Source organism: Chryseobacterium sp. NFX27 (assembly GCF_049887855.1).
Taxonomy (GTDB): domain Bacteria; phylum Bacteroidota; class Bacteroidia; order Flavobacteriales; family Weeksellaceae; genus Chryseobacterium.
Genome location: NZ_JAGEKK010000014.1, coordinates 57,672 through 113,973, shown reverse-complemented (window position 1 = coordinate 113,973; position 56,302 = coordinate 57,672). Strand labels below are relative to the sequence as shown.

The window sequence follows — 56,302 nt, the reverse complement described above, 5'->3', positions numbered from 1 at the left end:
TTTAAAGACTATTTTTGATTTACTTAACACACAGCAAATTAATCAATTTGCAAAAACTGGGAAAGCTTTGAGCTTTCCTTTTTTGCGCATAAAAAAAGAACTGTCTCACTTTTGAGACAGCCTCTTCTAATGTTTTTATGATCAAAGGATTAATCTTAAATAGTCAAAGCTTTTTGGTAAGCATTTTCCAAACCGTCAAGGTTCTTGCCTCCAGCTGTTGCAAAGCCTGGATTTCCGCCACCACCGCCCTGGATTTCTTTTGCCAGGTCTTTTACGATAGCTCCGGCCTGATAATCTGCTGCCAGATCGTCAGAAACTCCAACAGTGATCATCGGTTTTCCATCCGCATCAGAAAGAATGATCGTTACTGAAGCCGGGATTTCTCTTTTCAACTGAAAAACAATATCTTTAACAGAGCCTGCATCCAGAGAAGTTTTCTTCACGAGCAGCTTTTTGTTGCCTTTCTGCTCGTAAGCACTTTTCCATTCGCCGATCTCGCCTTTTGCTTTTTCCTTTTTAAGAGCCTCCACTTCAGATTTCAAAGATGTATTTTCTTCAATCAGTTTTTCAATAGATCTTACAACATCTTTAGACTTTAGTAATTGAGAAAGCTCGTGAATCTGATTTTCCAGATTCTTGAAATATTCTTCAGATTTATCCCCTGAAATGGCTTCAATTCTTCTGATTCCTGCAGCCGCAGAACCTTCGGAAGTAATTTTGAAATGTCCTATTTCGATTGTATTTTTTACGTGAGTTCCTCCGCAAAGTTCCTTAGAACTTCCGAACTGGATCATTCTCACACTGTCACCATATTTTTCACCGAACAAAGCCATAGCTCCTTTATCCAAAGCCTCCTGAATAGGAATGCTTCTGAATTCCTGCAAAGCAATACTTTCTTTGATCTTGCGGTTTACTTTTTCTTCCACCAGGGCCAGTTCTTCCTCCGTCATTTTATTGAAATGAGAGAAGTCAAAACGGAGATATTCAGGACCAACGTAAGAACCTTTCTGCTCTACATGTGTTCCTAAAACCTCTCTTAATGCCTCATGTAAAAGGTGAGTTACCGAGTGATTCGCCTGAGAATTTTTTCTTTCGGCTGCATCAACTTTAGCATAAAAAACAGCTCCGGCATCTTTTGGAAGACCGTTGATCAGAGAAACGATAAGTCCGTTTTCTTTTTTAGTTTCTAAAACCTCAAAGCTTTCAACGGCATTTTCCAGAACGCCTTTGTCGCCTACCTGGCCACCGCCTTCCGGATAGAAAGGAGAGCTGCTCAGTACAACCTGGTAAAATTTTCCGTCCTTATTTTCTACTTTTCTGTATCTTGTAATATAGGTTTCAGCTTCAATCTGATCGTATCCTACAAAGTTTTCGTCTCTTTCTTCTAAAGTGACCCAATCGTAAACTTTCTGGGCAGAGTCAGCTTTAGAACGAAGTTTCTGTTTTCCCATTTCTGCTTTAAATCCAGCTTCGTCAATGGTAAGGCCTTTTTCCTCCGCGATAATTCTTGTTAAATCATCCGGGAAACCATAGGTGTCATATAATTCAAAAACCTCTTCGCTTGGCAATACTTTCGAACCGTCTGCAATGGTCTGCTGAATTAATTTCTCAACTCTGATCAGCCCGTTTTCAATAGTTTTTAAGAATGAATCTTCCTCACTTTTTATTACCTCAGAAACCAGTTTCCCCTGCTTTTCAATCTCAGGAAAGAAAGTACCCATTTGCTCCTGAAGTACGGCAACAAGCTTATAAAGGAAAGGCTCTTTCATGCCTAAGAATCTATAAGAATAAGAAATTCCTCTTCTTAAAATTCTTCTGATCACATAACCTGCACCGCCGTTTGAAGGAAGCTGTCCGTCTGCAATCGCAAAAGCAACTGCTCTGATGTGGTCTACCACAACACGGATGGCAATATCTTTTTCGTCTTCTAAAATTCCTGTGTATTTTTTACCTGAAAGTTCTTCCACTTTAGCAATAAGCGGAGTGAAAACGTCTGTGTCATAGTTGGAAGATTTACCCTGAAGTGCCATACACAGACGCTCAAAGCCCATTCCTGTATCCACATGCTGCTGAGGAAGTTTTTCTAAACTTTTATCTGCCTTTCTGTTGAATTCCATGAAAACAAGGTTCCATACTTCCACAACCTGAGGATGGTCATTGTTTACCAGGTCAAGTCCTGAAACTTTAGCTTTTTCTTCAGGAGTTCTCAGATCAACGTGGATTTCTGAACATGGTCCGCACGGCCCGCTTTCTCCCATTTCCCAGAAGTTATCTTTCTTGTTTCCATTGATAATCCTGTCTTCAGAAATATGTGATTTCCAGAAATCGTAGGCATCCTGATCTCTTTCAAGATTTTCAGAAGCATCTCCTTCGAAAATAGTTACATATAAGTTTTCTTTTGGAATTCCGAATACTTCAGTCAGTAATTCCCAGGCAAAAGCAATAGCATCTTTTTTGAAATAATCACCAAAAGACCAGTTTCCCAACATTTCAAACATGGTATGGTGGTACGTATCTCTTCCCACATCATCCAGATCATTATGCTTTCCGGAAACTCTCAGACATTTCTGTGTATCGGCAATTCTTGGGGCCGTAGGCGTTTTGTAGCCTAAGAAAAAATCTTTGAACTGCGTCATTCCTGAGTTGGAAAACATAAGGGTAGGGTCGTCTTTCAGAACAATAGGAGCTGAAGGAACGATAAGGTGGTCTTTACTTTTAAAATAATCTAAAAATTTTTGACGTATCTCTTGTGATGTCATAGTATTGCTTTGCTTTTAAAACTATCAAATTTTTGATAAGATGCAAATTTAATGTTTTTAAGCGATTTGTAAATAATTTTATACTATGTTTTGAATGGTGTAAGGCGGAGTATCTTCTTGAATAGGATAGGCGTGTTTATATATTGCTGGATTAACGCAAAGACGCAAAGAATTTCAAGAAGTATGCAATTCTGGATAAGGCGCAAAAAAAATCAGGATTTTAAATCATTAATACGTCAATTTTAGCATGATTCAATTTTATTGTAAATAAGATTTTTCATATTGTCATGGCGAAGAGCGTAGCGACGAAGCAATCTCATTTAAGACATTATTTTGAGATGACTTTACCTGCAGTTCGCAATAACGGTTGTAATAAAACTTTGTATATTATCATTTAACTTTTTATATTCGTTTTAATATTAAATAAAGACCTGATAAATTTTAATGATTTCGAAGCATGAATATAATGATCTGAGGAATCAATAAAATGAGTTTTTATGATATTAAAGAATAAAAAATGACGAAAAATGAAGCACTGAAAAGCTGGGTAGAACAGTATTCCGGGCCCCTTCTGAAAAGAGCTGCTTACCTGCTTTCAGATAAATTGGAAGCAGAAGATCTGGTGCAGGAGGTCTTTTTAGCGGCCTATTCGTCCTATGACTCTTTTGAAGGGAAAAGCCAGCCGCTGACCTGGCTGACAGCTATTTTAAATAGAAAAGCTGCCGACTTTTACCGGAAAAAATACAAATCAGAACCGGAGATCAGGCTGGATCATTTTTTTGATGAGACAGGTTCCTGGAAGAATGACGGTGTTTTGAATGACTGGAATGTTTCGGATAAAGAATCTGAGCTTTTGGACAATAAAGATTTTAATAAAACCCTTGAAGATTGTATTGAGGATTTACCCTCCAGATGGAAGATTCCGATGAAAATGTATTATCTTCAGGAAAAAAAAGCACCGGAAGTGAGTCAGGAATTGCAAATTTCTGCGACCAATCTATGGAAGATTCTTCAGAGAAGCAGAATGCAGCTGAGGGAATGTCTTGAGGTCAACTGGTTTGCGAACTTATAACCATATCATAAAATGTTGAGAAAATTTATTCATATTCTGTTCCTGCCATGCAGTAAAGCCACAATGCTGATGGAAAAAAGGAATGCCAAAGCGATCTCCCGAAAGGAAGACTGGCAGCTTTCCATGCACATAAAAATCTGTAAATGGTGCAGAGCTTATGAAGAGAAACTGAAAATTTTGGATGATATTTTAAAACGGAAACGGTCTCAAAAAGAAAATACCCAAATTAATAATTCTGATATTCAAGGTGTTAAAGATAAAGTTTTAGAAAAATTAAATCTTTAGGAGAAATGCTGTCAGGATTTTGAAATGCTTCCGACTATACTTTTGAAAATAATAAAGTATCATTCAAAATCTTAAAGACATGAACGGAACATCACAACTTAACGTAGAATCGCAGACGTACAAAACAGGATATTATATTTCGCTTTTCGGGGCTGCGCTTATTTTACTCTGGATTGGCATATTTAAATTCACTCCTACAGAAGCTGCTGCCATTAAACCTCTGGTCGAAAACCATTTCCTTACTTTTTTCGTATATAAAATAACAGGCGTTCAGACGGTGTCAAATGCTATCGGTGCGATAGAAATAATCATTGCATTATTACTGATATTTAGTGTGAAATTTGCATCTCTAAGAAAGTATGCCGGAATCGGGATGATCATGACATTTCTGGTAACCCTGAGCTATCTTTTTACCACTCCCGGAGTCTGGAAAATAGTAGATGGAATTCCTGTCACAGATTTTTTTATTCTGAAAGATGTAATGCTTTTAGGATTTGGATTAATGATATTTCAAAAAAAATGGATACAAATAAAAAGATAAAAATGAAAAATATATTAATATTACTCGGAATGATTCTGGGAATAGGGGTATTTGCAATGAGTTGTGGAGATTCAAAAAAAATGAAACCCACTGAAACTAAAAAAGAAAATGAGACCAATATGGACAGTAAAAATGTAAAAGAAGTTTATTTTGCAGGTGGATGTTTCTGGGGAACAGAACACTTTTTTCAACAAATTCGTGGAGTTGTAGGAACTGAAGTTGGCTATGCAAACGGGAATGTTAAAAACCCGACATATGAGCAGGTGGTAAGTCATACAACAGGTTTTGCTGAAACGGTAAAAGTAAAATATGATCCTGAACAGGTGGATCTTAGACTGCTGATTGATTTATATTTTAAAACAATTGATCCTACAAGTTTAAACCAACAGGGAAATGACCGTGGAGATCAGTACAGAACAGGGATTTATTCTACAGATAAAAATACAGAGGCTATTGTAAAAGAGGAAGTTGCGAAATTGTCTAAGAATTTCAGCAAGCCGGTTGTAGTAGAAACAATTCCGTTGAAAAACTTCTACAAAGCGGAAGATTATCATCAGGATTATCTTGGCAAAAATCCGGGAGGTTACTGTCATATCGAGCCGGGCCTTTTTGAAATGGCTAAAAATGCCAATCCGCTTCCCAAAGCAAAATATGAGAAGCAGGATAAAAAAGTTTTGAAAGAAAAGCTAACCTCAGAACAATATAAAGTAACTCAGGAAAATGCAACGGAAAGACCTTTCCAGAATGAATACTGGGACGAAACGCGTGAAGGAATCTATGTAGATATTACCACTGGAGAACCATTGTTTATTTCTACAGATAAGTTTGAATCCGGTTGTGGATGGCCAAGTTTTTCAAAACCGATTACCAAAAAACTGATCGATGAGAAAATGGACAAGTCTGCCGGAATGGTAAGAGTGGAAGTAAGAAGTAAAACCGGTGACGCTCACCTTGGTCACGTTTTCACAGACGGCCCTGCGGATAAAGGAGGTCTTAGATACTGCATCAACAGTGCTTCACTGAAGTTTGTTCCAAAAGCTGACATGGAGAAAAAAGGTTACGGAGATTATATTCCGTTGTTGGATAAAAAGTAATATGAAGGAGAGACCGCTGTGAGGCGGTCTTTTTTTGCCTAGACTAAAATATAAAAACTTCTCCCGCAGATTTTGCGGATGACGCAGATGTTTGTGTTTTTATTGATTAAATCTTATAGGTTTCTAAAACCTATAAGGTTTAATTATTGTGTAATCAATAACGAAGACAGGCCTCAAAATAAAAGACCTTTTAGTAATAAATTTGAAATCTCTCTTTAATGCTAAGCATAGACATATTCACCAGAAATAAAAATCCGAAGAGGATATAAAATGACTGCTTTGGAAGCTGGGTAAGCTGAGATTCAAATGTTTGAAATCCCCCTAACCATGGATTAGGATTATAATCATCAAACAGTCCAGTGCCACATCTTGTAAATGATGAAGCATCCAATACCTGGATGTTTGGATCAGTATAATGATGAATAACAAAAAAATGCCATGTTTTCTCAGCGTCAAGAGTATAGGTAAACTGTCCTGCCAGCTTTGTGTCATTCAGTAATGCAACAAGATCATTATAGGTGTTGCTGTCATTCAGAATAAATTCAATGCCTGAATTTTTCTCATTCCTTTTTTGTAGATTTTGGATTTCAGCAACATAGAGTTTGGTGTTTTCCTTTGCTGTATTGGGAGCTACTTTTATTTTTTTATAATTCCAGTTTCTGTAAGGTTCAAAGCTTAAAAATGATCTTTTTTCTCCTTCTTTTGCTTTTGCGGGAAGCCAGATATCAATAACATTAAAATTCACTTCGTTGAACTTCCGGTTTCCATAGTACCAAAATAGCAATGGAATTAATACAGCACTGATCAATCCCGGAAAGTAATAGATCCTTTTCATAAGAGTGTTTTTCTTTGAATCTGAAGATTTTCTTTAATGCTGAACATGGAAATATTCAGAAATAATAAGAAGCCAAAGATGATATAATAAGATTGTTTAGGTAACTCAAGCAGGTATTTAAATTTTTCCAGTCCTTTATAATCATCATCCATTCTGTAAAAAATAATAGCGTCTCCTGTCCCGCAATCCATTATATGCCTTTTTTCAACTTCATTCGGATCTTTATAAAAATGGAGGGCAAAAAAATGACTGGTTTTTTCTATATCCACCCCGTAGTTATCCTGTCCTGCAAGTTTCATAGCATCCATTAAAGCTATAAAATCCTGATAATTATTATCGTCATCAATGATAAACTCAATGCCTGTTTCTTTTTTATTTCTTGCCTGAAGTTTTTTTAATTCTGAAACATAGTATTGCTGATTTTGAAGGGCTGTATTAGGTTTTACTAGAATTTTTTTATAATTCCAGTTTCTATATGGTTCAAAGGTATTCCCCGGATTGTAAGTTTCTTTTGAAGGAAGTCCTAAATCCATGACAGTATACTGTGGCTGTATCCTCTGGCTGCCATAATACCAGAGCAACACTGGAATTAATACAGCGCTGATCAGTCCCGGCAGATAATACATTTTTTTCATTCCGTCCTTTTGATAAAATTAACGAAAAATTGAATACTCTGATAAACAAAACCAATTTTTAACATTCTACTAAAACAAAAAAGTGATCCAAAGGACCACTTAATTTTTAATCAATTAAATTATTTAATCTTTAAATTTTTAAATCTCCGACATCTACCAATCCCTTTTTCTCAGGATCCAGTAAGAACCCCAAATAAAAATTACAGACCAGATAATACACGCAATCATGCTTTCTGTAGGATAATGAGCATCATATTTTACCCCCATAACTTTCAGCATATTCAGTCTCATTAAAGGATTGGGAATCAGATTTGACATACTCTCCAAGGGTAAAAGACTGGTGATGAAAAAATCATTCTCAAGGACTGCTTTTCTTTGTTCTCCCTGCATTCCCGTTAATTTCTGATAGGCTTCAATACCTGCCAGAATCTTTTCAACCACCCAATAGGCAAAGAAACCAAGGAATACAAACATAGATTTTCTCAGCAATACCGAAAGGAACATCAGAAAAGAGAAAAATGTAAACAGTTTTACAAAATAATTTCCAATGTAATACACCTCTGCATAAATTTTTGAAGCATCCGTTACCTTAGAATACTGATGCCCCAAAAACATGGCAATGATAAACACAATCAATGTGGAAACCGTTGTAAAGATCGTAATCGTTAAAAGTTTTGAACCTATGAATTCTTTTCTGCTTAACCCATCAATAGTGTTCTGTTTAAACATCCTGTTGGTGAATTCCTGGGAGATTGAAAAAACAATAATCAGTCCAAGGAAAATCTTTAGCAAAGCGACTATCCATGTGGTGAAATTCCATATTTCCGGGAAATTGTAAATACCCTGTTCTTTTAAATTAACCGTTCCTCCGAAAACATTCAGATCGACCAGTCCGATGAAAAGAAGAGCGATAAGAATGGCAAAATATAAGATCGTGAAAACCTTGAACGGTTTGTAGTTCAGGTTTTTATAATATTCTAGTTTTAATAATTTAAGCATGGGTATTCGTGTTTTTTACAAGTTCAAGAAATTGAGACTCCAGAGACAGCTTTTTCTTCGTTAAATGAGAAAGATAAATCCCTTTTTCAGCAAGCTTCTGATTCAAAGTTGAAGCAGATATGGAGGCATCATCACGAATCTGAGCCTTGATGATCTCACCGTCTGCTTTCACAGCACTGAACCATTGAAGTTCTTCCAGAGCATTTAAAAGAAGCGTATTGTTGTCCGCCTTTAACTCAAAATATCCGTTATTAGCTGTTATTTCATCTACCCGCCCGCAATAAATGGAATTTCCTTCTTTTAAAACAATGACGTGGCTGCAAATCTTTTCAATCTCGTCCAGAAGGTGACTGGCAATAATAATAGTAATGCCCTGTTTAGCGATATTGCTGATGATATCCCGGATCTGGATAATTCCTTCAGGATCCAGTCCGTTGGTAGGTTCGTCAAGAATCATCACCTCCGGATTATTCAGCATGGCTGATGCTATGGACAGACGCTGTTTCATTCCCAAAGAATACGTTTTGAAAGCATCTTTTTTCCTTTCTAAAAGACCAACGGTTTTTAAGACTTCATCAATTCTTGTGTGAGGAGTTCCTTTGATCTCAGCGACAATCTTAAGATTCGTTTCTGCATCCAGATAAGGATAAAAGTTAGGCTGTTCTATAATAGCCCCGATCTTCTTTAGCGTATCCGGATCTGTTCCTTTTTGCCCAAACCAATACCAGTCTCCGCTGGTTGGATTGATCGTTGACAGCAGCATTCCGAATGTTGTGGATTTTCCGCTTCCGTTGGGACCTAATAACCCGTATACATTTCCTCTTTCTACGTCGAAGGAAATATTGTTGACAACAGTTCTTTTGAATTTTTTGGTTAAATTCTTTACTGACAAAATTTTTTCCATGTAATTTGTTTTACATAGTAGTAGTCTATGTAATCAAGGGATTGTTACATTATAGTATTTTTTTTAAGATAAGATCCGTGAATAATATCGAAATTCCATGTAACAAGATTCACAGTCTCATTGTTTTATGGATGTAACTATTTTTATGAAACAGAGACCTATTCAGGAAACATCAAAAAACAGAACTATGAAAACTATGAAATGGATAAAAAGACTGTTAATGGCGCTGCTTTTAATTGTCATCCTCTTATTAATTACCGGTTTTATTTTTGAAAGAATATCCCGTTCCATTGCTGAAAAGATTCAGCCGGACGGCCGGTTTGCAGAAATTGAAAACCATAAGATGCACTATTTACAGGAGGGAAAGGGAGGTCCTACAGTAGTTTTTGAAACAGCTTTCGATCCCGCCGGTCATTTGCAGTGGTATCATATCCAGAAAAATCTTCCGAAAAACTATACTACATTTTCCTATGACAGATCCGGGATTCTGTGGAGTGAACGGGGAACAAATCCTAAAACAGGCGAGAAAATGGCAGAAGAACTTCATACACTGCTCGAAGAATCAAAAGCCCCGAAACCCTATATCCTTGTCGGACATTCTTTCGGAGGAATGCTTACCCGGTTTTTCGTGCAAAAATATCCTGCGGATGTTGCAGGAGTAATATTGGTAGACAGTCAGTATCCGGCAGATGAAAAATATCTTTCGCCTGAGATGCATAAAATGGTTAATCAGGGACTTCCGGGAGGTTTTTTAAAATTTGCCAATACCTTTGGAGCAGCAAGACTTATGTTTGAGAATATGTTTCCAGCCGGCCCTCAGTATGCTTATCAAAATACGCTCATGCCTGCGTTGCTTTACAAAAGTGCCGATGCCACCCTGGAAGAGCAGGACCATATGAAATCCATTAAAAAAGAAGCTGCCACCATTAATTCTTTTGGTTCTATTCCTTTGTATGTAATTACAGCAGCGGATAAGACCAGATATGACAGCTTTATTAAAGACAAAAAATTAAAGAACGAAATGCTGGCAGCCTGGGACAAAATGCAGAAGGACCTGTTAAACCTATCTACAGACAGCCAACAGATTGTATTACCGGCAAGCGGACATTACATTAACCAGGATCAACCGAAAGTGATAGAAGAAGCGGTGAATGATATGGTTAAAAAAATCACAGCCCGATAACAGAACTCAGAAATTTATAATCCTGGCTGCAACCTGGAACCACGTAACCCAAAAACCCGCACCCTCAATTTTACTACATTTTCAACAGTTCTTTAAGATTAAAATATTAAATTTGATAGAATTAATCGGTAGTTTATGAAGTTAATTGAGTTAGCTAAGGAGCTTAATGTTTCAGCAGAAGCCATCAAACAGTTTATCCAGGATTTTGATCTTGAGCTGGGAGTCTGCATCAGTACAAACTTTGAAGTGAAGAAAGATTTCGAAAAGTTTGTCCGCGAAAACCTGGATTTTTTAAAGCTTTATGAAAAAGATCTGAACAAAAATAAAACCCTGGAACAGATTGCTGAAGTAATCAATCAGCCCAAGGAAAAAGTAAAAGAAGCCATAAAAGAAACCAATCCCAATATTTTTGATAATGGTTTTTTCCGTTCATCAATCTCAAGTTACGGTATTGATAATAAACTCGGTGGAAATTACCAATTCGTCTACGATTATTTCGGGCAAAAAACCAGCCTGAAACACAGGGACTTTATTGGATACAGAGACTTATTCTTTTATATATCAGCTGTTTTAGAGCCATTCTTAAATCCTCAGCAGATCAAAGACTGGGGCATTCACAAGCCGGCAGGGATTGTCCTGTATGGACCTCCGGGGAGCGGGAAAATATTCTGGGCGACCAAAATCGCTGAGATTATCGGATATCAGTTTAAAGAAGTCAAAAAACATTATCTGGGAACCTCTTTCATAGACGGCAATAAAACCAACTTCAATGATTTTCTGCTCACTATGATGAAAGAAGAAAAAGTCCTGCTTTTCCTCGATGATTTTGATGAGATCATGATGGAGAGAAAAGCGGAAACGGACATTGCTTCCTGTAATCTGGAAACCCAGGAGCTGATCCTGCATTATATTGGAAAATTTGAAAAGGAAGAACTGCTGATGGTAGGTTCTGCCAATTCTGTTTCGGAAATTAATGAAGAAATTCTTGCTCCGGGAAGATTTGATGTAATGGTTCCTATATTCCCTCCCAACGCTGCGGAACGTTCCGAGATCATTCTGTATGCGATGACCAGAGAGCTTGAAGAAGATTCTCTTCTTTATAAAATTCTCAAAAAGAACAAAGCCGATAAAGTTCCGTTCTGGCATGAAATCTCATCTAAAATGAAGGCGTTCAGCAATACCATGCTTATCGATTTTACACAGAGTCTGAAGAAACGTCTTAAAAACCAATATCAGCAGACCAAAAATGAAAATCTTAAAATAGATCAGAAACTTTTGGAAGCAGCGCTCAGAGATGCTGCAGGAAAGTTGACTGGAGAATATCTGGATCAGGTCGCAAGATTCCTGGCTGATACTATTATCAATAATTTCGACGAATTCAAATTCAGAATTCAGGCTTTGAAAAAAGAGCTGGATTCCTATAAAGCTGTTGAAGAGCCAAGAAGAGCAATCGGATTTCAGCATACCGGGGAAGAGGGACATGATGCTGCGCAGGGCTGAAGCCGGGTTTGAGAGTGGGAGAGTTTTAGAGTTTGCGTGTTTGAGAGTCTTTGTGTTTTAAGGTCTGAGAATAAGAGAGCTTAATGATTAATCTCAGTCTGGATCTTTGCCTTAGCCTAACATCTGAAATCTAGTATCTAAAGCCTCTGCCATTAAAACATCCCACAAAAATTACTCATCACTTTTCACTCATTATTTATGAACAGCATCTGGGAACTGGAAACCTTTTACAGAAAAAGAGAAATCGTCATCATCGGATCAGGGTTTTCCGGGCTCTGGACTGCCGTATCCATTAAGGAAAAATATCCTGAAAAATCTGTTTTGGTTATTGAAAGAAATACCGTTCCGCTGGGAGCTTCAACCCGGAATGCAGGATTTGCATGCTTTGGAAGCTTGACGGAAATCATTGCCGATTCCCAAAAGATGGGCTGGGGGAAAACACTGGAACTGGTTAAAATGAGGTTTGAAGGACTTCAGAAGATCAGACAATATTTCAAGGACGGCGAAATAGGTTTTGAACTGAATGGAGGCTACGAAATTCTAAATAATGATGAGCCTTTACGGCAGTTATATGTCGTTAATGAAAAGCTGAAAGCAATAACCGGCCTTGAAAGAACCTATTTTCTTAATCAAGAAAAGATCCGGGAATTCGGTCTTGGGAAATCTGAATTTCTGATTGAAAATCCCTGTGAAGGAAGTCTCCATTCAGGAAAACTGCTGCAGAAGCTTTTAGAGAAATGCTACGAACTGAAAATCGAATTTCTTTTTGGAACAGAAGTGAAAACCATTGATGAAAACACAGGAGAAATCGAGATTCACCTTTCGGAAGATCTTTCTGTAAAGGCTGAGCAGATTATTTACTGTACAAATGCTTTCAGCTCAAAGTTTCTTGAAAAAGAGGAAATTATTCCCGCACGGGGACAGATTCTTTTAACCGAACCAATTGATGGATTAAGGCTTAGAGGAACATTCCATTATGATGAAGGGTTTTATTATTTCAGAAATCTGGGAAACACTGTTCTTTTGGGTGGTGGACGGAATCAGGATTTTAAAACTGAAGAAACAACCGCTTTTGAAACCACAGCATTTTTGCAGGAGCATCTGGAAAACTTTTTAAAAGAAGTTATTTTACCAGAACAAGATTTTAAAATTGCGCTTCGCTGGTCAGGAATTATGGCCATGGGCTCAGAAAAAACACCAATCGTGAAAAAGCTTTCGGAAAGACAGTTCTGTGCCGTAAGACTTTCAGGAATGGGAGTCGCACTGGCTCCTAAAACAGGGGAGATGATGGCTGAAATGATTTAATTAAAAAAATCGGAGGTTTGTCAATGGTGAATTTTTGTTACCAAATGAATGATCCATGGATAAATTGAATTAATCCAATAATATTAAACTTGTATCCTTCCTATCCTAAACGTATACTCAAAAACTCTCCCACACCAGAACTCTCAAACCCACTTCCCAACTCACAAAAGAATTCCGTATTTTTGCATAAAATAAAAAATTCGTGATCAACAACGACCAGATAAAAGAAGTTCAGTCTAGAATTACAGACTTATATAAATACCTTCAGATCGAAAAAAAGAAGATAGAAATAGCGAATGATGATGAAAAAACCGCTGCTCCGGAATTCTGGGACAGTCCAAAAGAAGCAGAAGTATTTCTGAAGCAGCTTCGTTCCAAAAAAAGATGGGTGGAAGATTATGAAGAGATCAGCACCCAGTTTGAAGATCTGCAGGTACTGGCAGAATTTGCCAAAGAAGATCCTGACTCTGAAAAAGAGCTGGATGAAACATTCCCTAAGCTGGTAGAAAAAATAGAAGACCTTGAATTTAAAAATATGCTTTCCAATGAGGGAGATGAGCTTTCTGCTGTTCTTCAGATCACAGCGGGAGCCGGTGGTACGGAAAGTTGTGACTGGGCTTCGATGCTGATGAGAATGTACACCATGTGGGCTGAAAAACAAGGTTACAAAATCCGTGAACTCAATTATCAGGAAGGGGAAGTTGCCGGAGTGAAAACCGTTACACTGGAAATTGATGGTGAATACGCTTTCGGATATCTGAAAGGAGAGAACGGGGTACACAGGCTGGTAAGGATTTCTCCATTCGACAGTAATGCCAAACGCCATACCAGTTTCGTTTCAGTATATGTTTATCCCTTAGTGGACGATACCATTGAAATCAACATTAATCCCGCTGATATTTCATTTGAAACCATGAGATCTTCCGGAGCCGGAGGACAGAACGTTAACAAGGTAGAAACTGCCGTACGTCTTCGCCATGCACCGACCGGGATTATCATTGAAAATTCCGAATCCCGTTCCCAGCTTCAAAACAAAGAAAAAGCCATGCAGCTTCTTCGTTCGAGACTTTATGAAATGGAGCTTGAGGCGCGTATGAAAGCAAGAAACGAGATAGAAGCCAATAAAATGAAAATAGAGTGGGGCAGCCAGATCAGAAATTACGTGATGCATCCGTATAAACTGGTGAAAGACGTTCGTTCCGGTCATGAAACTTCAGATGTGGATTCCGTCATGAACGGAAATCTTACGCCATTCCTGAAAGCCTTCCTGATGGCCGATGGCACCGCAGTTTCAGACGATGATATGGACTTGTAAAATATCATGTCCGTATTTTAGTTAAAATCTTATAATTAATTTTTGTTTAAGACTTTTTACACTTACTTTTGTTGTTAATCGTTATATATGGAAGATTTCAATAGCTGGAGAGATTTAATGAACCCCGAATTTTATATCAAAATGGGTGGGTTCTGGCTTATTTTATTTATTGTTTTTGCTGAAACAGGTCTTTTTGTAGGATTTTTCCTGCCCGGAGATTCATTACTGTTCGTATCAGGAATTTATGCCGTTGAAATCATCAAAGAGACTTTCGGCTCCACAGGGAGCGATTTTCTGGATACAACCATTCTAGCTTCCTGTGTAGCACTTGCTGCCATTATAGGAAATGAAGTTGGATATTATTTTGGAGTGAAAACAGGTCCCGCTTTATACAAAAAGCAGGATACCATGCTGTTTAAGAAGAAATATCTTTACCAGGCCCACGACTTTTTTGAAAAGCACGGAGCATTGGCGATCATCATGGCCAGATTTTTACCAGTGGTAAGAACCTTTACTCCAATTGTTGCAGGTATTGTGAAAATGGACAAAAAAGAATTTTTGAGAGATAATATTATCGGGGCAGTTCTTTGGTCATTTATCCTCATCTTTGCCGGACATTATCTGGATAAACTTTTCCAGGAACAGTTCGGAATCAATCTAAAAGAGAAACTGGAACTGATTATCATCATCATCGTGTTGGTAACAACACTTCCGGTGATCATCAAATTTGTTTTCGGAAAGAAAGAAGATTTTTCTAAATATGAAAACAAAGATCCTGAATAGGAATACAAAAAAATATAGATAACCTGTCTTTTGGCAGGTTATTTTTTTATCCACTCCAGAATATTCGGATAGATAATGCTGTCTCTTTTTCTTTTGCTGAAAAGTCTCGGAACATGGCCTGTCTTTTCCATAAAGATGAATTTGTGTGCTACATTCTGTTGGGTAAGCGCAGAATCCATAGCCAGCCCCTGGTGCTGGTTTACCAGAAAGTCATTATTTCCCTGAAACAATAATGTGGGAACATTGGATATATTGGCGATCGGGCTCGCTTCTTTAAAAGCTTCAGATATATTTTTACGGTCAAATTTTGTTCCTACCACTTTCTGGAAAGTGGGGGAAGTATATTTTGAATAAAATGAATTCAGGTATTCCGGGCTGTAAAAATCTGTCGGACCGCTCAGTGAAATGATTTTTTTGATCTGTTGAGTATGTTGATAGCCGTAGAGCAGGGCTAGATGACCGCCGGCGCTTTCTCCCAGCAGAATAAAATTGTCCGGCAGAAGCTCTGCTTTTTCCGCAAGAGAATTAAATTTTTCAATCGCAGCGCCAATATCTTCCAGCTGCTGCTTATACGTAATATTCTTCCGTTTTGAAACCAGTCTGTAATTCATATTGATACTCGGGATCTTATGTTCAAAAAGCATTTTCTGGATCTTGATCATATGTTCTTTTTTTCCCAGAGTCCAGCCGCCACCATGTATGATAAGAACTACAGGAGTATCTTCTGCATAGTCTAAGGGAAGAAAAACATCCATTTTTTGCCTTTTATGCTCGCCGTATTTTAAATTATATATTTTCTGCTGCCCACCGTTGCCTACCCAGACCCTGAATCTTGTATTGCATGACTGCAGCATGAAACTAAGGCATCCTACAACAAAAAAATGATATCTGAGAATGAGTTTTTTCATTAATTAAATGTACAGAAAAATTGCAGGAAAGGAGACTTTCGGATAATGATTTTTGATAGGTGAGGATCCGGATTCATAACACAAAGATGAGAATAATATTAATAAATTATCATCAGGAATTATAGCAATATGACCTGTTGTTCCCTTCATAGTTTTGTTCAAACAAATGGTTTTCCATCAGAAAATATTTAAAATTAATATCCAGAAACAAATAAAAATAGATTTTAATAATTATTTTTGCTCGACTTAACGTTTATTAAAAAAATATTAAAATAATATGGCATCTGGTTTTTTTGCAATTTTAGATGATATTGCTGCACTGATGGATGATGTGGCGGTTACGAGTAAAATAGCTACACAGAGAACGGCGGGTATCCTTGGGGATGATCTGGCTGTAAATGCAGAAAAGGCTACAGGTTTTCTTTCCTCACGGGAAATTCCGGTTTTATGGGCAATTACAAAAGGTTCATTTATCAACAAACTGATCATTCTGCCTGTTGTGTTTTTTCTCAACTGGCTGTATGCCCCGGCAATTAATTACGTATTGATTCTTGGAGGATTATATTTGGCTTTTGAAGGTGTTGAAAAAATTATAGAATTTCTTTTTCACCGCGAAAAGGAAGGTCATGAAGTTGTGGAAGAGATTATAGAAGATGAAAAAAGTGACGAAGACCTAGAAAAAGCAAAGATAAAATCGGCAATTACTACAGATTTTATTTTATCAATTGAGATTGTGATTATTGCTTTGGGAACAGTTTTGGAAGAGAGTCACCCTTTCCTTACACAGATTTTGGTAACGAGTTTGGTGGCATTTATTGCGACTGTAGGAGTGTACGGAATTGTTGCTTTGATTGTAAGAATGGACGATGCGGGATTCAAATTAATCAAAAAAAGTAATGATAAGGGCTTCTTTGGAAAGCTTGGGCATCTGCTGGTAAAAGCCTTACCTATCGTTATCAAAGCTTTAGGAGTTATCGGTACAATTGCTTTAATTATGGTAGCTGGTGGTATTTTTGCCCATAGAATTGAATTTTTTCACCATATTTTACCTTCCTGGTCTTCTAGTGAGCTTCTGACTATTTTAAAAGAAATTATTCTTGGTCTGATAGGAGGTTTAGGAGCTGTAGCTATTTTTACGGCAGGGAAAAAGATCTATTCACTTGCAATTAAGAAATAACAGATTACAGATATAAAAAACAAAAACTCAGCAGTACATGACTGCTGAGTTTTATTAGTTTTGAATAACAAGGCAATTGGTAATGCCTGTCTATATTAATTGAATAAATCTTTTACTTTATCAAAAAAAGTTTTTTCCTTTCCGGAAGGTTCTGCAACCATTTCTCCGCTTGACATCTGCTTTTCAAAGAAATCTTTCTGCTCTTTAGTCAGTTTTTGTGGCGTCCATACATTAATGTGGATGAACATGTCACCTTTACCATAGCTGTCGATGCTTGGAAGGCCCTTTCCTGCCAACCTGAGGATCTTACCGGACTGTGTGCCCGGATCAACGGTAATTTTCACTTTACCGCCTACCGTAGGAACTTCTTTCTTAGTTCCTAAAGCTGCTTCAGCAAAAGAGACATACAATTCCTGGTGAAGATTATCGCCTTCTCTCTTGATTGTTTTGTCGACTTCCTCTTCAATAATCACTAACAGGTCTCCCGGAATTCCGCCGAAAGGAGCATCATTTCCTTTTCCTCTTACATTAAGCTGGATGCCGTCTCTGGCACCTGCAGGAATATTGATGGAAATTTCTTCCTCATCCTTTATCAGTCCTTGTGCGTTAGCGCCGGCAGGAATTTTATCTGCTACTTTCCCGATTCCCTGACAGGTACCGCAAGTGGTCTGCGTCTGCATCTGCCCGAACATCGTGTTCATTACTTTGAGCTGTACACCGGAACCGTTACAGGTAGGGCATACTTTTGAAGTGGCTCCTTCTGCCATCTTCATTTTTTTTACCTTGATGGTTTTCTGTGTTCCGTTCACCATTTCTTCAAGGCTCAGTTTGATTCTGATCCTTAAGTTGGAACCTTTTACCTGCTGACGTCCTCCGCCATTTCCACCAAAGCCTCCGAAGCCTCCACCGAAAATATCTCCAAACTGGCTGAAAATATCCTCCATGTTCATACCTCCGCCGAAGCCTCCGCCTCCGAAACCACCATTACCACTCATTCCGGCATGGCCGAACTGGTCATATCTGGCACGTTTCTGGTCGTCGCTCAGTACTTCATAAGCCTCTGCAGCTTCCTTAAATTTTTCCTCAGCCTCTTTATCTCCTGGATTTTTATCCGGGTGATATTTGATGGCCATTTTTCGGTATGCTTTCTTTATCTCGTCAGCTGAGGCAGATTTACTGATCTCAAGAACTTCGTAATAATCTCTTTTTGACATGTTGATTATAATTGATTACTGATAAATGATAACTGATGCCTATTGCGTATGGCTTAAAGCCTGCTGTCAATCAATTATCTATCACCATTTATCATTTATTTTAATATTAGTTTCCTGTTACTACTTTTGCAAAACGGATCACTTTATCACCTAAAGTATATCCTGTTTCAATAACATCTACGATTTTACCTTTTAGATCTTCAGATGGAGCAGGAATCTGAGTAATGGCCTCATGGAAATCTACATTGAACGTATCGCCTGCATTAACTTCCATAGCTTTTAAGCCTTTTTCAGTAAGTCTGTTTTTAAATTTCTGATAGATCAGCTCTACACCCTGAAGGTCAGATGGATTTCCGTTTTTAGCAATCTCTTTTAAAGCTCTTTCAAAGTCATCCAAAACTCCCAGCATAGATACCATCATATCCTGGTTGGCATACTGGAAGAATTCCATCTTCTCTTTGGCTGTTCTTTTTTTATAATTTTCGAATTCAGCGTACAATCTGATATAACGATCTTTTTCTTCTGCCAAAAGTTCCTCTGCAGAAGGTTTTGCTGTCACATTGTCCCCAGATACCGCTTCGTCCTGAATGTTGTCTACTTCCTGATTATTGATGCTTTCTTCGTTAATATCCTGGTTTTCCATAATTCAATATTTATTTAAAGAATTGATTGACAAAGAACCTGCCAAATAGAAAAAATGGACATTAAGGCAGAAAAATGATGAAGCAAATGGTTGTGAATGGTCAATTTTACTTCGCAAGTGAATGATTAAATTACCGGGGTATAATCTTCACAATTCACCATTAACCATTCACATTTCATCTTCTTATCCGGTAAACGTTTGATACAGCAAATACAGGTTTAGAATAATAATGATAATAGAAATGAGCCAGACGCTTATTTTTAAGAAAGGCTTATTTACAAATTCTCCCATTTTGGCTTTGTCATTAGTAAACATAACCAATGGAACTACCGCAAAGCTCAGCTGCATGGATAAAATTACCTGGCTTAAAACCAATAAATCTGTTGTTCCCTGTTCACCATAAATAATAGCTACTATTAAAGCGGGAATAACAGCAATAAGCCTGGTGATCAGTCTTCGTAGCCATGGTTTTAACCGGATATTTAAGAAACCTTCCATAACGATCTGTCCTGCAAGAGTTCCGGTTAAGGTGGAGTTCTGTCCTGAAGCCAGTAAAGCAATGGCAAAAGCAATACTTGCCATAGAAGCACCCAAAATAGGAGTCAACATTTTGTAGGCATCATGAATATCTGCCACATGCTTATTTCCTGTAGTATGAAAGGTTGCAGCAGCAAGAATAAGAATAGCAGCATTGATAAAGAAGGCAAGCATCAATGAAACGGTACTATCCAGGGTTGCAAATTTTATCGCTTCTTTTTTCCCTTCCCGGTCACGAGGATAATCTCTCGTCTGAACGATACTGCTGTGCAAATATAAATTATGGGGCATTACAGTCGCTCCTAAAATCCCGATAGCGATATAAAGCATTGCCGGGTTTTGGATGATTTCCTTTTGAGGAACCAATCCGCCAAGGATTTCATTGAAAGCCGGCTGTGAAATGACAATTTCATAAATAAAGCAGGCCAAAATGATAAAAATGAGTCCGCCAACAATACTTTCTATCCATCGGAAACCTTTAGCCTGAAGTAAAAGAATGATCAGAACATCCACTGTGGTGATCACAATTCCCCAGGTAAGGGGAATATGAAACAGGAGGTTTAATGCAATGGCAGAACCAATAACCTCGGCGAGATCACAGGCAGCAATAGCGATTTCACAAAATACCCACAGAATAAAATTGGTCGTAGGATTAAAGTGATCACGACAGGCCTGGGCGAGGTCCCGTTCGGCAACAACTCCCAATTTTACAGATAAATGCTGTAAAACCATTGCGAAAATATTTGAAATAAGAATCACAGAAAGAAGGGTATACCCAAACTGGGCACCTCCGGCAATATCAGTTGCCCAGTTTCCAGGGTCCATATATCCCACGGCAATCATCAGACCCGGACCGGCAAATGCCAGATATTTTCTCCAAAACGGAGCATTTCGGGGTACTTTTATAGAAGAATATACCTCAGAGAGGGAATTGGATGTTTTATCTTTACGCCAGGCGCTATTTAATTTGAAATTCATAAATGTTAGAAATGACTAACAAATTTAATTAAATAAATATAAATACAAAAGGAAGGGAATAAAAAAATCCCGGAAATTAACTTCCGGGATCCTATTTTTAAAGATTCTAAAAATCTATTTTGCAAATCTTACAGACATTTTTCTGTCTGCAGCTCTTTCTGCATCAGAAGCTTTAGCATCTACAGTAGCAAACTTACTTCCGTAACCTTCAGCTCCTAGAACCTGAGCACCAACTCCTGCTTTTGCTAAAGCATTTTTGATGAAATCAGCTCTGGACTGAGATAATTTTACGTTGGCAGCTTCATTTCCTACTTTGTCAGTATATCCTCCAATTTTGATTTTCGCATCCGGGAATGCTTTTAAAATGGCTACCAAATTATCAAGCTGTCCTTGTGAACCGGCTTCCAATTCCGTAGAACTTCCCATTTTGAAATTCACATGGTCAAAATCATACCACTTATCTTTTAATGCTGCATCATCAGCTGCATTTTTATAGTTGTCAGACTTCAGGAAAGTGATCATCTGATCTTCCATACCTCCTTTGTAACCTTTCAGCATTACCCCGTTAAGATCAATATTTTCATCTGTTCTGGTGGTTGTTGCAGTGGTTGCTGAAGTATCTGCAGGAGTAATAGCCGCCGCTGTATCAGTGGTAGTTCCTGTAGAATCTACTACTGTGGTAGTTGTGGTCGTTTCTTTCTTCTCACACTGCTTCCATATAAAATAAGCCGCAGCGATTAAAAGTAAAAGCGGAAGCAACCATTTCCAGATTGAACCTCCGCCTTCATTATTATTTCTGTCAGGATTGGTTCCTTCAGCTGTAGTACTTCTTGTAACTTCTATTTTAGGCTCTTCGCTGGCTACTGTTCTGATAGCATCATTATCATTATCAAACTTATATCCTTTGGCCCAGTCGCCGATATTCAGAGATGCCAGGGAAAGTCCTGCCGGTAACAGTGTAGAAATGATTCCTTTTTGTTCACCTAACAGGTTCGAAATACCCGATTTGTCTAAATTATTATCAGCAGCATATTTTCCGATAGTACCTACTGTAGCTCCTGTTACTAAATTCAGCAGTGAACTGGAAGAATTATTGCTGATTCCTGCATAAGTAGCAATAGCATTCACTATTCCGCCAATCTTGTCTCCAAAAATAGAGCTCAACAAATTGGAAATTATAGGGCTGCTGGACGCACCGCCTACTAAATTTCCCAAAATTCCGCTTGATGAGGCATTGGTAATTGCATCCAAAACTCCCGGGTTATCAGAATTATTGGCTAATCCTCCTACAACTGCAGGCAATAAACCTCCAATTGCTTTTGAGATACCAGATTCACTTTCCCCAAACTGAGAGGCAGCTTGCGAAATTAAAGCGGGACCTAACTGTCCTTTAATTAAATCAATGACATTTAAAGACATAATAAATTATTTTTTTAGATTAATGTTGCATAAATTTAAACAAAAATCTGTCCAAAAGTCACTTTTTTTTGAATATTTATTTAATTTCCAGCAAAGTTTTTGAAAATCAGCGAAAATTTTTAGTAAGCTTTTGCGAATAATACACGTCTCTTAGATGGTTTACCGCTTACCATAGAAATCCCTTCTTCAGTATCATTATCTAAAGGAATACATCTGATAGTAGCCTTTGTTTCATCTTTGATCTGTTCTTCTTCTTCAGGAGTTCCATCCCAGTGTGCATAAATAAAACCTCCTTTTTCCTCAAGAACTTTTTTGAAATCTTCGTACGTGTCAACTCTTGTAATGTTGTCTTTTCTGAAGTTTAATGCTTTTTCATAAAGATCTTTCTGGATAGTCTGTAACAACTCCTGGATATAAGTATCAATTCCTTCAATAGGACGGCTTTCTTTAGTAAGATTATCTCTTCTTGCAATTTCTACAGATTTGTTTTCTAGATCTTTAGGCCCGAGAGCAATTCTTACAGGAACTCCTTTTAATTCGTATTCTGCAAACTTCCATCCCGGTTTGTTATGCGTATCGTCATCAAATTTAACAGAGATGCCCTTTATTTTTAATTTAGCCACGATATCAAGCGCCACTTCACTGATCTGAGCCAATTGCTCTTCTCCTTTGAAGATAGGAACAATAACTACCTGAATTGGAGCCAGGGTAGGAGGAAGTACCAAACCGAAATCATCGGAATGGGTCATAATAAGAGCTCCCATCAAACGGGTGGAAGTTCCCCAGGAAGTTGCCCATGCATGTTCAATCTTACCTTCTTTATTGGTGAATTTCACATCAAAAGCTTTCGCGAAATTCTGACCTAAGAAGTGAGATGTTCCTGCCTGAAGCGCCTTTCCGTCCTGCATCAGTGCTTCAATACAGTACGTTTCGTCAGCTCCCGCAAATCTTTCGGAAGGTGTTTTTAATCCTTTAATAACAGGCATTGCCATGAATTTTTCCGCAAAATCTGCATATACATCATTCATTTTTTCAGCCTCTTCCACAGCTTCATCTTTTGTAGCATGTGCCGTGTGTCCTTCCTGCCAAAGGAATTCTGCTGTTCTAAGAAACAGGCGGGTTCTCATTTCCCAACGGACAACGTTGGCCCACTGGTTGATCAGGATCGGAAGATCTCTGTAAGACTGGATCCAGTTTTTGTATGTATTCCAGATAATGGCTTCAGAAGTAGGACGTACGATAAGCTCTTCTTCTAATTTGGCGTCCGGATCTACAATAAGTTTGTGTGGATTGTCCGGATCTGTTTTTAATCTATAATGGGTAACTACTGCACATTCTTTAGCAAAACCTTCTGCATTTTTTTCTTCTGCCTCAAACAGGCTTTTGGGCACAAAAAGCGGGAAATAAGCATTAACGTGACCTGTTTCTTTGAATCTTTTGTCCATTTCATCACGCATTTTTTCCCAGATTGCATAGCCGTATGGTTTAATCACCATGCATCCTCGCACTCCAGAGTTTTCAGCTAAGTCAGCTTTTACCACCAACTCATTATACCATTTGCTGTAATCTTCGCTTCTTGAGGTTAATTTTGCCATTATTTTTTTAATTTTTTTAACTTTTGTACATTATTGTAATCTAAAAATAAAAATCTATTTTTGATAGATTTTTTTACCAGTGTTTTGGTACATTTTTGGTACAGATTGCAAATATAATTTAAATTAAAAATCTTTACGTTATCATGAAAAGAAATATACATAAAAATTTGCTCGGTCTGTTAAAATCCAAAGGGATTTTGGCAATATCAGGCGGGTTACTGCTTGTGTCCTGTGGAGCCCAGATGGGTGGATACACGGAGACCGATGGGGTGTACTACGACCCCAATAAAGATACACTGCCAGAAGGAGTGATCATCAATGATGGCGGTAACAGGGTAGGGGAAAATTATGATTACTACCAAGACTCTAATGTGATCCAGAATGCGCAGGCCAATTCCAGAGAACAAGACAACAGATATAATACATGGAGCGATAATAACTGGAACATGAATGCTACTGATTCAGACTGGGGTGCATTTGCAGGATCTCAGACCAACTATTATGATAATTCCTGGGGCTCTCCCTGGGGATGGTATGGTGGTTTCAGCCCTTATTGGGGGATGAACCGTGGCTGGGGCTGGGGTGGATCTTTCGGATGGGGAGGATCATTCGGCTGGGGTAATCCTTACTGGGGATATGGATATTCTCCTTATTGGGGGGGGTATTACGACCCGTTCTGGGGCGGCGGTTACGGTTACCCATACTGGGGCTGGAATGGCGGCTACTGGGGTAACAGCTACAGACCGGTTTACAGAAGAAGTGGCGGAGGAGGATTCAGCAATCCGGGTATAACCAATGCAGTATATAAAACTAATACCTATAGAGGCGGTTTCAGAAACAGTGGAAATGGTTTCCGAAATACATCAACCAATAACGGTTTCCGAAACGGAAGTACAAACGGCGGTTTTAGAAATAACGGCTCTTATAACAACGGCGGGTTCAGACAAGGAAACGGAGGTTACAGAACACGGCCACAATCTGGAGGGTTCCGTAATTCAAACTCTCCAAGACCTAATTATAACTCTCAGCCTAACTATAATAATAACAATGGCGGCTTCAGATCCAATGACAGCGGTGGCTTCAGATCAAGCGGTGGTTCTTCAGGTGGCGGCTTTAGAGGCGGTTCTTCCGGCGGAGGCGGTATGAGATCCGGCGGTGGAGGCGGCGGCTTCAGAGGAGGAAGATAATTTCAAACTTAATAACTATTAAAAAAATAATGTTAAAAAAATCTTTAGTATTAATGAGTGTTTCTGCTGCATTTTTTGCACAGGCACAGGATGTTTCTATATTGAGAAATACTGTAGATGTTTATTCCAGCACTCCCATGGTGGGTTCGTCAAAATTTAATGCAATGGCGGGAGCTAACGGAGCATTAGGAGGTGACGCTAACTCACTGCTTACCAACCCTGCCGGTTTAGGGGTAGCCATTTCCGGGGAAGTTTCCGGAACGATATCTATTGCAGGAAATAAAAATAAAAGCAGCTGGGGAGGAACTTCCATTGATTACAGCGAAACGAATACGGATCTTGGAAATGTCGGAGGAGTAATTGCTTTTCCTTTGATGAGTGAATCAGGATGGAAGTTTATCAATATCGGTATTAATTTTTCTAACCAATCTCTGGATAATTACGTAGAATCTCCCGGAAGCAGTAATGTGATCAAGGATTTTACAGATAAAAGTGCCTCATTGGCAGGTCACGCTTACAACAGATACGGAAACCTTTCAAAAACAAGTTTTGGGGTAGGTGCCAATTATAATCATAATTTATATATCGGAGCAGGATTCAATTTTTTCAATGCTTCTATTGATCAATATGATACGGCAGCCTTCCGGTCATTGGATAATGGCTCCATGGAATATTTCGACAGACAGAATACACCGATGTTTGAAAGATCTTCAGGGTTTTCTGCTTCTTTAGGGGTAATTGGTAAGCTTAGTCCTAATTTCAGAATTGGTGGTGCCATAGAAACTCCGACATTCTGGCGTATAGACAGAAATTATAATTTCTACAATGACCCGGACTACGGTGATGGTAGCGGAGCCGAATCAAGGGACCTTACAACACCGCTTAAAGCGACAGTAAGTGCTGCATTTGTTGCAAGTAAAAACTTTTCATTAAACGTAGATTATACTTTAGGATTAACAAGACCTAAATATAAAGTGGTTACAGGTGCTGAAAGCGAACTGAACAGTTTCTTTAAAGACAATTATAAAAACCTTTCAGAGGTAAGAATAGGAGCGGAATACAGAGTGAAGCAGTTCAGATTAAGAGGTGGTTATTCTTACACGTCCAATCCTTTTGATGCTTTAACAGTAAGCCAGGTAAATCCTGATGCCTCTACTTCAGATCAGTCATACAGCGATATGATGCTTAATAACAGAAACCTTGCCTCATTTGGTGTGGGGTATGATTTCAAATCATTCTACGTAGATGCATCTTATCAGTATGTGACCTCTACATACAGCAACCCTTTCTTAAGAGGTATTGAAACAGGAGATCCTTCTACTGATACAGCCTATTATTCTGATACAAGAATTATGTCTTCAGATTATTTTGCCGTTTCAGAAGTGAAAAATAACAGGAATAACTTCTTTATTACATTCGGCTGGAAGTTCTAATTCCAGATTGTGTAATGAGTGATTAAATTGAAGGCTCCGGATTTAATTCGGGGCTTTTTTTATTGTTGTTTAAAAAAGGATTAAAAGGATTAATGAGAATGTCCGGCAGCCGGATGATGATGAAAAAGATGCATAATCAGTGCTAATGAAACTCCGATAATGACCAAACCTATTTTCATCCAGTCGATGTTGTGATTTTTGTTGCTTTCAAAAATAATTACAGATGAAATGTGCAGGAAAATCCCTCCAACGATAGCCAGGAAATAGGGCTGTAGATCGGGATTGAAATAATTTCCAAGCAGCATTCCCATCGGAGAAGCAAGGGCAAATAAAGCTACGATCAGAAGAGAAGGATAGGGTGAAGTTTTGGATTCATTTTTTCTGTTGAATAAAAAGGCTCCAAGAATAAAAGAAATAGGAAGATTGTGAAACAGAATCCCCAGAAGATAAGGAGAGAGCTGATGCTCTTCATTGGCCAAAGGAATTCCCTCTATAAAAGCATGTATAAATAATCCTACCATCAGTGCCATAGGAAGAATGTTATGTTCACTGTGATGGTGAAAATGCCCGTGTTCGAAACCTTTTGTCAGAGCTTCCAGAACCATCTGAAGCAATACCCCTGCAATCACGAAAATTCCGAGACTGCTTCCGGCTTCAGAAGTGTATACCTGCGGAAAAACCTCATTCAGGCAGATGGTGATCAAAAATCCGGCACTCAGGACCAGCAGATTTTTAGCCAGCTTTTCCTTTTTTCCGAAATGCTTGCCAAGAAATACTCCTGTAATAACGCTCAATATCAGTAAAACAACTGTTATCATGCTTTTTTCTTAAATAAATTGATGCAGCGTGGTGAAACTTCGCGGTTAAATTCATTCAGCTGATAATCGCCCCAGATTTTTACTCTTTCAAAGCCGCAGTCTGCCGCATAGGAATTGATAGCCTCCAGAGTATGAAGCTTTACTTTTTCAAAAAAATGAAAAGATTTCCCGTCTGCTTCAAAAAGGATGTCTTTGACGATGTGCCGTCCTTCAATCTTCTTCAGGATTTTAAAATCAATATTACCACGGGTAATGATAGACTCGGGAATTAAGTTTTTTCTTACGTATTCTTCATTCAGATAATCCAGAACAAAATATCCACCAGGCTTTAAAATACCATAAACCGACTGGAAAACTTTTTTGTCATCACTTTCGTTGTCAAAATATCCGAAGCTGGTAAATAAATTGAATACAGCATCCATAGGATCGGCATCAATAGGGTTCCGCATGTCGTGGACGCTGAAAAGAAGGGTCTGTGTTTCAAACTGCTTATCAAACTCAATGCTTTGTCTGGAAAGGTCAAGTCCCAATACATCATAACCCAGTTTATTCAGAAAAACAGAGTGTCTTCCTTTTCCGCAAGCCAGATCAATAATCTTGGATGAAGGGGGCAACTGAAGGTCTTCCGTAAGCTTTGTAATGAAATTTTCGGCTTCCGTATAGTCCCTGTTGCTATAAAGAAGATGATAATAAGGTGTATCAAACCAAGATTCAAACCATTCCATAATGCAAAAATAACTAAATTTGTGCGGTTAAAAGCAAAGTATTTAAATAATGAAAGATCAAAAGATTCAATTAAGAGCAAAATTGAACCCGTAATCTTTTCATTGTTAAATCATTAAATCTTTTAATAAATATTTATGGACACAGAAAATCTAAAGATTCAGATAAAGACATTCTTCGGGCTGGAGCAAATCCTTGCAGAAGAAATTAAAAAATTAGGCGGAAAAAACGTTGAAATTAAAAACCGTGCGGTCAATTGTGAAGGCGATCTTGGTTTTCTTTATAAAATTAATTATTCGGCAAGAACAGCATTGAAAATCTTAATTCCTGTTTTTGAATTTAAAGCATTTAATCAGCATCAGTTTTACAATAAGCTTTCTGCAATTGCCTGGGAGGAATATATGAATGTAGACCAGTCTTTTGCGATTGACTCTACCGTAAACTCTGAAACATTCAAGCATTCTCAGTTTGTAACTTTGAAAATGAAGGATGCCATTGTGGATTATTTTCAGGAAAAATTCAAAAGACGTCCTGATGTAGAGACGAAAAGTCCGGATATCAAATTTCATCTTCATATCGACAGGGAGTTGGTGACGATTTCCTTAGATTCTTCAGGAGATCCTTTATTTAAGAGAGGTTACAGAAAAGAACAGGGGGAGGCACCTATTAATGAAGTACTGGCAAGCGGAATGCTGCAGCTGGCAGGCTGGGATGGAAAAGGAAACTTTTTGGACCCGATGTGCGGTTCCGGGACTCTTCTTGTTGAAGCGGCAATGATTGCCATGGACCTACCTGCCCAGATTTTCAGAAGGAGATTTGCGTTCCAGAACTGGAATAATTATGACGCAGATCTTTTTGCGAAGATCAAAGAAGTAAGGGTAAACAGAGTAAGAGAATTTACCGGCAAGATAGTTGGTTACGATATCGATAACAGAATGCTGAATGCGGCCAGAACGAATATTGAAGCAGCAGAACTGGAGGATGTAATTGAAGTGAAAAAACAGGATTTCTTTGAATCTAAAAAAGAGCTTTTCCCATTGCTGATGGTTTTCAATCCGCCTTACGATGAGAGAATTTCTATTAATGATGAGGATTTCTATAAAAAAATAGGAGATACATTCAAAACAAGCTATCCGAATACTTTGGCCTGGCTGATCTCTTCCGATCTGGAAGCGGTGAAGAAAATCGGTCTCCGTCCTTCAAGGAAGATCAAGCTTTTCAACGGTAAGCTGGAAACCAGGTTCCTTCAGTATGAAATGTATGAAGGCACGAAAAAGCTTCATAAAATTGAAAAGAGCTAGTCTATTCAAATACAAACCTTCCTGTTATGGAAGGTTTTTTTGTTTTATTGATCAGATAAGGGCAGATGGAGTATGGCCATACTGTCTTTTGAAAGCATAGGAAAAATGGGAAAGATCCTCAAAACCGACTTCCAGAAATACGTCCGAAGGCCTTTTACGCTTTTCTTTTAAATGATAATAAGCCAGTTCAAGACGTTTTTGAGTAAGCCACCGCTGAGGCGTGGTCTGAAAAACTTTCCTGAAATCCCTGTTGAATGTGGAAAGACTTCTTCCCGTCAGATATCCAAACCTTTCCAGAGACATATTGAACATATAGTTCTTTTCCATGAATCCAGCCAGATCAATTTTTCCAGGTTCTTCAAAATCGGTCAGGATAGTGTCTATACCTTTATCAATTTCTCTGAGAATACTGATGGCTTCAGTGATTTTTAAGGAAGCGATGTTTTCAGGAAAAGGACCTTCCATTTCAAAATACGGAATAAGGGAAGCCAGGCAGCTTTTCAGGAGAGGATGACTCTGAAAGCTATGGATTTCAGAGCTCCGGCCGATCGTTTTAGGTCCCAGTTCAATGGAAGCATAAAACTGTTTCAACCGTTCTGTGGTGAGATGCATCACTACAGCTTTATGTGGAAGCCCGTCTTTAGGATAATTAATGATCGTTGCGAGATGATTTCTCGGAATCAGGAAAATATCTCCCGCTTTAAACAGATATGTTTTATCAGCCTGGATAATCTTGGTTTCTCCCGATATAAACCAGACCAGCATATGGAATTCAAAAACAGTTTCTGTTTTGAAGAGCTTATCATCATACGTGGAAAGCTTGATGTCCGGGGTAATATATTGTATCTGGAAATCCATGACCTGTAGTTTATGAGTACAAATGTATTTAAAAAGAGGTTATTCCGTATCGAATTTGAAGCCCAGCATTTTTTCGCTTAATTTCCATAACCTTTCTGCATTCTCCCTGTCAATGGAATAGGGCTGCACACCCCGGATTGTTGCCGGCTCATCATATCTGTGCTCTATCTGCCCAAGATCTATTTCAGCAATATTGCAGTTTTCACAATAAACTCCTCCGATATTTTGAAGCATTGGACTTGTTGCACACCAAACGGTTGTAGCAGCACCTTGTGGAATCGTTTTTAATCTGGCTTCAACTTCCGGTTTTATTTTTCCGTCCTTGTCATGAGTTCCCATCTGAATATAAAGATCAATAGGCTCTTCTCTTCCCAGGTCTGTACCATAAACAGAACCCGGATGCAATGAATAAGCTCTGATATTAAATTTTTTCCCTTTTTCATCCAATTCCGTGGCAAATAAGTTACAGGCCGTTTTCGACTGTCCATATCCCGAAAGTGTATGGTACTCTCTTTTCTCAAAATTCGGATCTTCAAAATCAAACGGAGCCATCTGGTGACCATAAGAAGATACACTCAGAACCCGGGCACCATTTGCTTTCTTCAAAGCCGGCCAAAGTCTTGCTGTTAAATGAAATTGTCCAAGATAATTAGTTGCCAGTTGAGATTCAATGCCTCTGTGGTCTCGTCGGAGAGGAACCCACATAATTCCGGCATTATTAATGAGCAAGTCAAGCTTTCTTCCGGATGCTAAAAATTTTTGGCTGAAGTTATCGATAGACTCAGGGTCCATCAGGTCCATCTTTTCCAGTTCGATATTTTTAATGCCTGTAAGGTTCTTGGCTGCTTTTTCAATATCTCTTGCAGGGATAATCACCTTTGCTCCGGCAGAAGCAAGAACTTTTGTGGTTTCAAGGCCGATTCCTGCATAGCCGCCGGTGATCACTGCTGTTTTTCCGGTAAGATCTATTCCTTTAATGACTTCCTGAGCTGTAGATTCTGCATTAAAATCTGACTGGCCAGGGTGTTGTAGTGGATTGGTTTTCTGTAACATTTTTTTGTTTTTAAATTCTATAACAAAGGTATGGGCCGTCTTTCATATAGATTTTGTTTAAAATGTCAAATTATTGTGTTGAAAATTTCAACGCCGTTCTTTTATATGTTTATTTAAAAGTTAATTTCTTTGAATAAGCTGTTAAACTGTTTGTAGATTCCTTAGCGAATAAGTAATTTTGAAAAATTTTCAATTTGAGACCTACCATTTCCATTGTTGTTGCTATTTTTAACCGAAAGGACGAACTTTTTGAACTGCTGAATTCTTTGACTTTTCAGACAGATAAGGAGTTTGAGGTAATTATTGTGGACGATGGCTCTCTTATCGATCTTAAACCTACCATTCATAATTTTGAAGGGATACTGGATATTCAATATTTCAGAAAAGACAATTCGGGTCCCGGACTTTCCAGAAACTATGGCGCAAAACGAGCCAAGAATGACTGGCTGCTTTTTGTAGACAGTGATGTGATCGTCGAAAAAGACTATATCGAAAATATTAAAAAAGATATAGAGACCATTCCATGTCATGCTTTCGGAGGAGCGGATAAAGCTCATAAAGGTTTTAATCTGATGCAGAAAGCTATTTCCTATTCTATGACCTCAGTTTTTACAACAGGAGGAATCAGGGGAAGTAAAAAAGCAGTCTCCAGATTTCAGCCGAGAAGCTTTAATATGGGGGTAAAGAAAGAGGTTTTTGAAAAAGTAGGCGGTTTTTCCGAAATGAGGATCGGTGAAGATCCGGATCTGTCCATGACACTTTGGGAAAACGGTTTCACTACAGCGTTTTTTGATGATATTGCGGTGTACCATAAACGAAGAGTGGATTTGGGTAAATTCTCCAGGCAGGTCTATCAGTTCGGATGTGCGAGACCGATTCTTAACCAGAGACACCCTGATTATGTGAAGATCTCATTTGCATTTCCTACGCTGTTTATGTTAGGATATATTTTAGGCTTTATAGAGTATTTTATTCTGGGAAGAGGGATTATTCTTGCATTTTATGGGTTGTATACGTTCCTTGTATTATTTCATGCAATGATAGTAACGAAAAATATAAGTATTGCCGGCATGGCAGTAATTTCTACGTATATTCAGATGTTTTCCTACGGATACGGCTTCCTGAAATCCTGGGTGCTTCTTAATATTCTCAGAATGAAGCCTGAGGATGCTTTCCCAAAACATTTCCATATAAAATAGATTATGTTTTTCACGCAAAGATTATTTTCATCGTGCTAAATCTAAGAAATGCAAAGATAAGAATCAATCTTTGATTGATTCGATTAAGCTGCAGGATAAATGCGTGTCCGGTTACTTAAATAAAAAACATTTTCTGTACTGCAACTGTCATAGTGGCCTCGGAAGTTATAGTGTTAAAAAAATAAAAGCTGTCAGAAGTTCCGGCAGCTTTTATAACAATAAATTAGGATATAAATAGGGCTTCATGGTTGAGAACGCCTGTTTTTAGCATGCATTCCCGCATTTTTTCATAAGTTCTGGCGATGTCATGATCTAATCCGATAGAGAATCTGATCAGCCCGTCCGATATGCCCATTGCTTCACGCTCTTCTTCAGGAATTTCCGATGAAGTTGAGCTTCCCGAGCATGAAAATAAAGTTTTGTAAAATCCTAAGCTTACCGCCAGGTAGCCTAAGTTTTCCTGCTGCATCATCTCCATCAGTTCATTCGCTTTGTCTGTGGTGCCCGCATCTATTGTGAGCAGTCCTCCGAATCCGTATTCTTCGTGCATCATGCCTTTCATCAGTTCATGATCCTTGTGGGATTTCAGCCCCGGATAAGATACTTTCAATCCGTCTTTTTCAAACCTTTCCGCAAGGTACATCGCGTTATAGCTGTGCTGCTTCATTCTGATGTGCAGCGTTCTCAGGTTTTTCAGGATGCTTGCAGAGCGGAAGCTGTCCATGGTAGGTCCCAATAACATACACGCTCCGTTATTTACATTTTTAGTATCATTGATAAATTCCTGTGTTCCGCAGTATACACCACCTACCGTATCGCTGCTTCCGTTGATGAACTTTGTTAAACTATGTATTACGATATCAGCACCTAATAATGTAGGTGAAACAGAAAGAGGGGAGAAGGTATTGTCTACGATCAGTTTCAGATTGTGTTTTTTACAGATCTCTGAAAGTTTTCTAAGGTCTGCTACTTCAAGAAGCGGATTGCTCACACTTTCGCAGTAAATAACTTTTGTATTGGGAGTTATAGCATTTTCTATAGATTCAAAATTGCTGATGTCTACAAAAGTGGTATCAATATGAAACGGGGGCAGGAAATTTTTAAGGAAAGCATAAGTTCCGCCGTAAATTGTTCTGCTGGAAATAATATGATCCCCGCTTTTACATACCTGCATTAAAACAGATGTAATCGCTCCCATTCCGGATGCCGTAACGTTGGCTGCTTCGGTATTTTCCATTTTTGCCAATGCCTGGGCAAGATACAGATTCATCGGGGATGAATGCCTGGAATATAAATAACATCCTTCAGCATTTCCTTCAAAGGTATCAAACATGGTTTTTGCCGAAAGGAATGTATAGGTAGAGCTGTCAGAAATAGATGGATTTACTCCACCGAATTCACCAAAATACTGCAGATCCTGGATCTCATTAGCCGCATTAAAATTTTCCATAAGCCTTAGATTTTATTTGTCGGCTTAAATATGCTCTGTTTTCAGAATTATTACAAGGGATATTTAAATATGTAGAATATAAATCTATAATTTATGTTTTGAATAGAAAATATGTTTATTATATTTGAATTTATTAAACTTTATCCAAAAAATTATCTATGAATTTTGATGAAACCGATAAAAAACTGCTCCTTTTACTCCAGGAAGACTGCAAACAGACCACCAAAGAGCTGTCTTACAAGCTCAATTTGTCTGTAACGGCTATTTATGAACGTATAAAAAAACTTGAAAACCTGGGGGTAATCTCAAAATATGTAGCCTTACTGGACCGGCATAAAGTAAGCCGGGATTTTATTGTGCTATGCCATATAAAATTAACCCAGCACAAAAAAGAATTTGTGCTGCAGTTTGAAAGAGAAGTCATGAATCTACAGGAAGTCACAGAATGTTTTCATGTAAGCGGCGATTATGATTATATCCTTAAAATAGGGGTAAAAGACATGGCGGATTACCGTAATTTTATGCTCACTAAACTCACTACACTTCAGCATATAGCAAGCACTCACAGCTCATTTATGATCTCTGAAGTGAAAAATACAACGGCAATTGTTCTGTAATTTATACGAGGACTCCGTTCTTTGAAGCAATTGGTTCTGGAAGATCATCATGCTCTCCGATCATTTGAAGGACGTCGATCTCAATGGTACGGCATATGGAAAGCATCGGAATGTCAAACATCATTCCCTCAAAAGGGTTTTCGGAGTAGTCGCCAACCAGTTCCATAACAATGTAGATCCAGCCAATAATAACACAGAAAGGGACGCTCACCAGTATTCCCCAGTTTCCTAATTTTGCAAATTCATTAACAAGCCCCAAAGGAAGAAGCATAATGAAGATCACATTAAAAATAAAAGCTGTACTGGCAAACTGCCTGGGTGATGGGAATTTTTTAATTCTTTCTGCCTGTCCCTGGTAGTCATAAAAAAGGTTAAGGGCATCCTGAAGCTGCATTTGGTTGAAATCTGAAATATCACCGAAATTTTTCAGTTCATTGACTTCTTTGGCTTGTTTTGAAATCAGATAAGTTGCGAAATTTTTATATTCAGGCTGCAAATCCAATTCCTGTTCCGAAAGGTATTTATGAAGGAAAATCGGTGTTCTTCCATAATCGGGAAAGCCTGCTTTGATCAGTCTGTGCCTTCTCACATTAATATCTCCAAAATGTCTTTTCTGGGACATATGTTCCCATTCTGTAGGAACCAGTAATTGTTCACGGAAAGTATACAGCCATGCAATATGGCGGTAAGCAATTTTCTTTTTGATGGTTTCTGTTTCACTGTTGCCTTCCCCCGTGGTATTAAATGCATACAGCATGGAGACAAAAGAGCGGCTGGAGTTGACAATTCCGCCCCATATTTTACGGGCTTCCCACAGTCTGTCGTAGGCCTGGTTATTCTTAAAACCTACATAAAAAGCTTCTGCGGTACCGATCAGGGCAACAGGTACCCACGGAATGATCATCCACTTCCATTTAAAAAAATAAAAAAGGGCTGCTACCAAAGTACACCATGCCGTAAGCCAGATGAGATGGCCGCCGGCGAGGTTTAAAACTTGTCTGTAATTGAAATATTTTGTGGTGATCATAATGCTGCATGAAATTAAATGTGCTTATAAACAAAAGAAATACCAAAAACGGTATTTTTTATCGTTGATTAAATGTAATAAAAAAACCTCTAAAGAAAATTAGAGGTTTTATATATTTAATATTGCCGTTTAATATTGCAGCATTTCTTCGATCTTTTTACTGAGTTTTTCAGCATTCGGAAGCATTTCTTTTTCCAGAACCAGATTAATCGGAACTGCAGGTAGATCAAGAGATCCCATCGTTTCTACCGGAGCATCCAGATATTTGAAACAGTTTTTTGAGATACGGTGTGCAAATGCTTCTGCAAATGAATTGTTAAGCTGTTCTTCCGTAAGAACAATACATTTTCCGTGTGCTTTTACTCTTTCGAAAACAAGTTCTTCATCAAGAGGAATTATGGTTCTCAGATCGATAACTTCCACTCTTCCTTCAAAGTTCTTCACAGCTTCTTTCGCCCAGTAAACTCCCATTCCATACGTTACAACCACTAAAGTTCTGCCTTTTTTGGTTTCATTCTGGTCGGCTTCAATAATCACTTTACCTTTTCCGAAAGGAAGGATATAGTCTTCTGCAGGCTCAATGGTTTTAGCATCTTCGGTTCCAGGAACTTTGCTCCAGTATAAACCTTTATGTTCCAGCATAATCACTGGGTTCGGGTCATAATAAGCCGCTTTTAATAAGCCTTTGAAATCGGCTGCGTTACTAGGATAAGCGATTTTAATTCCTTTAATGTTGGCTAAGATACTTTCAACACTTCCGCTGTGGTAAGGACCACCGCCGCCGTATGCCCCGATTGGTACACGGATGATATTGCTTACAGGGAATTTTCCCTGACTTAAATAACTTGATTTTGAAATTTCAGTGATCAGCTGGTTGATGCCCGGGTAAATATAATCGGCAAACTGAACTTCTACGATAGGCTTTAATCCTACCGCACTCATTCCCGCAGTAGATCCGATGATATATGCTTCCTGGATCGCTGTATTGAAGACTCTTTTGCTTCCGAATTTTTTTCCTAAAGTAACGGTCTCTCTGAAAACGCCCCCGATTCTTTCTCCTACATCCTGTCCGTAAAGAAGAGCTTCAGGATGTTTCCACATCAGTTCCTGAACGGCGTGGATGGCAGCATCTACCATGACGATTTTTTCACCACCTGCAGGCTCACGTGTTCCAGTTTCTTCAGTAATTGGAGTAGGAACAAAAACGTGCTGCATAACCGTTTCCGGTTTTGGATCTTCTGCATTTTTAGCCCTTTCAAAAGCCTCTTCAGCTTCCAGACGGGCTTTTTTAGTGATTTGTTTTAAAAGATCTTCATCAGTCCCAGATTCAAGAAGTTGTTTTCTGAGGATCTCACCCGGATCTTTAGCTCTGTGTTTGGTTAAATCTTCTTCGTCTCTGTAGAATTCTCTTCGTACACCGGATGTGTGGTGACCGATAAGAACTGTTTTAGCGCAGACAACCAAAGGCTTTCTTTCGTTTCTTACAAAATCTACGGCCTTCTTCATGGCTTCGAAGCTTTCCACAAAATCTGTTCCGTCTACACGCATTCTGCTAAGACCTGTGAAACCAGCTACGAAATCGTAGGCATCACATGTTCTTGCTTCTTCTTTGGTGACAGAAATTCCCCATTCATTATCCTGTACAAGGAATATGATTGGAAGCTGGTGAAGAGCAGCAAACTGTAGAGCTTCACTCACTTCACCTTCTGTTACGGAATTATCTCCAAGGCTGCATACTACAACCGGATTATTTTCGAAATTCTGCAAGTTGAATTCCTGGATATATTTTATCCCTTGCGCAACACCAGTGGTAGGAATGGTCTGCATTCCTGTAGCCGAACTCTGGTGTATGATCTTAGGTTTGTTTTCGTCTCTGCTTGATGGATGGGAATAATATGATCTTCCTCCTGAAAAAGGATCTTCGGCTTTTGCTAATAGCTGGAGCATGAGTTCATACGGCTCAAAACCGATACCTAAAAGAATACTTTCGTCTCTGTAATAGGGAGATATCCAGTCTTCTTTTTTTAACTGATACGCTGTTGCCAGCTGGATGGCTTCATGACCTCTTGATGTACTATGAACGTATTTACAGATATTTCTGTTTTCTTCATAGATATCTGCCATTGCTTTAGCCAGCATCATATGATTGTAAGCCTTTAGCAAAATATCCTGAGAAACTTTTTCGTGAAGTGTATTTTCCATAGGAAGCAAATATACATAAAAAAACAAAACACTAACAAGTGTTAGTGTTTTGCAATAATCTATTTACCGTATTGACTATTCTTTGATTACTTTTTTAGAAATTACTTCTTTATCAGTTTTTACTTCAATGATATAAATTCCTTTAGTGTAAGATGATAAATCTACTGATATTTCATCAGAATTAATAGTACCATTCTGTAATTTTTTACCGGAAAGATCATAGATAATGAAAGTTGATTTTTTAGGTGCTTTCAATACTTTTACGACGTCTTTAGTAATAGTTGGAGCGATGATAATACCTTCTGCTTTACTGGTTTCACCGGTTGCCAGAACCTGCGCAGAATATCCGGAAGCAATAATGGAATAATTTTGAGAAGCGGCTGAACCTGTATTATTCACTAAGTTTCCTTTGTTGGTGATTTCAACTCTGTAGTTTCTTCCGGTAACCGGAGCGTCAATGACAACCTGCTCTACGTTGTCAACTGTGTTGTCGCCTTTTGTTGCTGGATCCATTGGGCTTAATGCATTTAGTTTCCATGGCTGATATATTGTACCTGTTACAGTATCAATAATTCTTAAATCTAAATCGTTTACCAATCTGGAATTTCTGTTATTGTAAGCGTCTGCCCATGTTAAGTCTGCAGGGACAACATATTCAGGATCAACCCAGGAAATGGTTACTTTAAGAGGCTCGTTTCCTGAGGCTGTGACTGTTTTTTGATTCATTGACCCATTATTGAGTGTCTCATCATTGAAAATAATAGTATTATTTGATTTTCCAACCAATAATTCTGCTCCTTTTTTTGCATTAATATATCCCCAGCCATTCCATGGGTCAGGGCCAACAGTTCCTGCTTCAGATGCAGAATGAATCATTAGCGTTTTGGCAGATGCTGCATTAAGTTCAAGAGCAGGATAAAGCTGTTTGTAAATCTGCATCCAGACCCCTATAATTCCTGTAACAATAGGTCCTGAATAGGAGGTCCCGCTGCCCGAGCCGTATATGCTGCTTCCTGTTGTGTTTTGAGCTGTAGAGGCATGTATTACATTGGTTCCGGTAGTGATAATATCTGGCTTTATAGCTCCGTCATCTCTAGGACCGGCACTGCTGTAGCTTGACTTTATAACGTCAGAAGAGGAGGAGTATCTTTTATCACCCGCAGTCAGGATGTCTGAGGCGCCAACAACGATAATATTTTTTGCCAGAGAACCGGGGCCGATGCAGTCATATCCTAACGCACAGTTCTTTTGCGGTACGGTATCTGTAGCTGCAAATGGTGCCAAATTTCCTGCGTTGTCTATATAATAATTAGAGGTATTGCCGTCAGGCCCCATTCCATATGAATTTCCTGCAGATTTTACGATAACATAAGTGGGATTGGTGTATACTATATTGTCATAATTCTGGTCATTGGTATAATAGGTTCCCTGTAGATCAGCACTGGTTCCCGGACTTTCAAATGTACCTCCCCATAAATAAAGAATACCCATAAAATTGCTCCATCCAGGGTTGGTTCCATATGAATGATTGGATATTTTAGGCTGTGCTGAAACTATTTTTTCATATACTGTACTGGCGGTAGAACTTCCCGGTAATGTTGTTGTTTCGAAGGAATAATTGTCAAAAGTTGAGTTTTGTGCTATTCCTCGGAAGTTCGTTACACGGGTGGTTCCATTGGTGAATGTAAAAGTGTAAGGAAAATCCTTGGCACCAATAAATCCTGTAACAGCAGTGGCATGAGCACTATAGTTCATGGTGCTGGCCTCTTTATTGCTTACTCTGCCTGTTGCGTTATTAAAAAGTTCATGTCCTTCAAATGCTCTTCCACCGTCAAAGATTGTATATTTAATATTCTCACCGTTAAACGAACCTGTTAGCCCGCTGATCGTACCGTTCTGTAAAAAGTCTGCATTGGAATTTTTTATCTGATCCAAATCGTGGGACTGGAGGAAATAAGGTTTTCCGTCCGGATCAAATCCTGCCAGGGTTTTTCGCTGTTCTTCAATTTCTTTTAAAGCCTCAGGACTTTTATTAGAATTAAATTTTTTTGAGACATACAGCTCAAATTTTTCGCTATTTTCAATTCTTTGGCGTTGTAATTCTCTTTTAAGAATTTCATTGTTGTTTTGAGCACTCAGAACAATAATTGCCAGAGTGCTGATCGAAATAAAGATTTTTTTCATAATGCTATATATTTAATGTTTGTTTGCTAAATATATACATTAATAGGATTTATTTTAAATTATGAGTTGCAAAAGTTTGGTTTTATTAATATTATTAATATTTTTAATGAGATTTATGAATGATTTAATATTTTTATTTATGTTGATAGTTTTTATTTTACAGAATTTATCTAAAAAAACACACTTTTTTATGAAAAAAAGCTGTGAAAATTCCTTTAGTCGAGCCCTGATGAATAATCTTAGGCTCATTTTATTTCTGTCTGATGGATGATAGTAATACGATTTTCTCTTGAAAAAGAATCTTCGGCTTTTGCAATAGTTGGAACATTAGTTCATACGGTTCAAAACCGAATACTATGGTCTTTGTAATAAAAGATACCATAGCTTTTTTGCTGATAAGCTATTGCCAGCTGGATAGCTCATAATATCTTGATGTACTATAAACATATTACAGATGTTTCTGTTTTTCTTTATAGATATCTGCTATTGCTTTGGCCAGCATCATATGATTGTATGCTTTTAGCAAAATATTTTGAGGTACTTTTTGTATAGGTATTTTCCATAGGAAGTAAAATAATACAAAAACAAAACACTAACGAATGTTAGTGTTTTGCAATGATCTATTTATGGTATGATTATTCCTTGATTACTTTTTTAGAGATCACATCTTTATCTGTTCTCACTTCAATGATGTAAATACCCTTAGTGTATGTAGATAGATCTACAGATTCTTTCTCGCTGTTGATCACTCCGTTCTGTAATTTTTTTCCGGAAAGATCATAAATTACGAAAGTAGATTTTTTTGGAGCTTTCAATATATTTACAATATCTTTTGTAATGGTTGGAGCTATTGCGAGACCGCTTAGTGCGTTGGCTTCGCCGGTTCCTAAAACAGCTTGTGTCTGGCCTGTAGCTATTATAGAATAGTTTTGTGGAGCATTAGCACCAGCATTGTTTTTTAAGGTTCCTTTATTAGTGATCTCAATTCGGTAAGTTCTGCCGGCAACCGGAGTATCTATCACCACTTGTTCTACATTATCTACTGTATTATCTCCTTTTGTAGCCGGAGTCATTGGAGCTAAAGCGTTTAGTTTCCACGGTTGATAAATTGTACCTGTTACGGTATCAACAATTCTTAGATCTAAATCATTTACCAATCTTGATGATCTGTTGTTATATGCAGCAGCCCATGTTAGGTTTGCAGGAATAACGTATTCAGGATCAATCCAAGAAATTGTAACTTTCAACGGCTCAGTGCCCGATGCTACAATATTCTTTGTTTTTGGAGTACCGCTGGTTAATGTTTCATTATTAAAAATAACCGTATTGTTAGCTTTTCCTACTAATAATTCAGCGCCTTTTTTAGCATTGATATATCCCCATCCAAACCATGGATCTGGACCTACATTGCCTGCTTCAGAAGCTGAATGAATCATTAAGGTTTTTGCACTTGCCGCATTCAATACCTGGTTTGAAAAAAGATCTTTATTTACTTGTGTCCATAAACCTATAACACCCGTTACGACCGGTGCGGAATAAGACGTACCACTTCCGTAGCTAAATGTTGTACTGCCAACCGTATCTTCTGCTGTAGCGGCAGAGAAGACATCAGTACCTGTAGTTGAAATATCCGGTTTGATTCCTCCATCATCTCTTGGTCCTGCACTGCTGTAGTCAGAATGAACAACATCAGAAGCTGTTGTATATTTGAAGTTATTGGTTGCAATGACATCCGTAGCTCCAACAACGATAATGTTTTTAGCTAAAGATCCTGGACCGATACAATCAGCCCCATTACTACAGTTTGTTGTAGGTAGTGTATCTGTTGCAGCAAACTGAACTGGCACACCATTATCATCGGTATAATATTTAGGAAAGGCAGATGTTCCTGGATAATCAGGTCCGTAACCAAAATAATTACCAGAAGATTTTACAATAATATAAGAAGGGTTATTATATACAATCTGATCATAGTTTTGATCTTGACTGAAATAAGTTCCCTGCAGATCCATAGAAGTAGAAGGACTTTCAAAAACGCCTGGCCAAACCCATGCATTTACACCATTTACAGTTTTTACATCCCAACCTTGATTGGTTCCATATGAATGGTTAGAAATGCTAGGCTGTGCTGTTAAAATTTTTTGAAATACCGTGCTTGTTGTGGTATTACCAGGTAATGTAGTCGTTGCAAACCTGTAAGAATCCATTGTAGAATTGATAGCAACTCCTCTTGTGTTTCCACTAAGACCGCCTCCACTTACGTTTATACTCTTACCACCAATAAAACTCGCTACACCCGTTGCGTGCGCACTGTAAATTTGTGTTGTAGCTTCTTTATTGGTAATTCTTCCTGCAAGATTGTCGAAAGCTGTATGAGCAGCATATACTCTACCTCCGTCGAAAATAGTGTATTTAATACCTTCACCATTATAAGCATTAGTTAATCCTACTACACCACCTGCTGTATTAAGATGATCAGCGTTAGCATTGGAAACCTGTCTGCTATCTTCTTTCTGATAAAAATAAGGCTTACCGTTTGGAGTAAATCCAGCTAGATTACTTCTCTGTTCTTCAATTTCTTTTAAAGTCTCCGAAGACCTGTCTCCTCCGTAACGCTTTGAAACATAAGAGTCAAACCTTGCAGAATTCTCTTTGTTTTGCTTTTCAAACTCTCTTTTTAATCCTTCATTGTTTTGCGCACTTATTAATGTAATTGCCAAAGTGCTGACCAAAAGTAAATGTTTCTTCATAATGGTTCAGTAAAATATTAAAAATTTATAGGTAGCAAATATATACTAAAATCTTTAATTTTATTCGTTTTAAGTATGTTTTATTTGATATAATTGACATGATTTAATATATTTATATTGATTTTTAGATATAGTTGTTTATTTTGATATGTTTTCGTTTTGTGAATTTGAAAACGGGAGATAAAAAGAGAACTTTTGATGCCAGCGAAACGGAAATCTTGCCATCCATTATTAAAAAAAATGAAGTAACTTTACATTCTCTTTTTTAAAAAAGTTAGAAACTTATATGTATTTAATTTTTGACACTGAAACAACCGGATTACCTAAAAATTTCAATGCACCACTTTCAGATTCCGACAACTGGCCAAGAATGGTTCAGATTGCATGGCAGGTACATGACGATAATGGTAAATTAATTGAAAATCAGGATTATATAATAAAACCTGAAGGGTATGATATTCCCTTTAATGCCGCAAGAATTCATGGAATTACGACTAAGATCGCCAATGAAGAAGGACGCGACCTGCAGGAAATTCTGGAAGAATTTTCTAAAGTGCTGGACCGGGTAAGAATAGTGTCCGGACACAATGTAGAATTCGATTACAATATTGTAGGAGCAGAATTTTACAGAAAAAATTTAAAAGATAATCTTCAGAATAAACCTAAAGCCGATACAATGGTTTTGGGAACAGACTATTGTAAACTTGGTGGTGGAAGAGGAGGAAGGTATAAATCTCCGAAACTGGAAGAATTGTACGAAAAACTTTACGGTCACAAATTTGATGAAGCACACAACGCTGCTGCCGACGTAAATGCAACTGCCCGGGTATTCTTTGAAATGATGAGAATCGGAGTGATTCCTGCAGAAGTACTGAAGATCTCCGAAGATCAGCTCAGCTACTTTAAAACACTTTATCCGGACCCGATACAGCCGTTTAATATTGTTATCAGAAGACAGGTTGCTGATTTTAACAATAAGAAAAAACAGTCTGATTTCGGAAGCATTGATGAGATTGACCTCGGAAAATATTTCAATTTTAACAGCCACAGTGTTTTCTCTACATTAATGGCTACTTCAAGCATCAATGACTTGATCAAAAAAGCTTCTGACGATAACTTTCCCGCCGTAGGAATGGTAGATATCGGAAATATGATGGGAGCCTTTAAATTCGTTTCGGCAGTAGAATCTGCCAATTCGGACCGTGCAAAAAAGCATAAAGAATTTCTCGCCAAAAAACAGGAAGCTGAGGACAACGGAACAGAATTTACAGAGCAGGAACCTGTTTCAGCACCGCTTATTCCCGTGGTAGGCTGTGAATTCTATATTTCAGACCGGTATGAGCAAAAGCAGTTTACAAAAGATGACCCCGACAGAAGAACCCAGGTTGTTCTTTTGGCAAAGGATTTTAACGGCTATAAAAACCTGGCTAAACTTTCAAGTATAGGATTTTTAAAAGGGTTTTATTTTGGAGTTCCAAGGATTAGCAGAGAGCTGATCGCTGAATATAAAGAAGGATTGATCGCCTTGACCTCAGGGATTTTAGGAGATATTCCTGATGCTATTCTTAATACCGGAGAGCAGAAAGGGGAAGAGCTATTTAAATGGTGGAAAGATACATTCGGGGATGACTTTTATGTACAGCTTCAGAATCATAAACTGCCTGAAGAAGAGCATTTAAATGAAGTTTTACTGTATCTGGCAGATAAATATAATACTAAAATCCTCGCTCAGAACGAAACTTTTTACACTCATAAAGAAGATGCAAATATCCAGGATATTGTAAGCTGTATTAAAGATGGTGAAAAATTAACCACACCGGTAGGGAAAGGCTTCGGAAAACGAAGAGGACTTACCACCGGGGAATACTATATTAAAAACAGTGACGAGATGAAAGAAGCATTCCTGGCTTATCCGGATGCTTTTGAGGCTTATGACGAATTTTTAGCAAAATTCAGCCCATATACCTTAAAAAGAGACGTTCTTCTTCCTAAATTTGATATTCCTGAAGAATTTATTCATGCAGAAGATGCTGTGGATGGAGGAAAAAGAGGGGAGATGGCTTATCTGACCCATTTGACTTACGAAGGCGCTAGAAAAAGATATGTAGAAACCGGAATTACTGATGAAATAAAAGAACGGCTTGATTTTGAACTTGACGTAATTGCCAATACCGGTTATCCCGGTTATTTCCTTATTGTGCAGGATTTCTGTAATGAGGCCCGGAATATGGGGGTGTGGGTAGGTCCAGGGAGAGGTTCTGCGGCTGGTTCTGCAGTAGCTTATTGCATTGGGATTACTAACGTTGATCCTATCAAGTATGATCTCCTTTTTGAGAGATTCCTGAATCCGGAAAGGGTTTCGATGCCCGATATTGATATTGACTTTGATGATGAAGGACGTGACCGGGTTATTAAGTGGGTGATTGAAAAATACGGACAGAGCCAGGTAGCACAGATTATTACCTATTCGGTTTTGGGAGGGAAATCTGCCATTAAAGATGCCGGAAGGGTATTGGATCTCCCGATTCCCGATACCAATAATATTGCAAAACTGATACCTGCCAGCCCCGGAATGAATATTGCCAAAGCTTTAGCTAAATATGATAAGTTGAAGCCTGAAGAACAGATGCTGGTGGATGAAATGAGAATGGTTCTCGATAATCCTGATGATCCCCGTTTCGATGTACTGGCAAGTGCCAGGAAAATGGAAGGATGTATCAGAAATACAGGGATTCATGCCTGTGGGGTGATTATTACTCCTGAAGATGTAAGTAACCTTGTTCCGATAACAATTGCAGCAAAAGATGCTGATATCCTGGTTTCCCAGTTCGACAACTCGGTGGCGGAAAGTGCGGGACTTCTGAAAATGGACTTCCTGGGGCTTCGTACCCTGACGATTATTAAAGATGCCATGAAATTGGTTAAGCAAAGGCATAATGTAGATCTGGATCCGGACGAAATTCCGTTGGATGATACCAAGACCTACCAGTTATTTAAAGAAGGAAGAACCATCGGGATTTTTCAGTATGAAAGTCCGGGAATGCAAAAATACATGAGAGAGCTTAAGCCTACAGTTTTTGCCGATCTTATTGCCATGAATGCACTTTATCGACCGGGTCCGATCAAATATATCCCGAACTTTATCAACAGAAAGCACGGAATTGAAGAGATCGTTTACGATCTGCCGGAAACCGAAGAGTATTTAAAAGAAACCTACGGAATTACCGTTTACCAGGAGCAGGTAATGCTTTTGTCCCAGAAGCTGGCCAACTTTACAAAAGGTGAAGCTGATACGCTGAGAAAGGCGATGGGTAAAAAGCAGATTGATGTTCTGAATAAAATGTATCCGAAATTCATTGAAGGTGGAAAGAAAAACAACCTCGATGAAGACCGTTTAAATAAAATCTGGAATGACTGGAAAGCTTTTGCAGAATACGCATTCAACAAATCTCACTCTACCTGCTATGCATTAATTGCCTACCATACCGCTTATCTGAAAGCCAATTATCCGGCTGAATATATGGCGAGTGTGATGAGTAATAACATTAACAATACAGATTCTATCACCATGTTTATGGAGGACTGTAAAAGCATTGGAGTTGATGTTTTAGGACCTGATGTAAATGAATCCCAGTATAAATTCTCAGTAAACGAAAAAGGACAGATCCGTTTTGGTCTGGGAGCAATTAAAGGAATCGGAGAAGGACCAAGTGAGGCCATTACGAGAGAAAGGACCAACGGAAGATTCAAAAATATTTATGATTTCTTTGAAAGAATTCCTCCTTCCCAAATGAATAAAAGAGTGGCGGAAAGTTTAGTGCTTGCTGGTGCTTTTGATGAACTCGGTTCTTATCACAGAGGTCAGTATTTTGATATTGACATGGCCGGAAAAACGAATCTGGAAAGATTGATCAGATATGGGCAGAGCTTCCAGGAAAGTAAAAATGAAATGGAACATTCACTTTTTGCTGATTTTGCAGATGAAGTACAGATTGAACAGCCTAAACTGCTGCCATGTCCGGAATGGCCTAATATGCATAAATTAAATAAAGAGAAGGAAATCATCGGTTTCTATCTCTCCGCTCACCCGCTCGATGAATTTAAATACCAGTTCCAGTTTATGCAGGGCAGGCTATCAAAAAAGAATGTGCTTGAAAAAGACGAAGAAAAAGTGGTAACAGATGAGGTTCCGATTTTAGAGAAAGATTCTCAGGATGAAACGGTGGATCTTATTGAAATTGTTTCTGATGAGCTGTCCATAGGGGAAGAGGAAGTGATAGAAGAAGTGGTAAAGAAAGCTGAGCCGAAGGGTAATTTCCTGTTTTTGAATCTTGATGAGGTAGATGCTTATAAAGAACAGGCTTTTTCCAATAAGCAGGAAGAGCTTTTTGAGGAAAAAAAGAAAGACTGGAAAACACTTCAGAAAGAAAGAGAGAACGGTGGTGGCGGAAAAGAATATACGGTAGCCGGGCTGATCACTGAGTATAGAGTACAGGATGGATTCAGAAGTGGTGAAAAGGTTGCTTTTGTTACTTTGGAAGACTATTCGGGATCCTATTCTTTCAGGTTGGGAGACAGGGATTATATGCGCCTGAAGGAGAAATTGGAAGTCCAGAGATTTGTAATTTTTAAAATAAAATTTGCGCAGGTAAAGGATGGACGGGTTTTTGTGAACGTAAATGATGTTATTGAACTTCAGGAAGCTTTTGAAAGATTTGCGAAAAGCATTTCCCTGGTCATGGATGTCATGGATGTCCGCCCTGAAGATCTTGACTTTTTCAGAAAGGTTCTTGACCGGAATAAAGGAAACCAGAAACTTAAATTCTTTATAAAAAATATTGAAGATGATTCCCAGATTGAAGTGCAGTCCATGAAACATTCAGTAGATCTGAATGGAGATCTGATTAAGGAAATTCAGCTTCTTAATAAATATGAGTTCTATTTGAACTAAGAAAAGTGAAATATTCATAAAAAAAGCGGCATTTTTTGTCGTTTTTTTTATGGATAATTAAGTCGTTATCTGGTGAAAAATGAATTATTTTTTTATGTTAAATATAAATTAATCCACGTTTTTGTGATTTTAAGTTTAAATATAAAAATTTGAAAACCAGATACTTACTTTTTTATCTATATTTGATGATTTAATGTTAAAACTAAATAGATATTTAATTTTGTATAATAAATTATTTAATTTGTGATTTTGTGTTTAATTTTTTATGATAATTTTTGATATTTCATAAAATATTTATTTACTTTTACCCCCTAATTTTATTTTACTATATGAAAAAACTTTTACTTTCGTGCTTGGTTTCCATGAGTATTGGAGCTTTTGCACAGGTGGGTCCACCACAAGCCACAAATCCAAATACCAATAATGGGTATGGATTTGAACAAAGTAGTGGAACTTACACTCCGTTATCCGCCGCCAGGACTATATGGCAATCGGGTGCAGCTTTAGGAACAGATGCTGTATCTGCAGCTATTAATTTACCATCAGTATTTAAGTATAATGGTAAATCTTATTCCAGCATTTACATTAGTAATAATGGTTTTGTTACGCTTGGGACACCTGCTTTAGCAGCCACATATTCAGGGCTTTCTACTGATACTTCTACTCCATATGAAGGTGCTTTTGCGGGGTTTGCAGTTAACCTGAGAAATGCAAATACAACAACCTCTGAAATTTCTTATGAAACAGTTGTGTCTAAATTTGTCGTTCAGTTTACTGACTTGCAGGGAAATTCAGCAGCAGCGGCACAAATTATTAATTTTCAGATACAATTTGATTTAACATCAAATACCGTAAATATTGTATATGGTAACTGTGTATCCGGAACGGCTACGTTGGCTGGTCAGGTGGGAATTAGAGGGTCTGAAAGTTCCGATACAAACAATAGAACCGGTACTGACTGGACGGCTACAGCTATTGGAACATCAACATCTTCCAGCTGTACTTTAGGAACTACCAACGGAGTTACTGTTCCTACTTCTGGTCTTACATTTACCTTTACTCCAGGAACGTGGCTTTCTACAGCGCCTACTTACGCAACATTACCTTTCACTGAAAGTTTTGGATCATGGACAAATGGTAACTCAACAGGTGATCTACCCAATGCAGTGAACTGGAGAACATGGCCTTCAAGAGGTGATAACTCTTGGAGAGCAAGTGATAATTCTGTTTCAGGATTTTCAAGTGCTTCCGGTTGGTCAAGTGTAAATGGTAATGCTGCTATTGCAGCACCCGCCGTAGCACCTACTGCAAGATTCCATGCCTATAATACGGTAAATGCATCGGGATATATGGATTTATATATTGATTTATCCACCGGTGCGGGAAGTAGAATTTTAAATTTTGATTATATTAATCCCACTGGAAGCGATAATCTGAAAATCCAGGTTTCTACAGATGCGGGAACTACATTTAACACTGTAGGCTCTACTTATGGAGTTTCTTCTTCATGGTCTACAAAATACGTTGACTTAGGAACGAATAGTGCAACAGCAGTTGTAAGATTTCTGGCAACCGGTGATAATGGAAGTGATGATATCTATATTGATAACGTAAATATAAATGCCGTAACCTGTGCAATGCCGGATATAGTTACTGTAGGAACTACAACAGCTACAACAGAATCTGTAAGCTGGACGATTACAACGCCTGCACCTTCTTACGATATTTATTACAGCACTACCAATACAGCTCCTACAAGTGGAAGTACACCTAATGTAATTGGTGCTACTGGTACAACTTATACATTAACGGGCTTAGCTCCGCTTACAACTTATTATGTTTGGGTAAGATCCCGTTGTAGTGGTACTGATCAAGGTATCTGGATTGCTGGACCATCTTTTACAACTAAAACTTTCTGTCCGGTAGTAACAGCTCCAACTTCTTCAGCAACAGGAGTTTCAGTAACGCCTACATTTACATGGACGGCAAATACTGATGCAACCGGTTATAGAATTTCTATTGGAACTACATCAGGTGGTACAGATGTATTAAACAACACAGATGTTGGTAATGTAACTACTTATACTTTACCTGCTGCTCTTAATAATTCAACGACATATTATTATACTATAAATTCTTATAATGCCGGTGTAACTTCTACATCATGTACGGTAAGAAACTTTACAACAGTTTGTAACTCGACTAACGTACCTTATACTCTGGATTTTGAGAATGTTACTACACCAGCTTTACCAGCTTGTACATCAGTAGTTAATAGTGGTTCAGGAAACTCATGGAAGACAACAACTGCTCCAACAGGATTTACAGGTAAAGTCCTTAATTATTCATATAATAGTTCAAATGCTGCAAATACCTGGTTCTTTACACAAGGTATCAATCTTACAGCAGGAGTTAGTTATAGAATTAAATATAAATATGCTAATTCATCTGGAACAACACAATATCCTGAAAAAGTAAAAGTTGCTTACGGATCTTCAGCAGCAAGTGCAGCCATGGCAAATACTTTAGCTGATCATTCGAACATTATTACTAATGGAGTTCCGACAAATACTTTTACAGACTTTACGCCAGCGACAACAGGTGTTTACTATTTTGGGTTCCAGGCTTATTCAGCTGCTAATATGAATCAGATATATGTTGATGATATTAACATAAATATTACTCCTACCTGTACAGAACCTTCAGCTGTTGCTGTTTCAGCTATTACTACTACTGGAGCAAGTGTTTCTTGGACAGCTCCGGCTACCGCACCGGGAAGTGGTTATGAATATTATTATTCTACAAGTAATACAGCTCCTACTGCTTCAACAACTGCTTCAGGAGTTAGTACTACAACGTCAGCACCTTTATCTGGATTAAACCCTTCTACTACTTATTATCTATGGGTTAGATCAGTATGTAGTACTTCTGATAAGAGCGCATGGACTTCTACAGCCGTAACGTTTAATACACTTTGTGGGACGGTTATGGCTCCTTTTTCTCAAAATTTTGATAGTGGGACTGCGCCGACTTGTTGGAGTAATGTGAACTCCACAGCGACAACTACAGATGTTACACTTTTCTGGAAATTCTCCGGAAACGCAGATTATGGTGCTAGTCCAATTAATAATGGTAAGGCAGCAGGTACCTACGCATGGGTAGATGCAAGTTCGCCATATACTGGAGCAGGTACACATACAGTGGAATTAGTGACTCCGTCAATAAACCTGACAGGATTAACAGCTCCGTTTATTTCTTTTGACTGGTTTAAAAATCATTCAACAACAGCTACAACAACTGTAACTCCTTCGACTTATGATAATAATAAGCTTATCGTAGAAGTAAATGACGGAAACGGATGGGTATCGGTATTTAGTGACACTACAAACTCTAATCAATGGAGAACTGTTGGTATTCCTTTGGCGGCTTCATATGTTGGAGCAACTATTCAGGTAAGATTTACGGTTGATAAAAATGTAAATGGTAATGGATACTATTTTGATGACTTACTTTTGGATAATATTGAAGTGAAGCAAAATACGAATTTAGCAACTTCTGAAGTTTCAGGAGCTAAAAATGAGATTAAAGCATATCCAAATCCTTTTGCAGATGTATTGAATATCTCAGATATCTCTAAAGTAAAATCTGTATCAGTAGTTGATCTTGCCGGAAGAGTGGTAAAAACAATTGACAATCCTTCTTCAGCTCTTCAGTTAGGAGACCTGAAACAGGGAATGTATCTTGTAATTTTAAACATGAAAGACGGATCAAAACAAACGATCAAAGCAATTAAGAAATAAATCTTTGATTATATTTAAAAAAATAGCAGCCGAAAGGCTGCTATTTTTTTTGAAAACTGTTTTGTAGTAAACTATTAGTTAATAATAAATAATTATTGATCAATGTATTTATAATAGATGATTTTATTGCTCCTTTTAATTTAATAAAAAAGCTTTATTGTGTTTTTTTTATTAAATTTGTTTATACCATAAAATAAAATTACATGAAAAAGTTTTTACTTGCGAATTTAATAACGATTGGCACCTTTGCCTTTGCTCAGACCTATTGTACGCCGGTGTTCCCGAACGATTGCAGTGGAGGGGATATGATCGACAGTTTTACGATTCCATCAGCGGGGTTCAGCCATCTTGATACGGGATGTTCCCAGGGCTCATATGGAGACTATATAAATCAAACAATTAACCTGAATGCAGGGGTAAGCTATGCATTTTCTGTTACTCATGAATATTCCGATCAATACGTACGTATCTGGATAGATTTTGACAATAACGGAACTTTTGACGATGCAGCCCCGGAGCTGGTAGCAACAGCAGCCAGTATCGGGCCGGATGATAATTCAGTTACCAATGGTAATATAGCCATTCCTGCAACGGTTACACCGGGAACTTACAGGATGAGAGTGGGAGACCGTTTTAATAATGAGCCTGAACCATGCAATATATTAGGATATGGGGAAGCACATGATTATACTGTAGTGATTGGAGCGGCTCCAAGCTGTCTGGCACCGGGTAACTTATCTTCTGGTACTGTAACTTCCAACTCGGCCGTTGTTTCATGGGTGGCTTCTACAAGTACATTGGGTGTAGGTTATGAATATTATTATTCCTCAACAAATACAGCTCCAACGGCTACTACTGCAGCATCAGGAAGCGTAGGAGCTTCGGCTTTATCTGCACCTTTGTCCGCATTAACTCCTGCCACGGATTATTATGTATGGGTAAGGTCTGTATGCAGTGCTTCCGATAAAAGCGCTTGGTCTTTAAGTACATCATTTACTACTGAATGTGCTGTAATAGTTCCCACTACTGCTTATATCAATGATTTTTCAACATTCCCGGGAAATTGTTGGGAACAGGCTTCCGGTGGAGATACAACTACAGGATCTACCGATACGGATGAATGGTGGTATGATGGGGACTTCCTGAATGCAGGAGATGGTAATAACTCCGCTAAAATAAATCTTTATTATAACGAAACCATAGCGTGGCTGAAGACTGTACCTTTCAACCTTTCTGCAGGAGGATACAGAGTTAAATTCGATTATGGAGTAACAGAGTATTCAGATACCACTGCTTCGGCTATGGGATCTGATGACGTGGTTCAGTTCCTGGTTTCAAACGATGGAGGAACGACATGGGCTGTTCTGCAGACATGGAATGCAGCTAATGCACCATCCAATACTTCTACGACCTATTCTTACGATCTTACCACCTATACAGGAGCCAATACCGTATTTGCATTTTATGCTTCCGATGGGACTGTAATTGATTCTGAAGATTATGAATTCTTTGTTGATAATTTTAAGGTAGAATCCACAACACTGGCAACATCTGAAGTTTCCAAAGCAAAAGAAGAGATTAAAGCATACCCGAATCCTTTCACTGATGTACTGAATATTTCAAAAGCAGATCTTGTAAAGTCAGTTTCTGTTTCTGATGTTTCCGGACGATTGGTGAAAACCATTGAAACCCCGTCTTCTGCTCTTCATTTGGGAGATCTGAAACAAGGACTGTATTTCATTACTTTAAATATGAAAGACGGTTCCAGACAGATGATCAAAGCAATTAAAAAATAAATAGAATAGACATATTCAACTAAAAAGACGGCTAATTGCCGTCTTTTTTATATTAGTGTCACTTGTTGGGTACTGGTTGTATGTCTCCTGTGTTCATTTGCTCAAAGACGGCAGGGAAAAACGTCACGAGTATAAAATAAATAATGACCATTAATACAACTAAAGAGAAAAGGATGATCACCAGGCTGTTAGGCTTATTTTTCTTTTGTGGTTCCATGATTTTGTGGTATTTGGTTAATAGATTAATATCAATACCAAATACTAAGCTAATTTCTTGCCACACTGTTTACAGTATCGTGCATCATCATCTATATCTTCATTGCCGCATTGGTCACAGATCTTCTCCAGATTTTGTCTTTTGTTCCGCATTTCTGCCGTTACAATTCCTGTAGGAACTGCAATAATAGAATACCCTGCAAGCATTAAAATAACAGCAAAAAATTTACCCATTGGAGTAATAGGGGAAACGTCTCCGTAACCCACTGTAGTTACGGTAACCACTGCCCAGTAAATAGACTGTGGAATCGTTTCAAAACCCGGCCTTCCGCCTTCCACCATAAACATCATCGAGCCAACAATCACTGAAAAAATAATCAGGAAAAGGAGGAAAATGTAGATCTTTCTGGAGCTGTTCTTTAAGGCGCGGACGATAAGGTAACCATCGTTCATAAAATCCAGAAGATTGAAGATTCTGAAAATCCTCAGCATCCTCAGCATTCTGAAGATAAGGAAATACTTGGTGACAGGAAAGAAAAAGCTGAGGTAAAAAGGAACCAGCGCAAGAAAATCTATGATTCCGAAAAAACTGAAAATATAATGCTTTTTATTTTTCACAACACTGATCCGCATCCAGTATTCAACCGTGAAAAAAATAGAAATAATCCATTCCAGGATCAGAAATGTATAGTGAAATCGTTTGTCAAGCTGAGGAACACTTTCCATCATAATAATGGCAGTGCTTATCAGGATAAGAGATAATAAGGTAATGTCGAATAATTTTCCTAACCTGGTATCGGCACGGTAGATTACTCTGTAAAGAAATCTTTTCCAAAGCTTGTCTTCAGGAACAAGATTGTGTTCTCTTTCCATTTTTAATGTTTTTCAAAATTAACAAATTATCGTTATTTTCGTAGCAAACATACAGAATAAAATGACAATAAGTGAAGTAATTTCAAAAATAGAAAACCGTATTCCCCTGCAGCAGGCAGAAGATTTTGACAATGTAGGGCTGCTGTGTGGAGTTCCCGGCCGGAATGTCAGTGGAATACTGGTATGCCATGATGCTTTGGAAAATGTTGTAGATGAGGCTATTCAGAAAAACTGTAATCTGATTGTATGTTTTCATCCTATTATTTTTTCAGGATTAAAATCTCTGACCGGGAAAAATTATGTCGAAAGAGCCCTATTGAAAGCGATTGAAAATAAAATTGCCATTTATGCTATTCATACGGCATTTGATAATGACTTCTTTGGAGTTAACCATGAAATTTGCAGTCAGTTGGGATTAAAAAACCTCAGAATCCTTCAGCCTAAAAAAAATAATTTAAAACAGCTGAGCGTATTGGTTCCAAAGGATTATTCTGAAAAAGTGAAAGAAGCACTGTTCGCTGCAGGAGCGGGAAATATCGGCTTTTATGATGAATGCAGCTTTACTTTGAATGGAAACGGAACATTCAGGCCTGTTGAAGGTTCAAATCCGTTCTCCGGACAGCAGGACATCCGTGAAAATGCGGATGAAGATATGATCTCCGTTATTTTTGAAGATTATAAAAAAGGAAAGATTATTTCCGCCATGAAAACTGCCCATCCATATGAAGAAGTAGCCCATCAGATATATCAGCTGGATAATGAAAACCAGCATTCAGGATTGGGAATGTACGGAGATTTTGAAGAAGAAATGGAGGAGCAGGATTTTTTAAGAATGGTGAAAGAAAAATTTAACCTTGAAATCATTAAACATTCCGATTTTACCCATAAAAGAATCAGGAGAGTAGGCGTTCTCGGAGGTTCCGGAGCCAGCGGAATAAAAGCTGCTTTATCACAAAAATGCGATGCCTATCTTACAGGAGATATCAAATACCATGACTATTTCCGGGCAGAATCCAAAATGTTGATCTGTGACATAGGGCATTATGAATCCGAACAATTTGTAACTCAACAATTATTTGAAATTTTGTCACAAAAATTTAGTACATTTGCAATTTCAAAATCTATTGAAAAAACAAACCCAGTAAATTATTTCATTTAAATATGGCAAAAACCAACGATATTTCAGTTGAAGAAAAATTAAGAGCTTTATACGATTTGCAGATCATTGATTCAAGATTGGATGAAATCCGAAATACCAGAGGAGAATTGCCAATTGAAGTTGAGGATCTTGAAATTGAGATCGAAGGACTTGAAAAAAGAGCTGAAAAATTTCATGCAGACATCAAAGATCAGGACGACCAGATCAAAACAAAGCATGAAGTAATTAACCATGCAAAAACTTTAATTGAAAAGTACAAATCTCAGCAGGATAATGTAAGAAACAATAAAGAGTTTGAAGCATTAGGAAAAGAAATAGAATTCCAGGATCTTGAAATTCAGCTTGCTGAAAAAAGAATTAAAGAATTCGCAGTTAAAATTGCTCACAAAAATGAAACTTTAAGTGAACTTAACGAGAAAATCAGCGACCTTAAGAACCATTTAAAATTCAAGAAAGAAGAATTGGATGGTCTTGTATCTGAAACTCAGAAAGAAGAAGAATACTTAATAGAGCAGTCTAAAGAGTATGCAGCTAAGATTGACGAAAGATTGCTTGCTTCATACAACAGGATCAGAAAGAGCTCTATCAACGGATTAGCTGTTGTAGGACTGGAAAGAGGAGCACCGAAAGGATCATTCTTTACTATTCCTCCTCAGAAGCAGATGGAAATTGCTCAGAGAAAGAAAATTATTATCGATGAGCACTCTGGAAAAATCCTTGTAGATGATGAATTGGTAATGGAAGAAAACGAAAGAATGAAATCTGTAATTAAATTTTAATTACACTTCAAAATAATAAAAATGTGCTTCAGCAATGAAGCACATTTTTTTGTTTGATATAATCTGAATACCCAATAGGATCAGAATTTTACCGCTCACATCATATAAGGATTAAAAAAAGCTGCTTCATTTCTGAAACAGCTTAATGTATTTTTATTCGTGATGTTCGTACATTTTATTGTACAGATCTATAAATTTCTCTTTTATTGCTTTCCTTTTAAGCTTTAAGGTAGGCGTAAGCAGTC

42 protein-coding genes (1 of these 42 running past the window's edge) are annotated in these 56,302 nt (G+C 38.0%); 20 read left to right on the top strand and 22 right to left on the bottom strand.

Annotated elements, in window-relative coordinates; all coding sequences use genetic code 11:
* Window positions 1–155 precede the first annotated feature (155 nt).
* Complete coding sequence (gene alaS, locus J4Q03_RS15590; RefSeq protein ID WP_426049055.1) at window positions 156–2,759, bottom strand: alanine--tRNA ligase; 2,604 nt, start codon at window positions 2,757–2,759, stop codon at window positions 156–158.
* Between the two features lie 517 nt (window positions 2,760–3,276).
* On the opposite strand from alaS, the gene J4Q03_RS15585 reads away from it, so the two are divergent.
* The 4 genes from J4Q03_RS15585 to msrB all read left to right on the top strand — a co-directional run bounded on the left by J4Q03_RS15585 (window position 3,277) and on the right by msrB (window position 5,751).
* Window positions 3,277–3,831, top strand: a complete 555-nt coding sequence (locus tag J4Q03_RS15585) for a sigma-70 family RNA polymerase sigma factor (protein WP_426049054.1) — start codon at window positions 3,277–3,279, stop codon at window positions 3,829–3,831.
* Between the two features lie 12 nt (window positions 3,832–3,843).
* Entirely contained in the window at window positions 3,844–4,116 is a 273-nt protein-coding gene (locus J4Q03_RS15580) for a hypothetical protein (protein ID WP_426049053.1), read from the top strand.
* A 79-nt stretch (window positions 4,117–4,195) separates the two neighbouring features.
* On the top strand, window positions 4,196–4,657 hold the full coding sequence (locus tag J4Q03_RS15575) for a DUF417 family protein (protein WP_426049052.1): 462 nt from the start codon (window positions 4,196–4,198) through the stop codon (window positions 4,655–4,657).
* Window positions 4,658–4,659: 2 nt separating this feature from the next.
* On the top strand, window positions 4,660–5,751 hold the full coding sequence (gene msrB, locus J4Q03_RS15570; protein ID WP_426049051.1) for a peptide-methionine (R)-S-oxide reductase MsrB: 1,092 nt from the start codon (window positions 4,660–4,662) through the stop codon (window positions 5,749–5,751).
* A 190-nt stretch (window positions 5,752–5,941) separates the two neighbouring features.
* Here the strand turns inward: msrB and J4Q03_RS15565 are convergent, their stop codons facing one another.
* The 4 genes from J4Q03_RS15565 to J4Q03_RS15550 form a co-directional block, all read right to left on the bottom strand.
* Window positions 5,942–6,586, bottom strand: coding sequence for a hypothetical protein (locus J4Q03_RS15565; protein ID WP_426049050.1), 645 nt, complete (start codon window positions 6,584–6,586; stop codon window positions 5,942–5,944).
* Entirely contained in the window at window positions 6,583–7,221 is a 639-nt protein-coding gene (locus J4Q03_RS15560; RefSeq protein WP_426049049.1) for a hypothetical protein, read from the bottom strand. Before J4Q03_RS15560 ends, J4Q03_RS15565 begins: the two co-directional genes overlap by 4 nt.
* A gap of 153 nt (window positions 7,222–7,374) precedes the next feature.
* Window positions 7,375–8,220 (bottom strand): ABC transporter permease, encoded by an 846-nt coding sequence (locus J4Q03_RS15555; RefSeq protein ID WP_426049048.1) that lies wholly within the window; start codon window positions 8,218–8,220, stop codon window positions 7,375–7,377.
* Window positions 8,213–9,124, bottom strand: coding sequence for an ABC transporter ATP-binding protein (locus tag J4Q03_RS15550; protein WP_426049047.1), 912 nt, complete (start codon window positions 9,122–9,124; stop codon window positions 8,213–8,215). The genes J4Q03_RS15555 and J4Q03_RS15550 overlap by 8 nt, the downstream gene beginning before the upstream one ends.
* Window positions 9,125–9,311: 187 nt before the next feature.
* On the opposite strand from J4Q03_RS15550, the gene J4Q03_RS15545 reads away from it, so the two are divergent.
* The 5 genes from J4Q03_RS15545 (at window position 9,312) to J4Q03_RS15525 (ending at window position 15,210) form a co-directional block, all read left to right on the top strand.
* A complete protein-coding gene (locus tag J4Q03_RS15545) occupies window positions 9,312–10,307 on the top strand; it encodes an alpha/beta fold hydrolase (RefSeq protein WP_426049046.1) in 996 nt (331 codons plus the stop codon).
* A gap of 135 nt (window positions 10,308–10,442) precedes the next feature.
* On the top strand, window positions 10,443–11,807 hold the full coding sequence (locus tag J4Q03_RS15540; protein WP_426049045.1) for an AAA family ATPase: 1,365 nt from the start codon (window positions 10,443–10,445) through the stop codon (window positions 11,805–11,807).
* A 198-nt stretch (window positions 11,808–12,005) separates the two neighbouring features.
* Window positions 12,006–13,112, top strand: a complete 1,107-nt coding sequence (locus J4Q03_RS15535) for an NAD(P)/FAD-dependent oxidoreductase (protein ID WP_426049044.1) — start codon at window positions 12,006–12,008, stop codon at window positions 13,110–13,112.
* Window positions 13,113–13,314: 202 nt separating this feature from the next.
* Window positions 13,315–14,427 (top strand): peptide chain release factor 2, encoded by a 1,113-nt coding sequence (gene prfB, locus J4Q03_RS15530; RefSeq protein WP_426049043.1) that lies wholly within the window; start codon window positions 13,315–13,317, stop codon window positions 14,425–14,427.
* Between the two features lie 87 nt (window positions 14,428–14,514).
* Entirely contained in the window at window positions 14,515–15,210 is a 696-nt protein-coding gene (locus J4Q03_RS15525) for a DedA family protein (protein WP_426049042.1), read from the top strand.
* A 38-nt stretch (window positions 15,211–15,248) separates the two neighbouring features.
* Here the strand turns inward: J4Q03_RS15525 and J4Q03_RS15520 are convergent, their stop codons facing one another.
* Window positions 15,249–16,118 (bottom strand): alpha/beta hydrolase, encoded by an 870-nt coding sequence (locus J4Q03_RS15520; RefSeq protein ID WP_426049041.1) that lies wholly within the window; start codon window positions 16,116–16,118, stop codon window positions 15,249–15,251.
* Window positions 16,119–16,395: 277 nt separating this feature from the next.
* On the opposite strand from J4Q03_RS15520, the gene J4Q03_RS15515 reads away from it, so the two are divergent.
* Entirely contained in the window at window positions 16,396–17,295 is a 900-nt protein-coding gene (locus J4Q03_RS15515) for a DUF808 domain-containing protein (protein ID WP_426049040.1), read from the top strand.
* A gap of 95 nt (window positions 17,296–17,390) precedes the next feature.
* Here J4Q03_RS15515 and dnaJ read toward each other — a convergent pair whose 3' ends face one another.
* The 5 genes from dnaJ to proS form a co-directional block, all read right to left on the bottom strand.
* A complete protein-coding gene (gene dnaJ / locus J4Q03_RS15510; RefSeq protein ID WP_426049039.1) occupies window positions 17,391–18,509 on the bottom strand; it encodes a molecular chaperone DnaJ in 1,119 nt (372 codons plus the stop codon).
* Window positions 18,510–18,615: 106 nt separating this feature from the next.
* Window positions 18,616–19,152 (bottom strand): nucleotide exchange factor GrpE, encoded by a 537-nt coding sequence (locus J4Q03_RS15505; RefSeq protein WP_426049038.1) that lies wholly within the window; start codon window positions 19,150–19,152, stop codon window positions 18,616–18,618.
* Window positions 19,153–19,335: 183 nt separating this feature from the next.
* Window positions 19,336–20,667 carry an Nramp family divalent metal transporter gene (locus tag J4Q03_RS15500; protein ID WP_426049037.1) on the bottom strand — a complete coding sequence of 444 codons (1,332 nt, stop codon included), beginning with the start codon at window positions 20,665–20,667 and terminating at the stop codon, window positions 19,336–19,338.
* 114 nt (window positions 20,668–20,781) lie between these two features.
* Window positions 20,782–22,086, bottom strand: coding sequence for a DUF937 domain-containing protein (locus J4Q03_RS15495; RefSeq protein WP_426049036.1), 1,305 nt, complete (start codon window positions 22,084–22,086; stop codon window positions 20,782–20,784).
* A gap of 119 nt (window positions 22,087–22,205) precedes the next feature.
* Window positions 22,206–23,681, bottom strand: coding sequence for a proline--tRNA ligase (gene proS / locus J4Q03_RS15490; protein WP_426049035.1), 1,476 nt, complete (start codon window positions 23,679–23,681; stop codon window positions 22,206–22,208).
* Window positions 23,682–23,824: 143 nt separating this feature from the next.
* On the opposite strand from proS, the gene J4Q03_RS15485 reads away from it, so the two are divergent.
* Window positions 23,825–24,868 carry a prolyl-tRNA synthetase gene (locus tag J4Q03_RS15485; protein ID WP_426049034.1) on the top strand — a complete coding sequence of 348 codons (1,044 nt, stop codon included), beginning with the start codon at window positions 23,825–23,827 and terminating at the stop codon, window positions 24,866–24,868.
* A 29-nt stretch (window positions 24,869–24,897) separates the two neighbouring features.
* Window positions 24,898–26,301 carry an OmpP1/FadL family transporter gene (locus J4Q03_RS15480; RefSeq protein ID WP_426049033.1) on the top strand — a complete coding sequence of 468 codons (1,404 nt, stop codon included), beginning with the start codon at window positions 24,898–24,900 and terminating at the stop codon, window positions 26,299–26,301.
* Between the two features lie 89 nt (window positions 26,302–26,390).
* Here J4Q03_RS15480 and J4Q03_RS15475 read toward each other — a convergent pair whose 3' ends face one another.
* Window positions 26,391–27,116 (bottom strand): ZIP family metal transporter, encoded by a 726-nt coding sequence (locus J4Q03_RS15475; RefSeq protein ID WP_426049058.1) that lies wholly within the window; start codon window positions 27,114–27,116, stop codon window positions 26,391–26,393.
* Window positions 27,116–27,844: a class I SAM-dependent DNA methyltransferase gene (locus tag J4Q03_RS15470; RefSeq protein ID WP_426049032.1), complete on the bottom strand. Its 729-nt coding sequence runs from the start codon at window positions 27,842–27,844 to the stop codon at window positions 27,116–27,118. Before J4Q03_RS15470 ends, J4Q03_RS15475 begins: the two co-directional genes overlap by 1 nt.
* Before the next feature lie 135 nt (window positions 27,845–27,979).
* Here J4Q03_RS15470 and J4Q03_RS15465 point away from each other — a divergent pair, with 135 nt between their 5' ends.
* A complete protein-coding gene (locus tag J4Q03_RS15465) occupies window positions 27,980–29,143 on the top strand; it encodes a THUMP domain-containing class I SAM-dependent RNA methyltransferase (protein WP_426049031.1) in 1,164 nt (387 codons plus the stop codon).
* A gap of 51 nt (window positions 29,144–29,194) precedes the next feature.
* On the opposite strand, the gene J4Q03_RS15460 is transcribed toward J4Q03_RS15465, so the two are convergent.
* Window positions 29,195–30,001: a helix-turn-helix domain-containing protein gene (locus J4Q03_RS15460; protein WP_426049030.1), complete on the bottom strand. Its 807-nt coding sequence runs from the start codon at window positions 29,999–30,001 to the stop codon at window positions 29,195–29,197.
* A 39-nt stretch (window positions 30,002–30,040) separates the two neighbouring features.
* A complete protein-coding gene (locus J4Q03_RS15455; RefSeq protein WP_426049029.1) occupies window positions 30,041–31,054 on the bottom strand; it encodes an SDR family NAD(P)-dependent oxidoreductase in 1,014 nt (337 codons plus the stop codon).
* Between the two features lie 194 nt (window positions 31,055–31,248).
* Here J4Q03_RS15455 and J4Q03_RS15450 point away from each other — a divergent pair, with 194 nt between their 5' ends.
* The gene (locus J4Q03_RS15450) at window positions 31,249–32,253 is read left to right on the top strand and encodes a glycosyltransferase (protein ID WP_426049028.1); all 1,005 of its coding nucleotides are present in this window, start codon (window positions 31,249–31,251) and stop codon (window positions 32,251–32,253) included.
* Window positions 32,254–32,476: 223 nt separating this feature from the next.
* Here J4Q03_RS15450 and J4Q03_RS15445 read toward each other — a convergent pair whose 3' ends face one another.
* Entirely contained in the window at window positions 32,477–33,703 is a 1,227-nt protein-coding gene (locus J4Q03_RS15445; RefSeq protein ID WP_426049027.1) for an aminotransferase class I/II-fold pyridoxal phosphate-dependent enzyme, read from the bottom strand.
* Between the two features lie 158 nt (window positions 33,704–33,861).
* On the opposite strand from J4Q03_RS15445, the gene J4Q03_RS15440 reads away from it, so the two are divergent.
* The gene (locus tag J4Q03_RS15440) at window positions 33,862–34,320 is read left to right on the top strand and encodes an Lrp/AsnC family transcriptional regulator (RefSeq protein ID WP_426049026.1); all 459 of its coding nucleotides are present in this window, start codon (window positions 33,862–33,864) and stop codon (window positions 34,318–34,320) included.
* Window position 34,321: 1 nt separating this feature from the next.
* Here J4Q03_RS15440 and J4Q03_RS15435 read toward each other — a convergent pair whose 3' ends face one another.
* From J4Q03_RS15435 to J4Q03_RS15420, 4 genes are all read right to left on the bottom strand, one after another.
* Complete coding sequence (locus J4Q03_RS15435; protein WP_426049025.1) at window positions 34,322–35,347, bottom strand: bestrophin family protein; 1,026 nt, start codon at window positions 35,345–35,347, stop codon at window positions 34,322–34,324.
* A gap of 129 nt (window positions 35,348–35,476) precedes the next feature.
* Window positions 35,477–37,549 (bottom strand): alpha-ketoacid dehydrogenase subunit alpha/beta, encoded by a 2,073-nt coding sequence (locus J4Q03_RS15430; RefSeq protein WP_426049024.1) that lies wholly within the window; start codon window positions 37,547–37,549, stop codon window positions 35,477–35,479.
* A 75-nt stretch (window positions 37,550–37,624) separates the two neighbouring features.
* Window positions 37,625–39,733 (bottom strand): S8 family peptidase, encoded by a 2,109-nt coding sequence (locus J4Q03_RS15425; RefSeq protein ID WP_426049023.1) that lies wholly within the window; start codon window positions 39,731–39,733, stop codon window positions 37,625–37,627.
* A gap of 635 nt (window positions 39,734–40,368) precedes the next feature.
* Window positions 40,369–42,483, bottom strand: coding sequence for a S8 family peptidase (locus tag J4Q03_RS15420; protein WP_426049022.1), 2,115 nt, complete (start codon window positions 42,481–42,483; stop codon window positions 40,369–40,371).
* 286 nt (window positions 42,484–42,769) lie between these two features.
* Here J4Q03_RS15420 and dnaE point away from each other — a divergent pair, with 286 nt between their 5' ends.
* From dnaE to J4Q03_RS15405, 3 genes are all read left to right on the top strand, one after another.
* Window positions 42,770–47,434 (top strand): DNA polymerase III subunit alpha, encoded by a 4,665-nt coding sequence (dnaE, locus tag J4Q03_RS15415; RefSeq protein ID WP_426049021.1) that lies wholly within the window; start codon window positions 42,770–42,772, stop codon window positions 47,432–47,434.
* Window positions 47,435–47,763: 329 nt separating this feature from the next.
* Window positions 47,764–51,234, top strand: coding sequence for a fibronectin type III domain-containing protein (locus J4Q03_RS15410; protein ID WP_426049020.1), 3,471 nt, complete (start codon window positions 47,764–47,766; stop codon window positions 51,232–51,234).
* Between the two features lie 203 nt (window positions 51,235–51,437).
* The gene (locus tag J4Q03_RS15405) at window positions 51,438–53,030 is read left to right on the top strand and encodes a GEVED domain-containing protein (RefSeq protein ID WP_426049019.1); all 1,593 of its coding nucleotides are present in this window, start codon (window positions 51,438–51,440) and stop codon (window positions 53,028–53,030) included.
* A 261-nt stretch (window positions 53,031–53,291) separates the two neighbouring features.
* Here the strand turns inward: J4Q03_RS15405 and J4Q03_RS15400 are convergent, their stop codons facing one another.
* Complete coding sequence (locus J4Q03_RS15400) at window positions 53,292–54,119, bottom strand: ion transporter (RefSeq protein WP_426049018.1); 828 nt, start codon at window positions 54,117–54,119, stop codon at window positions 53,292–53,294.
* Between the two features lie 61 nt (window positions 54,120–54,180).
* Between J4Q03_RS15400 and J4Q03_RS15395 the strand changes: the two genes are divergently transcribed.
* Together J4Q03_RS15395 and J4Q03_RS15390 are read left to right on the top strand one after the other, a co-directional pair.
* Window positions 54,181–55,278, top strand: a complete 1,098-nt coding sequence (locus J4Q03_RS15395; RefSeq protein WP_426049017.1) for a Nif3-like dinuclear metal center hexameric protein — start codon at window positions 54,181–54,183, stop codon at window positions 55,276–55,278.
* A 2-nt stretch (window positions 55,279–55,280) separates the two neighbouring features.
* A complete protein-coding gene (locus tag J4Q03_RS15390; RefSeq protein ID WP_426049016.1) occupies window positions 55,281–56,057 on the top strand; it encodes a zinc ribbon domain-containing protein in 777 nt (258 codons plus the stop codon).
* A gap of 153 nt (window positions 56,058–56,210) precedes the next feature.
* Here the strand turns inward: J4Q03_RS15390 and J4Q03_RS15385 are convergent, their stop codons facing one another.
* Window positions 56,211–56,302: the 3' portion of an AMP-dependent synthetase/ligase gene (locus J4Q03_RS15385; RefSeq protein WP_426049015.1), read on the bottom strand. 1,687 nt of this gene lie beyond the right edge of the window; only the last 92 of its 1,779 coding nucleotides appear in the window; its start codon lies off the right edge, out of view; its stop codon occupies window positions 56,211–56,213.

Coding starts and splice junctions, on each gene's coding strand:
- J4Q03_RS15470 (WP_426049032.1), bottom strand. CDS start 27,844: ATGGAATGGTTTGAATCTTGGTTTGATACACCTTATTATCATCTTCTT.
- J4Q03_RS15540 (WP_426049045.1), top strand. CDS start 10,443: ATGAAGTTAATTGAGTTAGCTAAGGAGCTTAATGTTTCAGCAGAAGCC.
- J4Q03_RS15555 (WP_426049048.1), bottom strand. CDS start 8,220: ATGCTTAAATTATTAAAACTAGAATATTATAAAAACCTGAACTACAAA.
- J4Q03_RS15460 (WP_426049030.1), bottom strand. CDS start 30,001: ATGGATTTCCAGATACAATATATTACCCCGGACATCAAGCTTTCCACG.
- J4Q03_RS15465 (WP_426049031.1), top strand. CDS start 27,980: ATGGACACAGAAAATCTAAAGATTCAGATAAAGACATTCTTCGGGCTG.
- J4Q03_RS15565 (WP_426049050.1), bottom strand. CDS start 6,586: ATGAAAAGGATCTATTACTTTCCGGGATTGATCAGTGCTGTATTAATT.
- J4Q03_RS15400 (WP_426049018.1), bottom strand. CDS start 54,119: ATGGAAAGAGAACACAATCTTGTTCCTGAAGACAAGCTTTGGAAAAGA.
- J4Q03_RS15520 (WP_426049041.1), bottom strand. CDS start 16,118: ATGAAAAAACTCATTCTCAGATATCATTTTTTTGTTGTAGGATGCCTT.
- J4Q03_RS15410 (WP_426049020.1), top strand. CDS start 47,764: ATGAAAAAACTTTTACTTTCGTGCTTGGTTTCCATGAGTATTGGAGCT.
- J4Q03_RS15505 (WP_426049038.1), bottom strand. CDS start 19,152: ATGGAAAACCAGGATATTAACGAAGAAAGCATCAATAATCAGGAAGTA.
- J4Q03_RS15405 (WP_426049019.1), top strand. CDS start 51,438: ATGAAAAAGTTTTTACTTGCGAATTTAATAACGATTGGCACCTTTGCC.
- alaS (WP_426049055.1), bottom strand. CDS start 2,759: ATGACATCACAAGAGATACGTCAAAAATTTTTAGATTATTTTAAAAGT.
- J4Q03_RS15535 (WP_426049044.1), top strand. CDS start 12,006: ATGAACAGCATCTGGGAACTGGAAACCTTTTACAGAAAAAGAGAAATC.
- J4Q03_RS15455 (WP_426049029.1), bottom strand. CDS start 31,054: ATGTTACAGAAAACCAATCCACTACAACACCCTGGCCAGTCAGATTTT.
- J4Q03_RS15585 (WP_426049054.1), top strand. CDS start 3,277: ATGACGAAAAATGAAGCACTGAAAAGCTGGGTAGAACAGTATTCCGGG.
- J4Q03_RS15480 (WP_426049033.1), top strand. CDS start 24,898: ATGTTAAAAAAATCTTTAGTATTAATGAGTGTTTCTGCTGCATTTTTT.
- J4Q03_RS15390 (WP_426049016.1), top strand. CDS start 55,281: ATGGCAAAAACCAACGATATTTCAGTTGAAGAAAAATTAAGAGCTTTA.
- dnaE (WP_426049021.1), top strand. CDS start 42,770: ATGTATTTAATTTTTGACACTGAAACAACCGGATTACCTAAAAATTTC.
- J4Q03_RS15545 (WP_426049046.1), top strand. CDS start 9,312: ATGAAAACTATGAAATGGATAAAAAGACTGTTAATGGCGCTGCTTTTA.
- J4Q03_RS15495 (WP_426049036.1), bottom strand. CDS start 22,086: ATGTCTTTAAATGTCATTGATTTAATTAAAGGACAGTTAGGTCCCGCT.
- J4Q03_RS15425 (WP_426049023.1), bottom strand. CDS start 39,733: ATGAAAAAAATCTTTATTTCGATCAGCACTCTGGCAATTATTGTTCTG.
- J4Q03_RS15485 (WP_426049034.1), top strand. CDS start 23,825: ATGAAAAGAAATATACATAAAAATTTGCTCGGTCTGTTAAAATCCAAA.
- J4Q03_RS15435 (WP_426049025.1), bottom strand. CDS start 35,347: ATGATCACCACAAAATATTTCAATTACAGACAAGTTTTAAACCTCGCC.
- J4Q03_RS15440 (WP_426049026.1), top strand. CDS start 33,862: ATGAATTTTGATGAAACCGATAAAAAACTGCTCCTTTTACTCCAGGAA.
- J4Q03_RS15395 (WP_426049017.1), top strand. CDS start 54,181: ATGACAATAAGTGAAGTAATTTCAAAAATAGAAAACCGTATTCCCCTG.
- J4Q03_RS15445 (WP_426049027.1), bottom strand. CDS start 33,703: ATGGAAAATTTTAATGCGGCTAATGAGATCCAGGATCTGCAGTATTTT.
- J4Q03_RS15575 (WP_426049052.1), top strand. CDS start 4,196: ATGAACGGAACATCACAACTTAACGTAGAATCGCAGACGTACAAAACA.
- dnaJ (WP_426049039.1), bottom strand. CDS start 18,509: ATGTCAAAAAGAGATTATTACGAAGTTCTTGAGATCAGTAAATCTGCC.
- J4Q03_RS15580 (WP_426049053.1), top strand. CDS start 3,844: ATGTTGAGAAAATTTATTCATATTCTGTTCCTGCCATGCAGTAAAGCC.
- proS (WP_426049035.1), bottom strand. CDS start 23,681: ATGGCAAAATTAACCTCAAGAAGCGAAGATTACAGCAAATGGTATAAT.
- J4Q03_RS15550 (WP_426049047.1), bottom strand. CDS start 9,124: ATGGAAAAAATTTTGTCAGTAAAGAATTTAACCAAAAAATTCAAAAGA.
- J4Q03_RS15430 (WP_426049024.1), bottom strand. CDS start 37,549: ATGGAAAATACACTTCACGAAAAAGTTTCTCAGGATATTTTGCTAAAG.
- J4Q03_RS15500 (WP_426049037.1), bottom strand. CDS start 20,667: ATGAATTTCAAATTAAATAGCGCCTGGCGTAAAGATAAAACATCCAAT.
- msrB (WP_426049051.1), top strand. CDS start 4,660: ATGAAAAATATATTAATATTACTCGGAATGATTCTGGGAATAGGGGTA.
- J4Q03_RS15525 (WP_426049042.1), top strand. CDS start 14,515: ATGGAAGATTTCAATAGCTGGAGAGATTTAATGAACCCCGAATTTTAT.
- J4Q03_RS15560 (WP_426049049.1), bottom strand. CDS start 7,221: ATGAAAAAAATGTATTATCTGCCGGGACTGATCAGCGCTGTATTAATT.
- J4Q03_RS15515 (WP_426049040.1), top strand. CDS start 16,396: ATGGCATCTGGTTTTTTTGCAATTTTAGATGATATTGCTGCACTGATG.
- J4Q03_RS15420 (WP_426049022.1), bottom strand. CDS start 42,483: ATGAAGAAACATTTACTTTTGGTCAGCACTTTGGCAATTACATTAATA.